Annotated in this window: 53 protein-coding genes (2 of these 53 cut by a window edge); 34 read left to right on the forward strand and 19 right to left on the reverse strand. The window is 39.0% G+C overall.

Translation table 11 applies throughout. From position 1 onward, the window contains the following. Both M0R21_01755 and M0R21_01760 read right to left on the reverse strand, forming a co-directional pair. On the reverse strand, positions 1-468 hold the 5' end (the start) of the coding sequence (locus tag M0R21_01755; GenBank protein ID MCK9616540.1) for a hypothetical protein. Its footprint begins 1,260 nt before the window's first position; only the first 468 of its 1,728 coding nucleotides appear in the window; the start codon lies at positions 466-468; its stop codon lies off the left edge, out of view. 39 nt (positions 469-507) lie between these two features. Continuing rightward, complete coding sequence (locus M0R21_01760) at positions 508-957, reverse strand: nucleoside deaminase (GenBank protein ID MCK9616541.1); 450 nt, start codon at positions 955-957, stop codon at positions 508-510. A gap of 132 nt (positions 958-1,089) precedes the next feature. Between M0R21_01760 and atpB the strand changes: the two genes are divergently transcribed. From atpB to M0R21_01800, 8 genes are all read left to right on the forward strand, one after another. After that, complete coding sequence (atpB, locus tag M0R21_01765) at positions 1,090-2,193, forward strand: F0F1 ATP synthase subunit A (GenBank protein MCK9616542.1); 1,104 nt, start codon at positions 1,090-1,092, stop codon at positions 2,191-2,193. A 41-nt stretch (positions 2,194-2,234) separates the two neighbouring features. Continuing rightward, on the forward strand, positions 2,235-2,495 hold the full coding sequence (gene atpE, locus M0R21_01770) for an ATP synthase F0 subunit C (GenBank protein MCK9616543.1): 261 nt from the start codon (positions 2,235-2,237) through the stop codon (positions 2,493-2,495). Between the two features lie 110 nt (positions 2,496-2,605). Beyond that, positions 2,606-3,100, forward strand: coding sequence for a F0F1 ATP synthase subunit B (atpF, locus tag M0R21_01775; GenBank protein MCK9616544.1), 495 nt, complete (start codon positions 2,606-2,608; stop codon positions 3,098-3,100). 18 nt (positions 3,101-3,118) lie between these two features. Further along, the gene (gene atpH / locus M0R21_01780) at positions 3,119-3,676 is read left to right on the forward strand and encodes an ATP synthase F1 subunit delta (GenBank protein MCK9616545.1); all 558 of its coding nucleotides are present in this window, start codon (positions 3,119-3,121) and stop codon (positions 3,674-3,676) included. Positions 3,677-3,682: 6 nt separating this feature from the next. After that, positions 3,683-5,266, forward strand: a complete 1,584-nt coding sequence (atpA, locus tag M0R21_01785; protein ID MCK9616546.1) for a F0F1 ATP synthase subunit alpha — start codon at positions 3,683-3,685, stop codon at positions 5,264-5,266. Positions 5,267-5,320: 54 nt separating this feature from the next. Further along, positions 5,321-6,208, forward strand: a complete 888-nt coding sequence (atpG, locus tag M0R21_01790; GenBank protein MCK9616547.1) for an ATP synthase F1 subunit gamma — start codon at positions 5,321-5,323, stop codon at positions 6,206-6,208. 157 nt (positions 6,209-6,365) lie between these two features. Then, on the forward strand, positions 6,366-6,890 hold the full coding sequence (locus M0R21_01795; GenBank protein ID MCK9616548.1) for a ferritin: 525 nt from the start codon (positions 6,366-6,368) through the stop codon (positions 6,888-6,890). A 14-nt stretch (positions 6,891-6,904) separates the two neighbouring features. Then, a complete protein-coding gene (locus M0R21_01800; protein ID MCK9616549.1) occupies positions 6,905-7,807 on the forward strand; it encodes an LD-carboxypeptidase in 903 nt (300 codons plus the stop codon). A 4-nt stretch (positions 7,808-7,811) separates the two neighbouring features. Here M0R21_01800 and M0R21_01805 read toward each other — a convergent pair whose 3' ends face one another. Then, positions 7,812-8,672, reverse strand: a complete 861-nt coding sequence (locus M0R21_01805) for a PAS domain S-box protein (protein ID MCK9616550.1) — start codon at positions 8,670-8,672, stop codon at positions 7,812-7,814. A 306-nt stretch (positions 8,673-8,978) separates the two neighbouring features. Between M0R21_01805 and M0R21_01810 the strand changes: the two genes are divergently transcribed. Together M0R21_01810 and M0R21_01815 are read left to right on the forward strand one after the other, a co-directional pair. Then, complete coding sequence (locus M0R21_01810; GenBank protein ID MCK9616551.1) at positions 8,979-10,535, forward strand: exo-alpha-sialidase; 1,557 nt, start codon at positions 8,979-8,981, stop codon at positions 10,533-10,535. 84 nt (positions 10,536-10,619) lie between these two features. Continuing rightward, the gene (locus tag M0R21_01815; GenBank protein MCK9616552.1) at positions 10,620-11,237 is read left to right on the forward strand and encodes a TetR/AcrR family transcriptional regulator; all 618 of its coding nucleotides are present in this window, start codon (positions 10,620-10,622) and stop codon (positions 11,235-11,237) included. A gap of 51 nt (positions 11,238-11,288) precedes the next feature. On the opposite strand, the gene M0R21_01820 is transcribed toward M0R21_01815, so the two are convergent. Beyond that, positions 11,289-13,706, reverse strand: a complete 2,418-nt coding sequence (locus M0R21_01820; protein MCK9616553.1) for an ABC transporter permease — start codon at positions 13,704-13,706, stop codon at positions 11,289-11,291. Positions 13,707-13,723: 17 nt separating this feature from the next. Further along, positions 13,724-14,413 carry an ABC transporter ATP-binding protein gene (locus M0R21_01825; GenBank protein ID MCK9616554.1) on the reverse strand — a complete coding sequence of 230 codons (690 nt, stop codon included), beginning with the start codon at positions 14,411-14,413 and terminating at the stop codon, positions 13,724-13,726. Between the two features lie 191 nt (positions 14,414-14,604). On the opposite strand from M0R21_01825, the gene M0R21_01830 reads away from it, so the two are divergent. From M0R21_01830 to M0R21_01885, 12 genes are read left to right on the forward strand one after another with little or no spacing between them, the layout of a single operon-like run. After that, the gene (locus tag M0R21_01830; GenBank protein ID MCK9616555.1) at positions 14,605-15,030 is read left to right on the forward strand and encodes an acyl-CoA thioesterase; all 426 of its coding nucleotides are present in this window, start codon (positions 14,605-14,607) and stop codon (positions 15,028-15,030) included. A gap of 2 nt (positions 15,031-15,032) precedes the next feature. Continuing rightward, positions 15,033-16,187, forward strand: coding sequence for a hypothetical protein (locus M0R21_01835; protein MCK9616556.1), 1,155 nt, complete (start codon positions 15,033-15,035; stop codon positions 16,185-16,187). Further along, positions 16,184-16,828, forward strand: coding sequence for a hypothetical protein (locus M0R21_01840; protein MCK9616557.1), 645 nt, complete (start codon positions 16,184-16,186; stop codon positions 16,826-16,828). The genes M0R21_01835 and M0R21_01840 overlap by 4 nt, the downstream gene beginning before the upstream one ends. A gap of 3 nt (positions 16,829-16,831) precedes the next feature. Next, positions 16,832-17,095 (forward strand): phosphopantetheine-binding protein, encoded by a 264-nt coding sequence (locus tag M0R21_01845; GenBank protein MCK9616558.1) that lies wholly within the window; start codon positions 16,832-16,834, stop codon positions 17,093-17,095. 9 nt (positions 17,096-17,104) lie between these two features. After that, positions 17,105-18,298, forward strand: coding sequence for a beta-ketoacyl-[acyl-carrier-protein] synthase family protein (locus M0R21_01850; GenBank protein MCK9616559.1), 1,194 nt, complete (start codon positions 17,105-17,107; stop codon positions 18,296-18,298). Position 18,299: 1 nt separating this feature from the next. After that, positions 18,300-19,367, forward strand: coding sequence for a beta-ketoacyl synthase chain length factor (locus M0R21_01855; protein MCK9616560.1), 1,068 nt, complete (start codon positions 18,300-18,302; stop codon positions 19,365-19,367). A gap of 29 nt (positions 19,368-19,396) precedes the next feature. Next, positions 19,397-20,599 (forward strand): beta-ketoacyl-[acyl-carrier-protein] synthase family protein, encoded by a 1,203-nt coding sequence (locus M0R21_01860; protein MCK9616561.1) that lies wholly within the window; start codon positions 19,397-19,399, stop codon positions 20,597-20,599. Positions 20,600-20,603: 4 nt separating this feature from the next. Then, entirely contained in the window at positions 20,604-21,629 is a 1,026-nt protein-coding gene (locus M0R21_01865; GenBank protein ID MCK9616562.1) for a beta-ketoacyl synthase chain length factor, read from the forward strand. Further along, positions 21,626-22,402, forward strand: coding sequence for a polysaccharide deacetylase family protein (locus tag M0R21_01870; GenBank protein ID MCK9616563.1), 777 nt, complete (start codon positions 21,626-21,628; stop codon positions 22,400-22,402). Before M0R21_01865 ends, M0R21_01870 begins: the two co-directional genes overlap by 4 nt. After that, positions 22,392-23,036 (forward strand): outer membrane lipoprotein carrier protein LolA, encoded by a 645-nt coding sequence (locus M0R21_01875; protein ID MCK9616564.1) that lies wholly within the window; start codon positions 22,392-22,394, stop codon positions 23,034-23,036. The genes M0R21_01870 and M0R21_01875 overlap by 11 nt, the downstream gene beginning before the upstream one ends. After that, the gene (locus tag M0R21_01880) at positions 23,002-23,628 is read left to right on the forward strand and encodes a hypothetical protein (GenBank protein MCK9616565.1); all 627 of its coding nucleotides are present in this window, start codon (positions 23,002-23,004) and stop codon (positions 23,626-23,628) included. Before M0R21_01875 ends, M0R21_01880 begins: the two co-directional genes overlap by 35 nt. 9 nt (positions 23,629-23,637) lie before the next feature. Next, positions 23,638-24,030 (forward strand): hypothetical protein, encoded by a 393-nt coding sequence (locus tag M0R21_01885; GenBank protein MCK9616566.1) that lies wholly within the window; start codon positions 23,638-23,640, stop codon positions 24,028-24,030. Positions 24,031-24,172: 142 nt separating this feature from the next. On the opposite strand, the gene polA is transcribed toward M0R21_01885, so the two are convergent. Next, positions 24,173-26,983: a DNA polymerase I gene (polA, locus tag M0R21_01890; GenBank protein ID MCK9616567.1), complete on the reverse strand. Its 2,811-nt coding sequence runs from the start codon at positions 26,981-26,983 to the stop codon at positions 24,173-24,175. 131 nt (positions 26,984-27,114) lie between these two features. Between polA and M0R21_01895 the strand changes: the two genes are divergently transcribed. Then, the gene (locus tag M0R21_01895; GenBank protein MCK9616568.1) at positions 27,115-29,196 is read left to right on the forward strand and encodes a CotH kinase family protein; all 2,082 of its coding nucleotides are present in this window, start codon (positions 27,115-27,117) and stop codon (positions 29,194-29,196) included. Between the two features lie 7 nt (positions 29,197-29,203). Here the strand turns inward: M0R21_01895 and M0R21_01900 are convergent, their stop codons facing one another. Continuing rightward, the gene (locus M0R21_01900; protein MCK9616569.1) at positions 29,204-29,584 is read right to left on the reverse strand and encodes a hypothetical protein; all 381 of its coding nucleotides are present in this window, start codon (positions 29,582-29,584) and stop codon (positions 29,204-29,206) included. 168 nt (positions 29,585-29,752) lie between these two features. Between M0R21_01900 and ssb the strand changes: the two genes are divergently transcribed. After that, on the forward strand, positions 29,753-30,091 hold the full coding sequence (gene ssb / locus M0R21_01905; GenBank protein ID MCK9616570.1) for a single-stranded DNA-binding protein: 339 nt from the start codon (positions 29,753-29,755) through the stop codon (positions 30,089-30,091). A 240-nt stretch (positions 30,092-30,331) separates the two neighbouring features. Here ssb and M0R21_01910 read toward each other — a convergent pair whose 3' ends face one another. After that, complete coding sequence (locus M0R21_01910) at positions 30,332-30,970, reverse strand: MBL fold metallo-hydrolase (protein ID MCK9616571.1); 639 nt, start codon at positions 30,968-30,970, stop codon at positions 30,332-30,334. Between the two features lie 146 nt (positions 30,971-31,116). Between M0R21_01910 and M0R21_01915 the strand changes: the two genes are divergently transcribed. From M0R21_01915 to M0R21_01930, 4 genes are all read left to right on the forward strand, one after another. Beyond that, on the forward strand, positions 31,117-34,458 hold the full coding sequence (locus M0R21_01915) for a hypothetical protein (protein MCK9616572.1): 3,342 nt from the start codon (positions 31,117-31,119) through the stop codon (positions 34,456-34,458). Between the two features lie 17 nt (positions 34,459-34,475). Beyond that, the gene (locus tag M0R21_01920; protein ID MCK9616573.1) at positions 34,476-34,844 is read left to right on the forward strand and encodes a sulfite exporter TauE/SafE family protein; all 369 of its coding nucleotides are present in this window, start codon (positions 34,476-34,478) and stop codon (positions 34,842-34,844) included. Continuing rightward, positions 34,841-35,287, forward strand: a complete 447-nt coding sequence (locus M0R21_01925; protein MCK9616574.1) for a pyridoxamine 5'-phosphate oxidase family protein — start codon at positions 34,841-34,843, stop codon at positions 35,285-35,287. Before M0R21_01920 ends, M0R21_01925 begins: the two co-directional genes overlap by 4 nt. 364 nt (positions 35,288-35,651) lie before the next feature. Continuing rightward, a complete protein-coding gene (locus tag M0R21_01930; protein ID MCK9616575.1) occupies positions 35,652-38,186 on the forward strand; it encodes an adenosylcobalamin-dependent ribonucleoside-diphosphate reductase in 2,535 nt (844 codons plus the stop codon). 320 nt (positions 38,187-38,506) lie between these two features. On the opposite strand, the gene M0R21_01935 is transcribed toward M0R21_01930, so the two are convergent. Both M0R21_01935 and M0R21_01940 read right to left on the reverse strand, forming a co-directional pair. Then, the gene (locus M0R21_01935) at positions 38,507-39,598 is read right to left on the reverse strand and encodes a sugar phosphate nucleotidyltransferase (GenBank protein ID MCK9616576.1); all 1,092 of its coding nucleotides are present in this window, start codon (positions 39,596-39,598) and stop codon (positions 38,507-38,509) included. A gap of 42 nt (positions 39,599-39,640) precedes the next feature. Next, positions 39,641-40,261, reverse strand: a complete 621-nt coding sequence (locus M0R21_01940) for a SprT-like domain-containing protein (protein MCK9616577.1) — start codon at positions 40,259-40,261, stop codon at positions 39,641-39,643. Positions 40,262-40,576: 315 nt separating this feature from the next. On the opposite strand from M0R21_01940, the gene M0R21_01945 reads away from it, so the two are divergent. The 3 genes from M0R21_01945 to M0R21_01955 are packed head-to-tail and all read left to right on the forward strand — an operon-like array spanning position 40,577 to position 42,566. Further along, entirely contained in the window at positions 40,577-41,278 is a 702-nt protein-coding gene (locus tag M0R21_01945) for an ABC transporter permease (protein MCK9616578.1), read from the forward strand. Continuing rightward, positions 41,275-42,021 (forward strand): ATP-binding cassette domain-containing protein, encoded by a 747-nt coding sequence (locus M0R21_01950; GenBank protein ID MCK9616579.1) that lies wholly within the window; start codon positions 41,275-41,277, stop codon positions 42,019-42,021. Before M0R21_01945 ends, M0R21_01950 begins: the two co-directional genes overlap by 4 nt. Before the next feature lie 2 nt (positions 42,022-42,023). Next, positions 42,024-42,566, forward strand: coding sequence for a CvpA family protein (locus M0R21_01955; GenBank protein ID MCK9616580.1), 543 nt, complete (start codon positions 42,024-42,026; stop codon positions 42,564-42,566). A gap of 140 nt (positions 42,567-42,706) precedes the next feature. Here M0R21_01955 and dnaG read toward each other — a convergent pair whose 3' ends face one another. After that, positions 42,707-44,653, reverse strand: a complete 1,947-nt coding sequence (gene dnaG / locus M0R21_01960; GenBank protein ID MCK9616581.1) for a DNA primase — start codon at positions 44,651-44,653, stop codon at positions 42,707-42,709. 45 nt (positions 44,654-44,698) lie between these two features. Then, positions 44,699-45,802, reverse strand: coding sequence for an AhpC/TSA family protein (locus tag M0R21_01965; GenBank protein ID MCK9616582.1), 1,104 nt, complete (start codon positions 45,800-45,802; stop codon positions 44,699-44,701). Positions 45,803-46,216: 414 nt separating this feature from the next. Between M0R21_01965 and M0R21_01970 the strand changes: the two genes are divergently transcribed. Next, positions 46,217-47,482, forward strand: coding sequence for a sugar MFS transporter (locus M0R21_01970; protein MCK9616583.1), 1,266 nt, complete (start codon positions 46,217-46,219; stop codon positions 47,480-47,482). A 54-nt stretch (positions 47,483-47,536) separates the two neighbouring features. Here the strand turns inward: M0R21_01970 and M0R21_01975 are convergent, their stop codons facing one another. From M0R21_01975 to purH, 4 genes are read right to left on the reverse strand one after another with little or no spacing between them, the layout of a single operon-like run. Beyond that, on the reverse strand, positions 47,537-48,052 hold the full coding sequence (locus M0R21_01975; protein MCK9616584.1) for a rod shape-determining protein MreD: 516 nt from the start codon (positions 48,050-48,052) through the stop codon (positions 47,537-47,539). Beyond that, on the reverse strand, positions 48,045-48,881 hold the full coding sequence (gene mreC / locus M0R21_01980; protein ID MCK9616585.1) for a rod shape-determining protein MreC: 837 nt from the start codon (positions 48,879-48,881) through the stop codon (positions 48,045-48,047). Before mreC ends, M0R21_01975 begins: the two co-directional genes overlap by 8 nt. Positions 48,882-48,931: 50 nt before the next feature. Then, positions 48,932-49,954 carry a rod shape-determining protein gene (locus M0R21_01985; GenBank protein MCK9616586.1) on the reverse strand — a complete coding sequence of 341 codons (1,023 nt, stop codon included), beginning with the start codon at positions 49,952-49,954 and terminating at the stop codon, positions 48,932-48,934. 41 nt (positions 49,955-49,995) lie between these two features. Then, positions 49,996-51,522, reverse strand: a complete 1,527-nt coding sequence (gene purH / locus M0R21_01990) for a bifunctional phosphoribosylaminoimidazolecarboxamide formyltransferase/IMP cyclohydrolase (protein ID MCK9616587.1) — start codon at positions 51,520-51,522, stop codon at positions 49,996-49,998. Between the two features lie 101 nt (positions 51,523-51,623). Here purH and M0R21_01995 point away from each other — a divergent pair, with 101 nt between their 5' ends. Further along, complete coding sequence (locus M0R21_01995; protein MCK9616588.1) at positions 51,624-52,931, forward strand: ABC transporter permease; 1,308 nt, start codon at positions 51,624-51,626, stop codon at positions 52,929-52,931. A gap of 4 nt (positions 52,932-52,935) precedes the next feature. On the opposite strand, the gene M0R21_02000 is transcribed toward M0R21_01995, so the two are convergent. Then, entirely contained in the window at positions 52,936-53,790 is an 855-nt protein-coding gene (locus tag M0R21_02000) for a cation diffusion facilitator family transporter (GenBank protein MCK9616589.1), read from the reverse strand. A 229-nt stretch (positions 53,791-54,019) separates the two neighbouring features. On the opposite strand from M0R21_02000, the gene recJ reads away from it, so the two are divergent. Continuing rightward, on the forward strand, positions 54,020-55,786 hold the full coding sequence (gene recJ / locus M0R21_02005) for a single-stranded-DNA-specific exonuclease RecJ (GenBank protein ID MCK9616590.1): 1,767 nt from the start codon (positions 54,020-54,022) through the stop codon (positions 55,784-55,786). On the opposite strand, the gene M0R21_02010 is transcribed toward recJ, so the two are convergent. After that, on the reverse strand, positions 55,764-56,399 hold the full coding sequence (locus M0R21_02010) for a LysE family translocator (protein MCK9616591.1): 636 nt from the start codon (positions 56,397-56,399) through the stop codon (positions 55,764-55,766). The two genes, recJ and M0R21_02010, sit on opposite strands and share 23 nt — an antisense overlap. A gap of 6 nt (positions 56,400-56,405) precedes the next feature. Beyond that, positions 56,406-57,671, reverse strand: the 3' portion of a protein-coding gene (locus tag M0R21_02015; GenBank protein ID MCK9616592.1) for a GH3 auxin-responsive promoter family protein. The gene runs 273 nt beyond the window's last position; only the last 1,266 of its 1,539 coding nucleotides appear in the window; its start codon lies beyond the right edge, outside the window; it ends in the stop codon at positions 56,406-56,408.

Raw genomic sequence — 57,671 nt, forward strand, 5'->3', positions numbered from 1 at the left:
GAGAACGCAAACAGGAGTAACTTCAAAATCAACGCTATTGGAAAGCTCTGTGCCGTTTTCTCCCCATAAAAATTGCCCGGTTGGAGAAATTTTATAAGCAAAAATATCATTGTTTCCGGCGTTTCTTATATCCTGAAATGTAATAATTGCATTGGTGTCGTTGTCCACTGTAACATCATAATCTGTAAGCCAGGTCATGGATTGATTACTACTTATTAAGATGCCACCCGAAATCCAGAGTTCTTTTCCGGTAACATCCAGCTTTTGCAAACGAACATTATAGTTTCCGCTTTCAGAAGAAAACCAACAGATATAAGAAATTCCTGAAGAATGGGTAGCAACCTTTGGCAAAGCTTGTTCGCCAGATAAGTTTGTGATACAATTGTTTTCAGCAGGATTATTGCTCCATTGTGCAAAAATGGAAATTGCAATAATGGTGAATCCGAGGGTAAAAATTAGTTTTTTCATGATTTTTAGCATTAATACTAAGGAACAAAGTTACAAAAATCAGATTCTTTTTTCGCTAAAGAATTTTTTTATTATTTCTGAACAATCATTTTCGAGTATTCCGCTGCAGATTTGGATTTTAGGACGAAAAATATTTAAACCAGTTGTGGAATAGCCTCTTTTGGGATCCGCTGCACCATACACAATCCGGGTTATTTGTGACCAGAATGCAGCTCCGGCACACATTACGCAGGGTTCTATGGTAACATATAAAGTACAATCAATAAGATATTTGGCACCCAAATAATTGCATGCAGATGTAAATGCTTGCATTTCTGCATGAGCGGTAGGATCGTTCAGCGTTTCTGTGAGATTATGGGCACGGGCAATAATATTGTTTTGGCACGCAATTACAGCACCTATCGGTACTTCATTTTTATCAAATGCTTTCCGGGCTTCTTTCAAAGCCTCACGCATAAAATAATCATCTGAATATCTTGATATATCCATAATTAAAATACATTTTTACGTGCAAACATATAAAATATATAACAAAAACAATTAAAAGCCGTTATTAGCGAAATTATTAGTAAAATTGCACTCCATAAAATTCATAAGAATATTTTAATGATTAATTTCATAATGAATAAGTTGCGTTTTATACTATTGTTGGGTTTTGTCTCAATATTTTCCATTATTTCTAATAGTATTTTTGCAACTACACCACCTGTATCTGATAACAAGGCTACTCATGAAGCAGAAGTTTTCAAACCGGGAGAAATGATTATTGAACATATTATTGATAATCATGAATGGCATATATTTACATGGAACACCCATCATTATTCGGTGCCCTTGCCAGTAATTTTATACGATCGGGGAAAAATTGTAGTTTTTTCTTCTGGTAGGTTTCACCACGGAACAGCTTCCTATATCGGATATAAAATTGAAAATGAGGGAAAAAATAAGAGAAAAATAGTAAAGGTTTTAGATGACGGGGTTACAACGAATACAAAAGAGCCATTGCCTCTTGATTTTTCCGTTACAAGAACAGTTGCAGCCCTAATTTTGAGTATGTTTTTACTTATTCTCATTTTGAGTGCGGTAGTTAGAAGATATAAAAGACATCCTAATACAGCTCCAAAAGGGTTACAGATTGCCATCGAAGCTCTTGTAAATTTTATCAAAGACGATATTGCAATTCCGTCAATAGGAGTGAAGATGTACGAAAGGTATATGCCTTTTTTGCTCACTTTATTCTTTTTTATATTGATGAACAATATTATGGGATTGATACCTTTCTTCCCTTTTGGAACCAACGTAACCGGAAATATTGCCATTACAATGAGCCTTGCTTTGTTTACTTTTGTAATCACAACATTTTCGGGTAATAAAATGTACTGGAAACATATTTTTAATGCTCCAGGTGTACCTTGGTGGTTGAAATTTCCGATTCCCCTTATGCCCATAGTTGAACTTATTGGGGTGTTTACAAAACCATTTGTCCTGATGGTTCGTTTATTTGCAAATATAACAGCCGGTCATATTGTAATTCTGGGTTTTATGAGCCTGATATTTATTTTTGCCAGGATTCATACTGCCTTGGGTTTGGGTGTATCTGTGGTTTCAATAGCATTTACATTGTTTATGGATATGCTTGAACTGCTTGTTGCTTTTATACAGGCATACGTGTTTACCCTGTTATCGGCATTGTATTTCGGAATGGCAACCCAGGAACATCATTAATAAAAAAAATAACCATTAATTAACAAATAAAATTAAACAAAATGAGCCTTTTAGCAATTTTACTTCAGGTAGCCGCCGATCTCGTTCCTATTGCGAAAATGGGAGCCGGATTGGGAGCCGGAATAGCAGTAATTGGTGCTGGTGTAGGTATCGGAAACATCGGACGGGGAGCGCTGGAATCCATTGCGCGTCAGCCGGAAGCCGTGGGCGATATTCGTTCTAACATGATTGTTGCAGCCGCTCTTATTGAAGGGGTAGCCTTTTTTGCTATCGTTGTTTGCTTGCTTATTCTTTTTCTGTAAGCAAACGCATAAAACTGTGTACCTGACTTATAAGCGGGTACACCGTTTTGTATTTTACAAAATGTAATCAAGAATAAAAAATATTGTAAACTAAAGAAAAATTTTCGGATATGGAACTTGTAACTCCTGGAGTGGGCTTGTTGTTCTGGATGACATTATCGTTTGGGTTAATGCTTTATGTTTTGGGAAAAATGTTCTGGAAACCTATCGTTAAAGCAATGAAAAATAGAGAGGAAGCAATAAGCCAAAGCCTTAATGAAGCCAACAAAGCAAGGGAAGAAATGAAAGCCCTCCAGATAAACAATGAACAACTTTTATTGCAAGCCAAAGAAGAACGGGATCAAATTCTAAAAGAAGCCCGAAAGTTGAAAGATGAACTTATTGAAAAATCGAAAATACAGGCAAACGAAGAATACAACCGCATAGTGGAAAGTGCAAAAGAAAGCATTCATTACGAAAAAATGGCAGCTATTACCGAACTGAAAAACCAAATGGCTACACTTTCAATAGAAATAGCCCAGAAATTGATTCAGGAAGAACTGCAAAACAGCGATAAACAAAAAACCATTGTTGATAAAATGCTGAAAGAAATTAATTTCAATTAAAGCAAAGCGTATATTTTAATGAAAAATAGCAGGTTATATTCACGCTACGCGAAAGCCCTTTTCGACTTGGCATCGGAACAAAACCTTATCGAAAAGATTTTTGCCGATATGCAATTAGTACACCATACAATTGAAACAAATCGTAGCCTTGCTTTGATGCTTCAAAGCCCTATAATTAAAATAGATAAGAAAAAAAACATTTTAAAAGAAATATTTAGTAACTCCATCTCTGAATTAACTCAAAAATACTTGGATATTATTAGTAGTAAACGAAGAGATTCATCAATAATGGGAATTGCATCCGGATACCTTGATTTGTATAACGAATTTAAGGGTATTAAAAAAGTAGTTCTCCGGACGGCTTTTGCCATGAGGGAAGCAGACAAAGAACGTATAAAACAGTTGTTAAAAACACAAACCGGCTTTACCATAGAGCTTAAGGAAATAATTGAACCCGGATTAATCGGTGGATTTATTCTTACACTCGACGATAAACAATATGATGCCAGTTTACTGAAACAAATAAAACAATTACATAAACAATTTGACAATAATTTGTATATTAAAGGATTTTAATAATATATGGCAGAAATAAAACCCGCAGAAGTATCGGCAATTTTACGGCAGCAATTAGCCGGATTTAAAACCGAAAAAGAACTTGAAGAAATAGGAACCGTGTTACAGGTAGGCGATGGTATTGCCCGTATTTATGGTTTAAACAATGCCCAGTCAGGTGAATTGATTGAGTTTGAAAAAAAAGGATTGAAAGGTATTGTCCTTAATTTGGAAGAGGATAATGTCGGTGCCGTGTTACTTGGTGAATCCCTTGATGTAAAAGAGGGAGATACCGTGAAACGTACCGGGGAAATTGCTTCGGTTAACGTTGGCGAAGGTATGCTGGGTCGTGTTATCAACACTCTTGGCGAACCTATTGACGGAAAAGGAGAAATAAAAGGGGAAACCTTTCAAATGCCCCTTGAACGCAAAGCTCCGGGAGTAATTTACAGACAACCGGTAAACCAGCCACTACAAACAGGTATTAAGCCCATTGATGCGATGATTCCTATCGGAAGAGGTCAAAGAGAGTTAATTATCGGCGACCGGCAAACCGGTAAATCGGCAATTGCCATTGATACTATAATCAACCAAAAAGAATTTTACGAAAAAGGAGAACCAGTATATTGTGTATATGTTGCCATAGGACAAAAAGGTTCTACAGTGGCTAACCTGGTAAAAACACTCGAAAGCCACGGGGCAATGAATTACACTATCATTGTAACCGCTACTGCTTCCGACCCCGCTGCCATGCAATTCTATGCCCCGTTTACCGGCGCTGCAATAGGAGAATTTTTTAGGGATTCAGGAAGATCTGCCTTGGTGATTTACGACGATTTGTCGAAACAGGCAGTAGCTTATCGTGAAGTTTCTCTTTTACTCCGCCGCCCACCCGGACGCGAAGCTTATCCCGGTGATGTGTTTTATCTCCATTCACGTCTGCTCGAACGGGCTGCCCGTATCATTTCTGCTGATCACATAGCAAAACAAATGAACGACCTGCCCGGATCTATCCAGCATCTTGTGAAAGGAGGAGGTTCTCTCACGGCTTTGCCAATTATTGAAACTCAGGCTGGCGACGTATCAGCATACATCCCTACCAACGTTATTTCTATCACCGATGGACAAATTTTTCTCGAATCGGGATTATTTAACTCTGGTATCCGACCCGCTATCAACGTGGGAATCTCCGTTTCGCGCGTAGGTGGAAATGCACAGATAAAATCAATGAAGAAAATTGCCGGAACCTTAAAATTGGACCAAGCACAGTTCCGCGAACTCGAAGCCTTTGCAAAATTTGGTTCCGACCTTGATGCTGCTACCAAAGCCGTTCTTGATAAAGGCATCCGGAATGTGGAAATACTGAAACAAGCCCAATTTTCACCCATGCCAGTTGAAAAACAAATCGCTATTATTTTTTGCGGAACAAGGGGATTGTTACAAAAAATTCCCGTTAAGAGTATTAAAAACTTTGAAGACGAATTTTTGAATTATCTTGAGCAAAATCATCAGCCGGTACTCCAGTCATTAAAAAAAGGAGAACTAAAGGACGATGTACTGGCAACACTTGAAAAAACAGCCTTTCAAATAGCCAAAAGATACGAAAAATAAAAATTCCCTTTTCACAGAAAATAAACGGATTAATGTAAATGCTGAATTGAACCCATGCCAAGCCTGAAAGAAGTAAGATTACGGATTGCTTCGGTAAAAACTACCCAGCAGATTACCAGTGCCATGAAAATGGTTTCGGCATCCAAGTTGCGAAGGGCACAAAATGCCATTCTTACCCTACGACCGTATGCTAATAAAATCAACGAAATTCTGCAAAATTTAACAGCAGCTTCGGGCAATAGTGGCGATAATCTTTTCTTTAATTCCCGTTACCCCGAAAAAGTATTATTGGTGGTTATAGCTTCCAACAGAGGTATGTGCGGAGCTTTTAACGCTTCAATCATAAAAACCGCAATACAATACATTAACGAAAATTATCCCGGGCAGCAAAATAAAGGCAATGTGTCGCTGCTGTGTATAGGTAAAAAAGCCACCGATTTCTTTAAAAAAAGAAATTATAATATCTTAGCTATTCACGACCATTTATTCGACCAGCTCACCTTTGATAACACCACGGATGTAGCCCGGCAATTGATGCAATTTTTTGTTTCGCGACAGTTTGACAAAATTGAATTGGTTTACAACCAGTTTAAAAATCCTGCAGTACAAAAACTTATTGTTGAGCAGTACCTTCCGTTTAAACCGGCTGAGCCTGCCCCATCGGCTTTTACCGCAAAAAATGATTATATTTTTGAACCGGATGAAAAAACAATTACCGACGAGCTAATTCCCAAATCGCTTACGATTCAATTTTATAAAGCACTGCTCGACTCTTTTGCTTCGGAGCATGGGGCAAGAATGACAGCCATGCACAAAGCTACCGATAACGCTCAGGAAATCATTAAAAAACTCACCATTATGTACAATAAAGCCCGACAGGCAACAATTACAAATGAAATTCTTGAAATTGTGAGCGGGGCAAATGCGCTCAAGCAAAGCTAAACAGGATAAATAATCATCTTATTATCAACAGAAAATGTTTTTTGTTGAATTTACATAAACTATATCTGCACCTCGTTGTTATTAATAAGTGTTAAAGATTTTTCATCTGAAAAGATGAATTTATTATACATTTGTAGTTAAATAATAGAATTGCCCTATGATAAACAAAACAGTAGAAAAAGCAATAAACGAACAAATTAAACTGGAAGAACATTCCTCACGCATTTATTTAGCCATGGCATCGTGGTGCGAAACCAACGGATTACCGGGAGCTGCTGCTTACTTGTTCAAACAAACCGAAGAAGAACGGTTTCATTTACGTAAATTTATTAACTACCAGAACGACAGGGGTGGTTTTGCTAAATTGCAGACTCTTGATGCTCCAGAATTTGAATTTAAATCGCTGAACGATCTGTTCGAAAAAGTGCTGGTACATGAAGAATTGATTACATCTTCCATCAGCAATCTGTACGAAATAGCCGTAAATGAAAAAGACTTTACTACAGCCAATTTTTTGCAATGGTTTATTACCGAACAAATTGAAGAAGAAAGTACTTTTCGTACCATTATTGATAAAATAAAATTAGCCGGTACGGAAAAAGGTGGTTATTTTCTTATGGATAAAGAATTAGCTGCTATGGCAGCTGCTAAAATAGTTCCTTCAGCAGATACAGTAAACTAAAAAAAACGAAAAATTTGCGAACACCTCCGATACTTAAAAAGGGAGACACTGTGGCTATTGCTGCTACCGCAAGAAAAATTAATCCGGAAGAATGGCAAAATGCAGTTAATTTGCTTTCGTCCTGGGAACTGGAAGTAGTTTTCTCCGAAAACATCGCGAAAAGCGATCACCAGTTTGCCGGAAACGATAAAGAAAGACGTATAGGGTTTCAACAATTGATTGATGATGACAATATTAAAGCAATTATTTGTGCCCGGGGCGGATATGGAACAGTAAGAATTATTGACGACTTAGATTTTTCGCATTTTTCACAAAATCCGAAATGGATAGTAGGTTACAGCGATATTACTGTACTTCATTCTCATATTCACCGGCACTTTGCAATAGAAACTCTGCATAGTTGTATGCCATATGACTTTTCTGCTGCTAATCCCTCGCCTGAAACTATTGAAAGTTGCAGAAGCGTATTATTCGGACAACCATTAAATTACGAATTACAAGTCCATCCTCTTTCGCGAATTGGTGCATGCGAAGGGATTTTATGTGGCGGAAATTTGTCTATACTTTACAGTCTTACAGGAACAGCCTCAGATATTGATACCACAAACAAAATTTTATTTCTCGAAGATGTTGACGAGTATTTGTATCATATTGACCGGATGATGCTAAGTTTAAAACGTTCGGGTAAATTGAACTGTTTGAAAGGCTTAATAATAGGCAGCTTTTCAAAAATGAACGACAATGCCGTGCCTTTTGGTAAAAATGCTGAAGAAATTATTGTCGAAGCTGTAAGCGAATATAATTACCCGGTACTGTTCGGATTTCCTGCCGGACATTGCAATGATAACAGAGCCTTGGTTTTGGGAAGAAATGTAAAGTTTGACATTCAGGCTGCAAAAGCAACTTTGTGTTGTTGAATCACTAAGCAGGTCTGATTGCAAGCGCAATATTTAACAGTTGTCCGTTCTCATCACATATGGGAACATAATGGTATTTGTACCTTTTTCCATCTTTTTCCGTTTCTACAATTAAGGGCTCTTTATTGTCAATAACTTGCTGAATTATTTTGTAAATATTTGAAAATGTGTCGTCATTTGTAATTTCGCCAACTTTTTTCCCGATAGCTTTTTCTGGGAGCAGATTAAAAGATTTACAAGCTACTTCATTGATTTGAACGATATGAAAGTTTTTGTCAAATAAAATAAACTGATCGTGAGTTACTTGAAGGATAGCATTGGCAATCTGCCGAGTTTCAAACAATTTTTGTTCGTAGAGATTCCTCTCTGTAATATCGCTGATCATCACCAGCGTAAATTTTATTATGCCCGCTTCATAAATAGGAGAAACACTGGTATCGCACCATAAAACACTTCCGTCTTTTTTGACGTAACGTTTTTCGGTTTGAAAATGGGGGACTTTACCATCTATAAGCTGCTGCATGAGATATCTCGATTTGGTAATATCATCCTTATGCGTGATTTCTGTCATGTTAAACTGGTAAATTTCTTCCAGGGTATAACCAGTCATATTAGAAAAAACTTTATTAACCAGGACGAAATCCCCCTTTAGATTGCCAATGATGATACCGATAGTGGTATTTTCGAATATTGCTTTCAGTTTGGCTTCATTTTGCCGGGAAACGTAAACAATACTCTCAAGAAGCTCATGTTGTTCCTTATGGTAATGAAATTGCTTTTTCAACCGCATGTACTGAAAAAAGCCATACCCAAGCAGACAAAAAAGAATGGCAGATAAAATATGAATAACAACAAAATAGTTCATTATCTAAAAAACGACAAATGTATAGTTATAAAATACTCTTTTGCAAACTTTCTTTCAAACGCTTTATTTATTAAACAATTCGCTTGTAAATTGAAAAAAAGCGCAAACAGCTATTCTGATTTTTGTAACTATGATGTGAAAAAATAAATACTTTTTATCATATACACATCCTGCTTTGTAATGATAGACAACCTAAGAAAATATTATAGTCGCCTCTGATATTTTTTAATATCTTTACAAACCAAAAAGGAACGACCTGACTACTTAGGCATTCTTTTTCAACAGAAACCCAAGAAATATATGATAATGATAAAAAAACTTTTACTTTATTTTCTTTTATTAGCCGCTATTCCTGCCTATACACAACATACCAATATAATGATAAGTAGCAATAATGAGCCGGAAGAGCCCTCCATATACATTAACCCGCACAACACACAGCAAATAGTCGCCGGATCGAACATTAATAATTTTTATTTTTCACAGGACGGAGGATATACATGGGCAGAACATCAGCTTACATCATCTTTATATGGAGTTTGGGGCGACCCCTGCCTGCTTTTTGATACCACAGGAAGCATTTATTTTTTTCATTTATCTAACCCTACATCCGGTAACTGGATAGACAGGATTGTTTGCCAGAAATCGAATGATGGAGGATTGACTTGGGATGTGGGATCTTACATGGGACTTAATGGTACTAAGGCGCAGGATAAGGAATGGGTAGTAGTAGATCCGGCTACCAATACTATGTATGCAACTTGGACACAATTTGACTATTATGGGTCAACAAATCCATTGGATAGCAGTATAATTCTTTTTTCACGTTCAACAAATCAGGGAATAACATGGTCGCAACCACAAAGGCTGAGCCAACGTGCAGGGGATTGTGTTGATAGTGACAATACCGTTGAAGGGGCTGTTCCGGCAATAGGTCCCGAAGGAGAAATTTATGTTGCATGGGCTGGCCCTTCCGGGTTGGTATTTGACCGCTCGCTGGATGGCGGTTCAGCATGGTTGCCAAAAGATATTTTTATTACCGATATTCCAGGAGGATGGGATTATAATGTTCCGGGAATAAGCCGCTGCAACGGACTTCCGGTAACTTGTTGCGACGTAAGTAACAGCCCTTACCGTGGGCGTATTTATGTAAACTGGACAGATCAGCGTAATGGGACATCCGATACCGACGTATGGCTGGTTTCCTCTTCCGATGGAGGTAATACCTGGAGCGAAGTAAAAAGAGTAAACAATGATTTGCCAGGTAAACAGCAATTTTTTACCTGGATGACCATTGATCAAACAACGGGATACTTGTACTTTGTATTTTATGATCGTCGGAATTATTCCGGCAGAGAAACAGATGTTTATATGGCTGTTTCAAAAGATGGAGGTGAAACTTTCAGTAATTTTTCTATTAGCGAGACCCCATTTACTCCTAATGCAAACATTTTTTTCGGCGACTATACTAACATATCTGCACATAATAATGTAATAAGACCGATATGGACACGGCTTGAAAATAACAGTCTAAGTATTTGGACTGCTATTATTAACCCCATGATATTATCTTCTGATCAACAGCAATTTTCCTTATTTTCACTTGAACAAAATTTTCCTAATCCATTCTCTGATAATACTTATTTTTCATTTAAAATTAAATCCCCATGCCATGTAAGTTTGAAAATTTATGATGTTTTTGGAAAAGAAATAGCAACAATAATTAATAATAAATTATTGCAAACAGGAAAATATATTGAAATGTTTAATACTACGCTAATTCCCATTGCATCGGGTGTATATTATTTCTCCTTAGTAAGTGAAAATCAGATAGTAAAACATAAAATGCTGTTTTTAAGGTAGATATATCAATGTTGGTGGATTAAATTTTTTTTTATTTTTACTTTTTGTTTTAGATAAAGTAGTTAAAAATCAAATATACTAATAATGGAATTAGAATTCCAGAAAATTTTAGAAAAATCAAGAGACTTATCCTTTGACAAGGGAATCCGAAAAGCCTCAATGGATGATATTGCCAACGTGATAGGTATATCAAAAAAAACTCTTTTCAAATATATCAAAAACAAAACGGACCTTGTACAAAAAGTTCTTGATTTTGAACGTGACAGTTTTGGGAAAATATTTGATGAATACAACTTTGAAGGAGTAAATGCCATTGATATTTTACTTACGGTAAGTCGCGAAATAAGCAGGCGTTTTAAATATGTAAATCCTATGGTTACATACGAACTACGCAAATATTATCCAGCAATTTATCGTTTACATTTCGAAAAACGTATAGATTTTATTTTTGAAAAAATTAAAATCAACATCGAAAAAGGAATAAGCCAAGGTATTTATCGTAGCGATTTCAGCATTGAACTACTTGCAAGATTGTACATCAGCAGATTGATTGACTTACAAAACCCTGTGTTTTTTCCCCCTGATAAATTTTCCTTCGGAGTGCTTTTTGAGGTAATGTTTGATAATTTTATCAGAGGCATAGCCAATACGCAAGGGATGGCATATTACGAAGAAAGGCGCAAGGACATGGTTTTTAAATAAAAAAGCCGCATATAAATAAATTATATACGGCTGGAAGATATGAAAAAAAAGCTATTCGTATTTAATTGCATTTACTGGATTTTCAGTAGCAGCTTTTAGGATATGAAAGCTGATAGCCAACATGGTAACAACCCAGGCAATAATTCCAGAAAGCAAAAAAGTGATTGGAGAAACAGTAACATGGTATGCAAATTTTTCGAGCCAATTACTAAGGAAAAAATAAGATATCGGACTGGCAATCACAAAAGCAATACCCAATAACAGAGAAAACTCATAGTAGAACATTCCGGTTATAGAAGCAACTGATGCCCCGGAAATTTTCCTTATACCTATTTCCTTCGTTCTTTGTTCTGTAACGAATGATGCAAGACCCAACAAACCTAATAAGGCAATAAAAAGAGAAATTACAGAAAACACGGTAAAAATTTGGGTAAGTTTTTTTTCGTGTGCATAAACAGTATTGTATGAATCAGTCATTATTTTGTAATCGAAAGGATTTTTAACACCAAATTTTTGCCAAACACCATTAATATAGCCAAGAGATTTATTAATTGTTCCTTCTTTAATTTTTATTGTCAAATATCCACCGGGACGCTGTTGTAAAAAAATAACCATGGGTTCTATCTGATTGTGTAAAGAGATGTAATTAAAATCTTTAACCACGCCAATTACACGTGTATTTCGGTTGGCTGTACCGTCGAGATTAAGATCATATTGAATTTTTTTACCTAAAGGTTCAATCCAACCTAATTTTTTTGCAGCTGTTTCATTGATAATAACGGCTTTTTGGAGATCGGTACCCCTGGTTTTATCAAAATCTCTCCCTTTAACTATTTGCATTCCCATTATTTTTATAAAATCATAATCGGCAATAATATTATTGAGGGCAATTTCCTGCATTTTTCCACCGTTTTCTACCCGCATCACCTGGATGGAAAAATTGTTGTATGGAAGTCCGAACGAAGTACTTACACCAATAATATCAGGATTTTTAAGAAGCTCCTGTTTAAATGCCGGAATACTTTTGGCGAAGGTAGTATCCTGAATTTGGGTGAAAAGAAGATTTTCCTTATCAAAACCGATATTTTTATTCTGAAAAAAGCGAAACTGACTGCTTACAATAAGTGTGCTTGAAATCATAAAAATAGAAATAACAAACTGAAATACAACCAATATTTTTCGTAGAAGTGCATTTTTCCTTCCGACTTTGTTTTTCTCTTTCAAAACCACTGCCGGAATAAAGGAAGAAAGATAAAATGCAGGATAACTTCCCGAAATTAGTCCTACCAGCAAAGTAATAAGCAGGATACCCACAGAAATTAAAGGATCGGAAATTATGCCAAATGACATTTGCTTATCGGTAAGCGTATTGAACATCGGTAAAAACGACTGGATAAGGAAAAGGGAAATTATTAGGGAGATAAAAGCCAATACTACCGATTCGAACAAAAACTGTCGCTGGATTTGTACTCTGTAAGCTCCAATTACTTTGCGCATTCCCACTTCTTTTGCCCGGTTAGTAGATTTTGCTGTCGCCATATTCATATAATTGATTGCGGCAATCAATAAAATGAAAAAAGCAACAAATGAAAAAATATAAACGTAAAATATATTTCCGGTAGGTTCGTCGGCGGTGAGAGTTGAGTGCAAATGAATTTGCCCGAGACCGGTAGCCATCAGTTTAAAATTGGCATTAATTTGTTTTCCGATGGTTTCCATGTATTTTTTATAAAATTCCGGAGACTTTTGAAGCAGGGTTTCTATTTGCACATTGGGTTTTAAGAGAATAAAGCTGAATGGATTCACATTCCAGAATGCTTCGGGCTGCATGCTATTGAACCTTTCAAACCCGATAAATTTGGCTATGGTGGACATAGAAATTAACCCGTCGTACTGAATATGGGTATTCCCCGGCAGATTTTCAATAACCCCGCTTACTTTGTAACTGGTATTTCCATTTGTATAAATCAATTTTCCCAATGGATTTTCACTGCCAAAATATTTTTTGGCAAGTTTTTGTGTAAGTACAATGGTGTTGGGTTCGCACAAAGCTTTACCAGGAGACCCGTATATAAATTTACAACTGAAAATGGAAAAATGCGTAGAATCGGTAAACCAGATATTGTTTTCGTAAAATTCTTTATTATTACACCGTATCAGCATATTTTCGTTTCGAAACATACGGGTAAAAGATTCTATTTCCGGATATTCAAGTTTGGGAGCCGGAGCCAAAGGAAATGAAGTAATGGCAAATTTATCATGTTTTTCACCAATACGGAAGTCGGATTCAAGACGGTAAATCCGTTTATAATTTGTGTTGTATTTATCAAAGGAAAGTTCGTCGCGTATATATAACAAAATAAAAATGGTGGAAACCAGTCCAACTGTCAGACCGATGATATTTAATGCCGAATAAAACTTGTTTTTCAGAATATTACGGAAAGCACTGTTAATATAATTTTTAAACATAATGATCAGTTATTTTGTTAAATAACAAACCGTTCGCGAATATTTTCCGTAACAATTTGTCCATCGAAAAGACGAATTATACGTTGCGCATAATCGGCATCGCGTTGCGAATGTGTTACCATAATTATGGTAGTACCCGATTGATTCAACTTTTCGAGAATGCTCATCACTTCTTCACCATTAGCCGAATCGAGATTTCCGGTAGGTTCGTCGGCAAGAATCAGGTTGGGGCGGGTAACCACTGCTCTGGCTACTGCTACACGTTGCTGCTGACCTCCGGAAAGTTGCAGGGGAAAATGTTTTTTCCGGTGCATTATCTGCATTTGTTCCAATATTTGTTCTACTCTTTTTTTCCGTTCGCCGCTATACATTCCCCGGTAAATAAGGGGCAATTCGATGTTTTCAAAAACAGTCAGTTCGTCAACAAGATTAAAGTTCTGAAATACAAAACCAATATTTTGTTTCCGCAACAATGCACGCTGCCGTTCTGTAAATTTCGATACTTCCCGTTCAAATAAATAATATTCTCCACTTGTCGGATTATCAAGTAAACCCAAAATATTTAAAAGGGTGGACTTCCCGCAACCCGAAGGTCCCATTATAGCTACAAACTCTCCTTTTGTTATTGAAAATGAAACCAGATTTAGCGCAGTGGTTTCTACTTCATCTGTACGAAATACTTTTGAAAGGTTAACAGTTTTTATCATTGTGGTTAAAAACTTTTTCAAAAAAAAACTTTTTCTATTCGACGAATACCGTCAGAAAATGTTACACCGATCTTTCTTTTTTATAAACAATTTATTAATCCAGATATACCATTTCTTACATGAAGCCTTGTACAATACAGTTTTATATATTTTGAATTTAATATTTGTATTTTTTAATTTACTTTTGCTTTATGAAAATAACACCTCTGGTTAGCAAAACAGAAATAACCGTTCGCTTTTGCGAGGTTGACCCCATGCATATTGTATGGCATGGAAACTATATAAAGTATTTTGAAGATGGAAGAGAAGATTTTGGCGAAAAATACGGACTAAGCTATAGTACGATTTTCAATAATCAATTATTAACTCCCATAGTTAAAATGCAATGTGAGTATAGATGTTCACTTACTTTTGGCGAAAAAGCCATAGTGGAAACACAATATGTAAATACAGAAGCAGCAAAGATAATTTTCAAATACAAAATTTTCAGAAAATCAAATAGTGAACTAGTGGCAACGGGCGAATCTGTACAAGTATTTTTAAATATTCAAAAAGAACTGCAACTTACCCACCCACAGTTTTTTTTGGATTGGAAAAAAAGGTGGGGGATACATTAAAGATGCCTGAAATTATTGTTGATGCACATAATATAATTACTTCGCTGGGTTTTTCGACTGCCGAAAATATGAAAAACCTTCAGAAAGGCATTACCGGCGTAAAGTATTGCGACGATACGAAACTTTCGCCCAATCCATTTATGGTTTCACTGGTTGATTCCCTGCGTCTTGATGATGAATTTTCCGCATTAGGCAACCCCAGGCAATTTACCCGTTTTGAAAAACTATTGATTCTTTCTGTAGCCAACGCGCTTAAAAAGACAACTGTCAGCATTAATAATCCCAAAACGTTATTAATTATTTCTACAACCAAAGGGAACGTGGAGCTATTGACTCCTACAGGGAAAGCTTTTTCGAAAGAGCGGGTATATCTTTGGGAAACAGCACGTATTATTGGTAAATTCTTTAAAAATCCCAATACTCCGGTGGTTATTTCCAACGCCTGTATTTCGGGCGTTCTTGCCATTAATGTAGCATCAGCATTTCTTTGTTCCGGGAAATATGAAAATGTAGTTGTTTCCGGAGGAGATGCAATAACAAAATTTGTAGTTTCCGGATTTCAGTCATTTCAGTCGTTAAGCCCTAATCCTTGTAAGCCGTTTGATGTTTCAAGAGATGGACTTAACCTTGGCGAAGGCAGTGGAACTCTTATACTTACAACAAAAACAATAAAAACGGATGATAATGTGGTTATTACTGTAAAAGGTGGTGGTAGCAGCAATGATGCCAATCATATTTCCGGTCCTTCACGCACTGGCGACGGGTTATTTTTTGCTATACAACGTGCCCTTGACCAAGCTGGATACCTGCCGGATAAAATTGATTTTATTTCGGCACACGGAACGGCTACCAGTTTTAACGATGAAATGGAATCGAAAGCTTTCAATATGGCAAAAATGAGCAATATCCCCCTTAACAGTGTTAAGGGATATATCGGACACACACTGGGTGGTGCCGGCATCATTGAATCCGGCATAACAATAGGTTGCCTTAACCAAAATTTATTATTGAAAAATTTGGGGTATACCGAGTCCGGAATTCCTTTCCCGTTAAATGTAATTACCGAAAACTGTTCGCATCCGCTACATGTATGTCTGAAAACCGCTTCTGGTTTCGGCGGTTGCAATGCGGCAGTTATTTTTGAAAAAAAGAAATGAAAACACCAGTCATAACACAATTTTGCTCGATAAACCACAGCACTGTTTTTGTAAACGGAGAACCAGTTTTTTCATTCGCAGAAAATGATTTTACGGCATTTATGAAAGCTGCATACAAGAATTCTGGAGCCGAATACATGAAATTTTATAAAATGGATGGCTTGTGCAAGTTGGCTTTTATTACATCTGAATATCTGCTGAAAGGACCGTGTCCAGTAAAACTTTCAAATCCGGAAAAAACGGCTGTGGTGATCAACAACGGGAGTTCAAGCATGCAAAGCGATGTAAATCACCAATATAGTATTAATGATGCCCAAAAATATTTTCCAAGCCCCGCAGTTTTTGTTTATACTCTTCCTAATATCATGATTGGTGAAATTTGTATCCGGCATGCCATAAAAGGAGAGAATGCACTTTTTATTTCTAAAGAAATGGATACCGGATTATTACACAATTATATTACATATCTGTTTAATAATAAAAGAGTTGATTCGTGTATTGCCGGTTGGGTCGAACAAAATGAGAACCTGTACGAATCATTTTTATTGTTAATTCAGAAAAATTATTCTGATTTTTCGGATAATCATTTTACTTTTACCATAGAAAATTTAAAGAAAATTTATAAACAAGAAAGCAATTAAAGTATGGAAGAATTAATTAACAAACTGAAAGAACAAATTATAACCGAATTAAATCTGGAAGATATTAAACCAGAAGATATTAAACCTGATACCCCCCTCTTTGGCGATGAAGGTTTAGGATTGGATTCCATTGATGCACTTGAGCTTATAGTTTTACTTGAAAAAAATTATGGTATTAAAATTGAAGACCCCAAAGATGGGAAAAAAATATTCTATTCTATTCGTACTTTAGCCGAGTACATTACTGAAAACCAATCAAAAATTTAAAATGGTTTGATGCGAAAGGTCTTTGTAACAGGGATTGGAATTATTTCCGCAGTCGGAAATAATGTTAGGGAAACAATTGCTTCAGTACAAAATTCACGTTCCGGGATTGGCAATATTACTTTGATAGATACTATTTATAAAAATCTTCCTTTTGCAGAAGTGAAGTGCAATAATTCCGCACTTTTTAAAAAGGTTGGTATTGAAGAAGCAGAAAGTTTTTCCCGGACAGCATTGCTGAGCATGGTAGCTGCCCGCGAAGCCTTGCTTTACAGTAAAATAAACGATATCGCCGAATGGAAAACAGGCTTAATTTCTTCAACCACTGTTGGCGGAATGGACAAAAGCGAACTGTATTACGAAGATTTTTTAACCAACAATTCCAGAAACAATTATATTGATATTCATGATTGTGCCGATCATACTGAAAAAATTGCCGATTATTTAGGTATAAATGAATATCTTACTACCATCAGTACTGCCTGTTCTTCCTCAGCAAACAGTATCATGTTTGCTGCACGGCTTATCAGGAATGGTACACTCGATCGCGCCATAGCCGGCGGAAGCGAATGCTTGTCGAAATTTCATATAGATGGCTTCTATTCGTTGCAAATTTTAGATACAGAACCTTGTAAACCTTTTGATGCGTTTAGGAACGGACTTACTTTGGGCGAAGGAGCTGCCTACCTCGTTCTCGAATCGGAAGAAGCAGTAAAAACAAGCGGAAAAACTATCCTCTGTGAACTCAGCGGATGGGGAAATGCTTGCGAAGCATACCATCAAACTGCATCTTCACCTGAAGGGTACGGCGCCGTACTTGCCATGCAGAAAGCCTTGGCTGTTGCAGGTTTGCAACCCTCACAAATCAGCTATATTAATGCACACGGTACTGGTACACAAAATAATGATGCTTCGGAAGGTAATGCCATTGAAACGGTTTTCGGGAATAATATACCTCCGGTAAGTTCTACCAAATCATTTACCGGACATACAACCAGTGCTGCCGGAGCCGTAGAAGGTGTACTCTGCATCCTGGCAATGAACCGTGGTTGGTTGCTTCCAAACTTGAATTTTACCCATAAAATGGAAAATACCCACTTCGAACCTGTCAGAAAATTACAAACAAACATAAAATTCCGGCATATTTTATCTAATTCCTTTGGTTTTGGAGGAAATGATTCTTGCCTTATTTTTTCAAAAGTGTGATATGGAGGCATTTATTAACGGCATAGGCATTATTTCCTCACAAAATATCCCCAATACCGATCTTTTCCCCAAGGAAATCATCAATGATTCTTTGGGTATTTTAAAACTTATTACACCTGACTATAAGGACTATATTGACCTGATGGCTCGTAGGCGAATGGGGCGAATTATTAAAGCAGGTGTTACTGCGGCTAAAATGTGCCTTAATGATGCGGGTTTATCACAGCCAGATGCAATTATTACCGGAACAGGTCTGGGATGTATCGAAGACACCGAAAAATTTCTGGCTTCCATCCTTCAAAACAATGAAAGATTGCTCAACCCTGTACATTTTATGCAGTCAACATACAATACACTCAGTTCGCAGATTGCTATTGTGCTGAATTGCAATAACTACAATAATACTTTTGTCCACAGGAGTTTTTCCTTCGAAAGTGCAATTCAGGATGCGTTGATGCTAATTGCCGAAAAAGAAACACAAACAGCATTGGTGGGTAGCATTGATGAAATAACACAAAACCACTATCTTATAAACCGGAGACTCAATAAGTGGAAAACAGAATCATTGTATAGTTTAGATTTATTCAATAAAAATTCTCCAGGAACTGTCCCCGGTGAAGGAGCCATCTATTTTTTGCTTTCTGATGTACCAGCAACTACTACTTATTCAATTTTGGCAGGTGTAAAAATGTTTTACAAACCCCAATCGCCCACAGAAACCGAAAATAAAATTTTGCAATTTTTAAAAGAATGTGATACAGATATTCATGATATTGATATGATAATCACTGGAATAAATGGTGATAATCGTTTTGATGGAATTTATACTCACTTGCTTGAAGGAGTATTTCTAGGGAAACCTCACGCGGGTTTCAAACACCTCTGCGGAGAGTATTTTACTGCAACTTCTTTTGCTGTATGGTTAGCATCGGTAATTTTAAAAAACCAGGAAGCGCCTTCTGTTTGTGTTATTAACCATTCGCCAACTGCCCCATTACGCAATATTTTGATTTGGAATCATAATAAAAATATAAATCACAGTGTTTTGTTGATAAAGAAATACCAATAATATATTTTTAATTTTAATATTAATATTTTATGGCAAGACGGGTTTTTGTTACCGGAATAGGGATCATCAGTTCAATTGGAAGCAATGTGGAAAAAACACTTGCATCTGTTTTTACAGGTAGGTCGGGTATAGGCAAGGCTGAATTTTTGCCAACATTGCTTCGCGATATTTTACCTGTTGCCGAAATAAAATTATCCAATGATGCATTGGCAGACCAGGCAGGTGTTTCCCCGAAACAATATACCCGAACAGCATTACTTGGAATGTTGGCTGCTAAACAAGCTACGGAAGATGCACAAATTACTTCCGCAGAACTTTCGCAACGAACGCTGCTTCTGTCGGCAACCTCGGTAGGTGGAATGGACAAAAGTGAAAATTTTTACCGGGAATTCATTGCCGATAACCGAAAAGGAAGACTCAGTCAAATAGTCCATCACGATTGTGGCGACAGTACCGAAGCCATAGCAGACTATATCGGTGTAAAACAAGGAATGGGAACTATCAGTACTGCATGCTCTTCTTCTGCCAATAGTATTATGCTGGGTACCCGTCTTATTAGAAACGGACTGACCGACAAGGTAATTGCCGGAGGTACTGATGCACTTACCCGCTTTACATTGAACGGATTCAATTCGCTGATGATTTTGGATAAAAACCCGTGCAGACCTTTTGATGAAACTCGCAACGGGCTGAATCTTGGCGAAGCGGCAGCTTTTATTGTACTTGAACCCGAAAAAGCCATTACTGCCAATAAAAAATTTTACTGCGAGGTAACTGGATATGATAATGCCTGTGATGCATTTCACCAGACCGCTTCTTCGCCTGAAGGACTGGGTGCATTACTTGCCATGAAAAAAGCTCTTTCGGTAGCCGGATTACAACCGTCAGAAATACAATATATTAATGTACATGGTACCGGTACTCAGAATAATGATCTTTCGGAAGGTATAGCTATTCAAACACTTTTCGGGGAGAATGTGCCCCTGCTCAGTTCCACTAAATCATTTACCGGACACACACTGGGTGCTACCGGTGCAGTGGAAGCGATACTTTCTATACTATCTATAAAACAAGGCATTGTATATCCAAACCTGAATTTTTCGGAAAAAATGAAAGAATTAAATTTTTATCCGAATACCCAATTGCTTACGGGTAAAAATATAGTTAATGTGCTTAGTAATTCATTTGGTTTTGGTGGAAACAATACAACTTTAATATTTTCGAGGAGGTAATTTTATGAAAGCATATATTAACGGATTATCGGCTATTTCTCCTTACGACCCCAACGGGAAACCTTTTGTTAACGATTATCTAAAATGTGCTGAACCTGATTATAAAGGATTTATCAACCCAGCCTTAGCCAGAAGGATGAGCCGGATGGTAAAAATGGGAGTTGCTGCAGCTAAGATAGGGTTAAAAGATGCGGGTGTGGATATTCCCGATGCAATTATTACCGGCACAGGATTGGGTTGCATTGAAGATACTGAAAAGTTTATAGCATCTATTATTGCCAATGAAGAAAAATTATTACCACCAACATCCTTTATCCAATCAACCCATAATACCGTAGGGGCGCAGATTGCACTGGAACTGAAATGCCATAATTATAATTATACTTACGTACACCGTGGATTTTCATTTGAATGGGCATTGATTGACAGTCTGATGCTTATTGCCGAAAAAGAAGCATCCCGGGTTCTTCTTGGCAGTATTGATGAAACTACTCTTAATATATATTCCATTACTCACCGTCTCGGTCATTGGCGACAAGGAAACGCAATGCCCGGATTTGGTTCCTTAAAGCCGGTTGCAGGAGAAGGAGCCGTATTTTTTATGCTGGGCAACCAACCTGAAGAAAAAAACTATTGCAGTATTTATGCCCCGCATATTTTTTATAAGGCTTCCGGTACAGATGTCATCAACTGCGAAATAGAAAACTTCCTTACTCAGTATTCGTTAAAAATATCTGATATTGATTTGGTTATTCTTGGTGCTAACGGTAACAGGATTACCGATAGTGGCTATAATGTTTTGTTGGACGGATTATTCAAAAATATTCCTGCAGCTGTTTTTAAAAACCTTTGCGGAGAATATCATACTGCATCGTCGTTCGCTGTTTGGCTTGCATCCAACATTTTGAAGGAACAACAATTGCCTTCCCGTATGTTAATCAACAGCAAAGCACCAGACTCGGTTCGGCGCATACTTATTTATAACCATTACCGCAACATCAACCATTCTTTATTACTTTTGGAAAAATGAGAAAAGTATGGATTATTACAGTATTAAGTGTGAATCTCATTCTCATACTTTTCTTAATTCGCCATTTATATTCCGTTCCCTTAATTTTACCGGTAGGCATAGCTGCATTTTATCTGATTACGATGATATATGGCTCTTTTGCCATCAATTCAGGTTTTTATATTAATGCTGTTTGTCGGGGTGCAACTATCAAAAAACAGTTAGCCCTCACCTTTGATGATCATCCTGCTGGAACCCAAACCCATAGAGTCCTTGATATACTGAAAGAAAATCAAATAAAAGCGACATTTTTTTGCATAGGAAACCGTATTCCGGGAAATGAAGATGTCCTGCTAAGGATGCAGCAGGAAGGACATTTAATAGGAAATCATTCGTATAGCCATTCGGTATTCTGGGGATTTTTCCCTCCAGAAAAAGCGAAAGCAGAACTTGAGCAGGCATCTGAACAAATTTTTTCGGTTACTAAGGAAAAACCGTTGCTTTTCCGACCACCTTTTGGTGTTACAAATCCATCAATTCGAAAGGCTGTTAATAAATTACAACTGACTACTGTCGGCTGGAGCTTGCGTTCACTTGATACCGTTATTTCAGATGAACAAAAAGTATTGAACAGAATAAAAAAAAAGCTGCATCCTGGTGCCATAGTACTGTTGCACGAAAGGCATCCCGGCATAGATGTTGTTTTGAATGGGATAATTACTTTTGCTCGAAATGAAGGGTACCAGATTGTTGCCCTCGACAAACTACTAACAATTACACCTTATGAGAAATAATAAATTTTTGATTACTATCTGTTTGCTTACAATTGTAAGTTTTTGCAATGCGCAACCTGTCGGATTCAAAGCTTTGCAAAATGCATCCGAAGTAAAAGCAAGCATTGAAAAAACTGTTTCTGCTGTTTCCTCTATTGAAAGCGATTTTATACAAAACCAGTATATGACAGCCCTTGCCGAACAAATGACCATGAAAGGACATTTTTGGTTTAAAAAGGAAAACAAGTTACGCTGGCAATACACGCAGCCCATGCAATACCAAATTATTATGAATGGTTCCAAAATGTGGATGAAAGACGAACAAAGAGTAAATGAATTCAATATCAGTTCAAACCGCATGTTTGGCGAAATCAATGATATAATGACTTCATGTTTGCAGGGAAGCATTTTTAAAAAAACTGACAAATTTAAAATCAGCTTTTACGAAAACTCTAAACAATTTATGGTGTTACTGGTTCCTCTGAAAAAAGATATGAAAGGCTTTTTAAAGAATATTGAACTGTATATCAATAAAAAAGATTATTCGGTAGAAAAATTGAAAATGGTAGAACCTTCGGGCGATTATACCTCCATCGCTTTTCAAAACAAAAAAACCAATCATGAAATTCCGGATAGCAGGTTTCGCCCTGATTAGCATATTCCTGATAACATCCTGTATTCCGGCAGCGTATCGTCATCTTAGCAGGGAGACCATACCGAAAACCCAGCGGACAGAATTTCCGGTGATTTTTCCAGACACATTCACCAAGGCAGTTTACCGTACCTCCTTGTCTTTTTTCGGAAATAGCCTGAGTGGTATTTCATTTATCAAGAAAATGCCCGACAGTAGCTATCGTGTGGTTTTTACTAACGAAATGGGTATAAAATTTTTTGATTTGGCTTTTTGTGGAAAAAATTTCAAGGTTATGTATTGTATGCCCAAACTCAATCGTAAAATTGTAATCAAACTGCTACGCAACGATTTGCAAATGCTTTTCACCGACAAATTTGAAGGCGAAAAAGCTGAAAAATATGCTGATAGCGTTTACAGATTCCGTTATAAAAGCAATAAAAATTATTATCATCTAATCGGAGATGAACACCAGCCTACAAAAATTATTTTTGCACGAAATGCTAAAGTGAAGGTGAAAACTACAATTTTGTATCATGACAATTTCCCCGAAATGTTTATATTTGAACACCAGCAAATGAAAATTTCAATAAAATTTCAAAAAATGGAATTATAATTTTTGCCTATGCTTTTGAATTCTTTTTTTACCATTGCCGAAACGATAAGCAACAATACCCACCCGGATTCATTTTCGGTTTTTGCTACTCTAAATCCTTCACATCCTGTTTTTAAGGGACATTTCCCTGGAAACCCTGTCGTCCCGGGAGTTTGTCTTATCGAAATGGCAAAAGAAATTTTTGCCCAAACAATGGGTCAAAACCTTGTTTTACAACAAGCAGCTAATATTAAATTTCTCGCGGTGGTAAATCCTGAAGTACATCCTTTTCTTAAATTCAATTTGAACTTTACCAGGGAAATTAATGGATTTAAAGTGAAATGTCAGATATACTGGAACGAAACCGTTTGCCTGAAACTTGACGGTTCGGTTGGCAATTTTCAGAAGTCAGAAAATCTATAAAACGATATAATGTAATAGAACATTTACAAAATGATTACATATTATAAAAATATAGTATTGTTTGTTTTACTATTATTTTTTTCATCTTGAATTTTGCTCGAAATCCTGTCAAGCTATTTTAGGACTAAACAGATCATATTTTTTAATGTGCATCCAGCCAATTGTTACCCGTGTTGATGTCAACAACCACAGGCACTTTAAGAGGAATGGCATTTTGCATTTTTTCGACAACAATAAGTTTAACTTTTTCCAGTTCGTTTTTGTGAACATCAAAAACAAGTTCATCATGTACCTGCAACAGCATACGGGATTGAAATTGTAACTTGGCAAATTCATTATGGATGTCTATCATTGCTATTTTTATCATATCTGCCGAAGAACCCTGTATGGGAGCATTGATGGCATTTCGTTCGGCAAAACCACGGATATTGGCATTGGAAGAATTGATGTCGCGCAGGTAACGTCGTCTTTTCATCAGCGTTTCCACGTAACCATGCTTACGGGCAAAGGCGATGGTATCGTTCATATAAGCTTTCACTCCTGGGTATTTGATAAAATATTGGTTAATAATGTCTGCGGCTTCGCTTCGGGCTATGCCCAGTTGTTCGGCAAGGCCGAAAGAAGATATTCCGTAAACAATACCAAAGTTTATGGCTTTTGCATTGCGCCGCATATCCCTGTCCACCGCCTCGATGGGTATCCCGAAAACCCTTGCGGCTGTAGCCGAATGAATATCAAAACCCCGGCGAAAGTCTTCCTGCATATTTCCGTCACCGCTGATAGAAGCAATTATCCGAAGTTCTATCTGTGAATAATCTGCCGACAATAAAATATAATTTCCAGTTCGGGGGATAAATGCTTTTCGTATTTCCCTTCCCTTGGCAGTACGAACGGGGATGTTTTGCAAATTAGGATTATTGGAACTCAACCTTCCGGTAGTCGTAACCGCTTGGTTAAAACTGGTATGAATTCTTCCGGTTCGTGGATTTACCATTGTCGGCAGGGCGTCAACATAGGTTGATTTTAACTTTACCAATTCGCGGTAATCAAGAATTTTATCAATAATCGGGTGTTTGTGGGCAAGTTTCACTAAAACGTCCTCGCCGGTAGCATATTGTTTGGTTTTGGTAAGCCGAGGCTTTCCGGCAATTTGTAGTTTTTCGTATAGCACTTCTCCCAATTGTTTGGGTGAATTAATGTTGAAATTAATACCAGCTAATTGTTTGATTTCGCTTTCCACGGTGTTAATTTCAGAAAACAGTTGACGGGAATAATCGGCAAGAAAAGCCACATCCAGTTTCACGCCTTCGGCTTCCATAGACGAAAGCACCGGGATAAGGGGATTTTCAATGTTGTTGAATAAAGGAAGTGTTCCTGTTTCTACAAGCAGGGGTTCAAATACTTGACGAAGCTGCAGGGTAACGTCGGCATCTTCGGCTGCATATTCCTTGATGGTTTCCAGGTCTATCGTGCGCATGCTCAGTTGGTTTTTTCCTTTTTTACCAATAAGGTTTTCGATGGGAACAGGAGAATAGTTCAGATACGTTTCGGCAAGTACATCCATATTGTGCCGCATGTCGGGGTGCAACAGATAATGGGCTAACAGGGTATCAAAAAAATTCCCTTTTACTTCCACATGGTACCAGCGAAGCATAGAGATATCGAATTTAAGATTTTGCCCGGTTTTTTCAATAGCCGGATTTTCGAACAAAGTTTTGAACTCATGGACAATTTTGAGGCAATCGTTGTAGTTATCGGGTAAAGGAACATACCAAGCCTGATGTGGAGCCACAGCAAACGACATTCCCACCAACTCAGCCATATGGGCATCCGTTCCGGTAGTTTCGGTGTCGAAACAAAACATTTTCTGTTGCTGGAGAAAAGCAATAAGTTCAGTGCGTTTGCCGAAAGTATCGGCTAAGCGGTAATCATGGGGTGTGTTTGCAATGGAAGGATTGGTGCCAGGAAAAAGTTCCGGGCTTTCCTGTACGTTGCTGAATAAATCTGCTGCCTGGCTTAGGGCAGTAGTAGATGCAGGTTTAATCGTTTCCGTAGCCGGAATAAGGGAAAGGTCGGCAAAAACCCGTTTGGTGAAAGCGCGAAATTCCAGCGTTTCGAGTAGGGCTTTTAGCCGGGTGGCATCGGGTTGTGTATATTCCAATTGCCTTTCGTTAAATGCAATGGGTACATCAAGAATAATGGTAGCCAACTGTTTGGAAAATACTGCCTGATCGGCATGTGCAAGTACTTTTTCACGAACACGTTCGTTTTTTATTTCTGCGGCATGCAATATAATATTCTCCACATTGTCAAATTCATCCAATAGTTTTTTTGTTGCCACGGGTCCTATGCCGGGTATTCCGGGTATATTATCGGAAGCATCACCAGCAAGACCCAAAAAATCTTTTACCTGGTCGGTACGTTGAATCCCAAATTTTTCGCATATATCATTTACACCTAAAACAGAAGGCTTTTCACCCATTTTACCAGGTTTATACATCAGGATATTTTCTGTAACCAACTGACCAAAATCTTTGTCGGGAGTCATCATAAATACAGTAAATCCTTCTTTCTCTGCTTTTTTGGCAAGGGTTCCGATAACATCGTCCGCTTCATATCCGTCCACAAACATTACCGGGATGTTAAAGGCTTCAATAAGCTGTTTTATCCAGGGAATAGACTGGGCAAGGTCATCGGGCATAGCCTGGCGGTTTGCTTTGTATTCCAGAAAATCTGCATGACGAACGGTGGGAGCCTGTGTGTCGAAGGCTACGCCTATGTGGGTTGGTCTTTCATTTTTCAGCAAATCATAAAGCGTATTGGCAAAACCAAGGATGGCAGAGGTGTTCTGCCCTTTGGAGTTTACCCGCGGGTTTTTGTTAAGTGCATAAAAAGCTCTGTAAATAAGAGCCATTGCGTCGAGCAGGAAAAGTTTTTTGTCGGAAGAAGGCATATAAATAATTACGGGTGAATGAAAAGGAAAACAATATATATTTGCGTACGCAGAAATGCAAATATACTTTGAATAGAAATACCCTGAAGGAAATTAACCGGAATAAAATGTAGTTTAAAATTTTCTGATGAATGAAGAGATTGTTACTTGGATTACTGCTTGTCGTTTTTGTATTTATAAGTTCGTTTTCACAAACATTTAGTGGCTTAGGAGGGCTTATTCCCGATGATGGCAGCAGTGTTTCTTTCCCAATAGAAGTACAGGGATTAAATCCATCCTCTTTAGATACCGTTTTTGGGGTGGAATCAGTAAAAATTAATATTTTACATACATATGATGCTGATTTGGAAATAGCATTGATTTCTCCCGATGGTACACAGGTGATGCTGAGTTATGCCAATGGAGGCGATGGCGATAATTATTGGAACACAATCTTTACCGATTTTGCTGAAACTTCCATTCTTAATGGAACACCTCCTTATTCAGGCAGCTTTCGTCCCCAGGAATTACTTGGAAATATGAATAGCGGACAAAATGGTAATGGAACCTGGCAACTGTATATTTACGATATGTATAGCGGAGATGCAGGGTCGCTACTTGACTGGAATTTAACTTTCAGTAACCATCCTTGCTTGCCGTTTAACTTCACCTCATCCAATCTTCCCATTGTGGTAATAAATACCAATGGACAGGTTATTCCGGATGATCCGAAAATACAGGTGGGCTTTGGCATCATTGATAATGGTTCAGGAAATCGTAATTATGTTACCGATCCGTTTACCTATTCCGGCTTTGCAGGCATTGAGTTGCGTGGTTCCAGTTCGCAAACTTTTCCTAAGAAAAGTTATGGTTTTGAAACATGGGATTCTACAGGAAATGAAATGGATACTACCCTGCTGGGAATGCCTTCCGAATCGGATTGGATACTCAATGCCAATTATACCGATAAAACCCTCTGCCGGAATGCTTTTGCTTACCAGGCGTGGCAGGATATGGGGCATTATGCCACACGCTATCATTTTTGTGAATTGATCATTAATAATGAATATCAAGGTATTTATATCCTTTCCGAAAAAATTAAACGTGATCCTAACCGGGTGGGTATAGCCAAATTAAAATCAGACCAAAATTCCGGAGATCAGCTTACCGGTGGATATATCTTTAAGATAGATAAAATTACCGGTAGTGGCGGAGATGGGTGGACATCCAATTTTTTACCGCCAAATCATTCCGCCGGACAAACCATTTATTTTCAATATGAATATCCTAAAGCAGAAGATATTACAGAACAGCAGAAACAATATATTCAGGCATATGTAGATACATTTGAAACGGTTTTAGCTTCTCCAAGCTTTGCCGACACAGCCATAGGTTTTCGCAAATATGCCGTGGAAGAAACCTTCATTGATTATTTTATCGTAAACGAAATCAGTAAAAATGTGGATGGTTACCGTTTGAGTACTTTTTTACAGAAAGAACGCGACAGCCATGGTGGTAAATTAAGGATGGGACCAGTGTGGGATTACGATATTGCCTGGCATAATGCCAATTATTGTGATGGCGATACCTATACCGGATGGGCATACCAGTTCCCCTGTACGGATGATCCCTGGCAGATGCCGTTTTGGTGGAACCGTTTGCTCGAAGATACTTTGTTTGTCAATAATCTGAAGTGCCGTTGGGAATATTTGCGGGGTACAAGTTTAAACAACAACAATATTCATTTGTATATTGATTCTATTGCCAATCTACTGAACGAATCCCAGCAAAGAAATTTTGAAGTATGGCCCATTCTGGGAGTTTATGTTTGGCCCAACCCTGAACCGATACCTCAGACCTATGCCGACGAAATTCAATCGTTAAAGGATTGGGTTGATCTGCGGCTAAATTGGCTTGATAATGAAATGCCGGGAATCTGTACATCAACATTTGTGGCTGATCTGCCTGAAAAATCAAAAGAGATAATAATTTATCCCAATCCTGTTTCGGATGTTTTGAATATGGAATTTAAAACCAGTAAAAATACAAGTTGTACCATCTGGCTAACCAATGCCGTGGGCAATTCCGTGTTTCCGGCATCTGACCTGAAATTGCCGGCAGGCAATCAGAAAATGCAATTGAACCTGGCCGGCGTAAGCCCGGGTATCTATTTTTTAAAAATCCAATTGGATGAATTTCAGTATGTAAAGAAGGTGATTGTAAGCAGCAGGTAGTTTCTGCTTAGCTGGTTGCTGTTGATTTTTCGGAAGTTTTTCTGATTACCAGCAAAAAATAATCATTTTCGATAGGGCTGTAGCCATATTCGTAACAAAAATGGTAAACATGCCCGTTTTTGGTAGTATAGATACTGGTGAAATAGGAAAAATTAAAACCCCGGTGCAGAAGCTTATCTTTGTGTACAGTGGTTTTTTCTTCCGGATTTAATTCGGCAAGGATACGACGATTTTTCCTTAATACTTCGTTGATACGGCGAATCAGATTGTTAGATTCGCTTTTCGAACGGTTATTGTAATTGTTACGGCAAAGGTCGTTACAAAATTTTTTGTCAATTCTTCCCAACAGGGGTTCGCCACAGTCGAGGCACTTTCTATCAGTATTCATGGCTATTTTTTTGTAAATGTAGCAAATAATCGTTTACAACCGTTTACAATCGTTTTTATCCGGATACAAATATTTATTATACGACTCGAAAAAAAACCCGGATATAATTTTGTTTCATCAAATTTTAATTAATAACCCGCCGCTACTGCGGCAAAAAAAAGACAAATTATGAACACATTACGCAACCGCGTTCAACTGATTGGACGCTTAGGACAGGATCCTGAAGTAAAAACCCTTGAACAGGGAATGAAAGTAGCCCGCTTTTCTATCGCTACCAGTGATAGTTATAAGGGAAAAGATGGTAACAAAATTACCGAAACCCAATGGCATCACCTGGTAGTTTGGGGAAAACTGACAGAAGTTTGTGAAAAATACTTGAAAAAAGGCAAGGAAATTGCCATTGAAGGCAGGCTTACTTACCGTACATGGAACGACAAAGAAGGGATATCGCACAATACTACTGAAATTGTGGTAAACGAACTGCTGCTGCTTAACGGAAACGACTGATTATCCAAAACCTTGGCTTGTGTAAACACTTGCCCTTTATTGAGTATTAGAAAAATCCCGGCAAAGTCCGGGATTTTTTATTAAGCTGAATATGTTCGTTTCTGATGATAATCATTGTGAAAAAAAACACTGACAACAAATTGGGGTTTATTTTTCTCTAAAAATTACCAATAAAGTTACTTCTTTTCAGGACGACAGTTTTTCTATCATACAATTCCGGAAGTATTTCTCTGGTATATTTTACAGGAAATACGAATTATTCTGTTTTTCGTATCCAATAGTTGTAGTTTGCCCATGTCCGGGATATACCGTGTAATCATCCGGAAGGGTAAGCAATTGTGTTTCTATACTGTTTATGAGTCGTTCAAAATTACCGGTCGGGAGGTCAGTACGACCAATACTGCCATAAAAAAGTACATCGCCTGCAATCACGAATTTTTGTTCGTGGTTAACCAAACAAATACTTCCATCTGCATGTCCCGGGGTGTATAGCACATGTAATAAGGCGTTGCCGAACGACACCGTGTCGCCATGGTTAAGAAAATGTCGGGGTGTTTGTACTTTTTCGAGCCGGATACCAAACACTGAAGCAAATTCACGAGCCGTTCCCCAGAAAGGTCTGCCTTGCGGATGTACCTCAGTTTCAATGCCGTATTTTTCAGAAACAAAAACATTCCCCAGTATGTGGTCAACATGCAGATGGGTATTCAATAACCTGACCGGTTGCAAGCGGTTACGGCTGATAAAGGTTTCAAGTTCGTTTTCTTCAACAGGGGAAGAACATCCGGGATCAATAATAGCGCATTCGCCAGTTTCGTCGGACAGTATATATGTATTTACCGAAAAGAAGTTAAAAACAAAGGTGTGGACAGTAATCATGTGTTAGAAAAATAGGGCAACAAAGGTACAAATGAAAACTATACACCCGAAATTACACAGGATAGTAAAATAATCCCCCGTGGCTTCACACTAAAACATTCGGAAATTTAGTTTACTTTAGCAACATCTTTTTCCCGGTTATTGCAATGCACGTACAACCCGCTTCCAACCCTGTATCTTTTATCCGGTGGTTTTTCACAGCGGTATTGTTTTTCATCCTGATACATCCTACGGCAACGGCACAGTTTTATAACGGTTCACAACTCAATTTTGGTAGAAATCGTGTTCAATACAACGATTTTTTCTGGACATACTACCGGTTCGATAAATTTGATACTTATTTTTATCTCAATGGGAGAGAACTGGCTGTTTTTACTGCAAAATATGCAAAAGCCATCCTGCCCGAACTGGAAAAAAAGCTGGAAGCCACACTGGAAGGCAAACTACAGTTTATCATTTACAATTCGCTTTCCGATTTAAAACAAAGTAATATCGGCTTCATCAGCAATCAGCAGTATAATACGGGAGGGGTTACCCATATCATAGGGAAAAAAATATTCCTGTTTTTCGATGGTAGCCACGTGGGGCTCCAAAAACAAATCAGAGCCGGAATAAGCAAAATATTGCTCGAAAATGCTGTGTATGGAGGAAATATCGGCTCACAGTTAAAAAATTCCACCCTCTTCAATTTACCTGACTGGTATGTTAACGGGCTGGTTTCTTACATAAGCGAAGACTGGAACACGGATATAGATAACCATGTTCGCGAAATATTTGCCACAGGAAAATATAAGCATTTTAATCAGTTGGTTTCTTCCGGCGAAGCTCTATATGCCGGACATTCTATCTGGAAATTTATTGCCGAAAGGTATGGCGAAACAGTTATCCCGGGCATCATTTACGCATCACGAATTAATAAAGGAATAGAAAGTGGGTTTAACGTCATGTTAGGTTTGTCGTTAAAAGAGATGGTAAGGGAATGGAAACACTTTTACCTGTTAAAATACAATCTTCCCGATTCGCTTCAACAGCAGCCAGCCGGTGAAAAATTAATCAAAAAACCAAAAAGTTCCTTGGTGTTTGCCCGTCCTAAAATTAGTCCCGACGGTACACTTATTGTTTATACAACCAATGAATTGGGACGATATACAATTTGGTTGAAAGACGTTACAAGCGGGAAGGCAAGGCGAATTTTTAAACGGGGCTATGCACTCGACGAAAAAGTGGACTATTCGTTCCCGTTGCTGGCATGGCATCCCAGCGGAAAACTACTCGCATTTATCATCGAAGCCAAAGGACAACTTTGGTTGTATTTTTATACTCCCGAAAACCGCAAACTTATCAAACAGGGGTTGTTTGGTTTCCAGAAAGTGCTCGACTTTTCTTACTCCCCTGATGGGAAAACATTTGTGTTTTCGGCACAACAACGCGGACAATCCGATATTTTTATTTACAACATCGCTGCCAATTCGTACCAGAATATCACCCAGGACATTTTCGATGATCTTAACCCGGCATATATCAGCAACGGGCGGGAAATTGTTTTCAGTTCCAACCGCGACAATGATACTCTGAAGGGAAATAACAATTTTTTGCCCGCAAGTCTTTCCTCTAATTTCGACTTGTTTGTATATAACCCCGCTGCTACAGACAAGCTTTTGCACCGTATTACCGAAACCACGCTTGCCGTTGAAACTCAACCCATGGAATATGCCCCGGGCTTCATTACATACCTGAGCGATGAAAACGGAATCAACAACCGCTATCTTGCCCGGTTCGACAGTGCCATCACCTATGTAGATACCGTTACCCATTACAAATATTTCGCAATAAAATATCCTATTACCAACTATACGCACAACATCATCTATCAGGATGTTAATATTGCTTCAGGCATGCTTTCCGAAGTAGTAAGGTCGAATGGCAGGTATTATATTTATTACCATAACAGGCTGCTTCCTTCACAAATGCCGGAAAACATGCCTCTGACACTGAATGCTACGCCCTACATGCAACAGAAACAAGCAGAAGCGAAAAAAACAGCAGAAAAAACGAAAAAAGAACCTAAAAAAACCAACGGGAAAAAACGGAAACGGTTTGTAAATGTTTATGTAAAAGATGTTCCCACCCCTCCAACTGACACAACTCTGCAAAGGAAGGAAATACCGGTATCTACCCGGCAAAATTTCATCAGGATAAACGATGACGGTGGTGATACATTATGGCTTCCTCAAAAATTACCTGACGAACCGGCAGTTTTTACTCCTCCCCGAGCCGATACCAATCGTTTTAAACAGCGAAATTACAATGTGGAATATTCAGTTAATGAATTAATTACCCAGGTTGATTTTAATTTTCTCAACTATACATACCAGCCTTTTACCGGGGGTGGCGGACCTGTTTATATGAATCCGGGTACTAATGCCCTGCTGAAAGTAGGAATTACTGATCTGCTGGAAGATTTTAGAATTACCGGGGGTGTACGACTGAATTACAACCTTATAAACAACGAGTACCTGCTAAGTATCGCCAATGCAAGAGGCAGGCTTGACAAGGAACTGGTTTTCCACCGGCAAACACTCGAAGAAGACAATGGCTACTCAGTAATCAGACACCATACCCATGAGATTTTTCACATTCTCACCTATCCGCTCGACCAGGCTTTGAGCCTGAAAGGTACTTTTCTTTACCGCAACGATCAGATGGTTTATCTTTCAACTGACTATTACAACCTGAGGAAAAAAAATATTTACCAGAACTGGGGAGGACTGAAAGGAGAATTAATCTTTGATGCTACCCGCGACGTGGGTTTAAACCTTTACTATGGAACCCGTTATAAAATTTTTGCCGAGTATTACCAGCTTGTTGACGGAAAACAAAAAAATATGATAGTTCTTGGCCTCGATTTCAGAAACTATAAAAAAATACATCGCACTCTGATTTGGGCAAATCGTTTTGCAGCCAGCACTTCGTTAGGCAACAGCAAGCTGATGTATTATCTGGGAGGAGTCGACAACTGGCTTGCCCCTGGATTTATGAACCAAACTCCGATTGATTACTCACAAAACTACACTTTTCAAACCCTTGCAACCAATATGCGCGGGTTTAATCAAAATATCCGCAACGGCAATAGTTTTGCTATTATCAACAGTGAGCTTCGCTTGCCGGTTTTCCGATATTTTTTGAACCGCCCCCTGCGTTCCGATTTCCTTACTAATTTTCAAATAATTGCTTTCGGAGACGTTGGCACTGCCTGGACGGGATTTTCGCCTTACAGTGACGATAACTTTTTATACACCCGTATTATTTACAACGGTCCGATGAAAATTACCGTAAAACAAAAAAAAGAACCCATAGTGGCAGCCTACGGACTGGGTTTACGTTCCAAAATATTTGGCTATTTTGTGCGTGCCGATTATGGTTGGGGCATTGAAGACAAAAAAGTAAACAAAGGTTATTTTTATCTTTCTTTGAATCTTGATTTTTAATTCCATAAAATAAACGTATGAATATTTCAACTATACTGATACTTCTCGTAATAGGACTTGCTGCCGGAGTTTTCGGAGGGATGGTAGGATTGGGAGGCGGGGTAATAATGATACCTGCCATGATTTATTTTCTGGGAGTTGACCAGTATACCGCCCAGGGAACAAGCCTTGCCGTGATGCTTCCACCGGTAGGACTGTTTGCGGTATACAACTACTACAAAGCCGGCAGTTGCGACCTCCGCTATGCACTTATCATCGCACTGGCTTTTATCATCGGCGGATATTTTGGTTCGAAAATTTCGTTAAACATCCCGATTGCCACTATGAAAAAAATATTTGCCGTAGCCCTGATCCTTATTGCCGTAAATATGCTTATAAAAAAATGACAGTTATCCCTCCTGTTGATAAAAGAATATTAAAATTCATCCGGCAACATCATATTTTTACCCTTGCTACTGTCGTGGATACACAGCCTTATGTTGCCACTTGTTTTTATGTTTATATCGAAGAAAATAACCAGTTTATTTTTACGTCCGACGACCATACCCGGCATGCAAAAGAAATGCAGATACAACCTCGCGTGGCAGGTGCCATAGCCCTCGAAACACGAATCATCGGGAAAATACAGGGAATTCAGTTTACCGGTGTTGCCCGAAAATTAGAAAAAGAAGAGTTGAAGATTGCCGGACACGCTTATGCTGCCAAATTTCCAGTAGCTCGACTGATGGAAACTACTTTATGGAGCATTCAGCCTGATTTTATGAAAATGACACATAACTTACTGGGATTCGGAAAAAAATTGATTTGGGAAACTACTGAACCTCTTTAAGGATTTATTCACGCATATAATATTTATTTTTAGTATATTATATAAACTATATTCTTTTTTGTTAATAATTCTTTTTTGAATAAGACTATCTCCGGTTGTATCTTGCTTTAGGCTTTTTCTCTTCGTGTTTTTTATTGTAGCTATTTTGAAAACAACAAGTTGAAAAAAACAAAATATTCACACTTCAAAAATCGTTATCTTCTAACAAATGGATACAGACCTATTTAATCAAAAAATTGAAGAAGACACCAAGTCTGGTTTTTATAATGAAATGTTGGAAAAACGATCCCGTCCGGTTTTTCCTGATGAAAGCTTTTCTTCTGAAAGCCCAAAGACTAATCAAGTACAAGAAACAGAAAAGAATATAAAAAAAATGGTGAATTTTTCACACAAAGAAATTTTAGAAAAGTCCACTGAATATTTTGGTGGCGACACCTTGGCGGCCAACGTTTGGATGAACAAATATGCACTGAAAAGCAGCGATGCAAAAATCTATGAGCTGACACCCGACGATATGCACCATCGTCTTGCCAGAGAAATTGCCCGTATTGAACAAAAGTATCCCAACCCGATGGGCGAGGAAGAAATTTACAAGTTGTTCAAAAACTTCAGGTATATCATCCCTCAGGGAAGCCCCATGGCGGGCATAGGGAATAATTTTCAGGCGTCCTCGTTGTCTAACTGTTTTGTTATCGGTAATTCAAGCGATTCGTATGGGGGCATCATGAAAGCTGACCAGGAACAGGTACAACTAATGAAACGTCGTGGAGGTGTCGGACACGATCTTTCGCACATCCGCCCTACGGGAAGCCCGGTAAAAAACAGTGCGCTTACCTCTACCGGCATAGTTCCTTTTATGGAAAGATATTCCAACTCGACAAGAGAAGTAGCCCAGGATGGCAGAAGAGGCGCATTGATGCTCAGCATTTCTGTAAAACATCCCGATGCCGAAAATTTTATTGATGCTAAACTTGAACAGGGAAAAGTTACCGGAGCTAACGTTTCAGTAAAAATTGATGATGCGTTTATGCAGGCAGTAGTGAATAATACTACCTATGTACAAAAATACCCCATTGACTCCGACACACCTGTTTTTACCAAGGAAATTGATGCCCGCGTCCTGTGGGATAAAATTATCCACAATGCCTGGAAATCTGCCGAACCCGGCGTTTTGTTCTGGGATACCATCATCAGCGAATCTCTTCCCGATTGTTATGCCGACCTGGGTTTTAAAACTGTTTCCACGAATCCATGCGGCGAAATACCTCTTTGCCCCTACGATAGTTGCCGCCTGCTTGCAATCAATTTGTACAGTTATGTTGATAATCCTTTTTCCGACAATGCCCAGTTCAACTCCGAACTTTTTACCAGGCATGCCCGCGCTGCTCTTCGGATTATGGACGATATCATTGACCTCGAAACAGAAAAAATAGATAAAATTCTCGAAAAAATTAATTCCGACCCCGAGGATGAAGAAACCAAACGCATAGAAAAAAAACTCTGGGAAAATATCCGGAAGAAAACCCTACAGGGACGTCGTACCGGGATAGGCATCACTGCCGAAGGCGACATGCTTGCCGCTTTGGGCTGCCGTTATGGAACCGAAGTAGCCACCGAATTTTCGGTTGAAGTGCATAAAATGTTGGCTATTGAAGCGTACCGTTCGTCAGTGCAGTTAGCCAAAGAAAGAGGCCCCTTCCAGGTATTCAACGCCGAAAGAGAAAAAAATAATCCTTTTATCGAACGCATTCGTCAGGCTGACCCGCAGGTATATTCAGACATGCTTGTCTATGGAAGGCGCAACATTGCTATGCTAACCATAGCTCCCACAGGAAGTGTAAGTATTTGCACACAAACCACCTCCGGTATAGAACCTGTTTTCATGATCAGCTACAAACGCCGCCGGAAAGTAAACCCGAACGACAAAAATGTACATATCACCTTTATTGATGAAGTGGGCGATGCCTGGGAAGAATACAATGTTTTTCATCCCAAGTTTATAAAATGGCTGAAGGTTAAAGGCTATGATGTGGAAAAAGTGATGAACATGCCCGACGAAGAACTGAATCCCATCATTCAGGAATCACCTTATTACAAAGCAACCTCTAATGACGTTGACTGGCTAAGCAAGGTGCGTATGCAGGGAGCCGTGCAAAAATGGGTTGATCATTCCATAAGTGTTACCGTAAATCTTCCCAAAGATGTAAGCGAAGAATTGGTTAGCAATGTATATCAAACTGCCTGGGAAAGCGGCTGCAAAGGCATGACCATTTACCGTGAAGGCTCGCGCAAAGGTGTATTGGTAAGCAACGATAAAAAGGACAATGAACAGGATAACGAATTCAGGGAAACAAAAGCTCCGCCACGTCCCAAAAAACTAGAAGCCGAGATAGTACGTTTCCAAAATGATTACGAAAAATGGGTGGCAGTTGTAGGCTTGCTCGATGGCAAACCCTACGAAATTTTTACCGGAAAAGCCGATAATTTCTTTCTACCTCCTACGGTAAATAAAGGCTGGGTAATCAAAAACAAAACATCGGAAAATACACGCGCCCGCTACGATTTTCAGTTCGAGGATAAAGACGGCTATAATGTTACTATCGAAGGGCTTTCGCGTACTTTCGACACCGAATACTGGAACTACGCCAAACTTATTTCGGGCATCCTTCGCCATGGTATGCCGTTACACATTGTGGTTGACCTCATATCTAACCTCCGTCTCGACAAGGAAAATATCAATACCTGGCTGAACGGGGTTACCCGAGCACTGAAAAAGTTTATCCCTGACGGCACACCCGCCTCCTCTGCCAAATGCCCCGAATGCGGCGAAAAAGGTACATTGGCTTACAAAGAAGGCTGCCTTTCCTGCCAAAGTTGCGGCTATTCCAAGTGCGGATAGACATAACATTATTTATTTAACTTGTTATTGAATGATTACTTTTCTGTATTGTCCTGAAAAAACCTGACAGAATTTGGATTAATATTCACCCAGGTTCGGAATAAAATGTATTTCCCATCTGCCTGATGATAATCCGTTAGAGTTTTAATATCCATAGAAAAGATTTTTTATTCTTGATGAATTTTCCGTTAGGAGATTAATGATTAATCGCCTACGGCAAAATGTAACATGCTGAAATATTACAAGAATGGTTTGCAACCTTACACCAAACTCAGGTTTGAATTTTGCTTCCTGTAAAGCTATTTCAGGAAATCCGCTACTTAAATAAATTTGTCTCCCTTCTTTTCCTGTATATCATTCACAAACTGGCGGATGTACTGTTCGTTCTGTTTGCGGCATATAAGCAGGATGTTTTCATCTTCCACTACAATGTAATCGTCCAGACCCTGAAGAACAACCAATTTATCTTTCGGCATATTGACAATACAATTACTGGTATCGTATGTAAGTACATTATTACCAATAATAGTGTTGTTCTGTTGGTTTTTGTCCCTGATGTCGTACAGCGAACCCCAGGTACCCAGATCGCTCCATCCAAAATCAGAAGCCAGTACATACACATTATCCGCTTTTTCCATAATTCCATAGTCAATGGAAATATTTTTGCAGATAGAATAAGCTTGCTGAATAAAATTTGTTTCTTTTTCCGTATTATAAAGAGGAATGCCTTCCTTAAAAATCTCATTAACTTCCGTAAGGTGTGTTTCAAATGCATGTAATATGCTGTTGAGTGACCAGATGAAAATGCCGGAATTCCAGAGGAAATCGCCACTTTCCAGAAATTGTTTTGCAATTTCCAACTGAGGTTTTTCGGTAAACGTTTTCACCTTGTAAATCCTGGGATCATTCTGATAGCGTGTGTCTTCATTAAACTGAATATAACCGTAACCGGTATCCGGGCGGCTGGGCTGGATACCAAGTGTGAGCAACCAAGGATTTTGCGCCGAGGCATTTAATGCCGATTCAATTACTTCTATAAAAACATCTTCCTTTAAAATAATATGATCGGAAGGGGCCACCACTATATTCGCTTTCGGATTTTTACACAATATTTTGTAGCTGGCATATGCAACGCAGGGAGCGGTATTGCGCCGGAAAGGTTCGCAGAGAATCTGGTCGTCTGTGATATTTGGAATTTGCTGTTTAATCAACCCACGGTACATTTCATTGGTAACGATAAAAATATTTTCGGGGGAGCACACCCGTTCAAATCGTTGAAAAGTTTGCTGGATAAGGGTTTTGCCCGTTCCCAAAATATCAATAAACTGTTTGGGATGTGTTGTGCGGCTCATAGGCCAGAAACGGGCACCTATGCCGCCCGCCATTATGATGCAATAATTATTTTTATTCATGCGAATACGTTTTATTGGTCAAAAATACAATTCTTTATAAAACTAATCAAGCGGAAATACTCTTGTTAGCGGATGGAATAAGTACATTTTTTTATTATTCAAACACATACACCTGTACCGTTTTCTTAACTTTTCATGTTTTTGAAATGTTTTACCTTTAAGCGCCCCGAAAACGCCCCCCGGTTCAACATCCTCAAGCAAAACACCTTCTACGGGGGCATCGTATTGCAACATTTCTTTCTGCAAAGCTACATCCGTAGAACCCATCGCCTTTGGGTTTTCCATGTGTTTCTGCAGAGCATGCTGCAAAGAAGGCGGGATGGCATTGTGTGATAAAATTATTTTCATTAACCCTGCAAAAGTAGTTTTCCACTCCTTACCATGGGGTTTTACTCTGTTTTTGTGTTGTTGCCATACGATAGCATGGGCAATTTCATGCACTGTGGTGAGCAAAAACTGGTATGGATTCAACCCTGCATTCACCGTGATTTGATGCACGTTATCGTGGAGTGGTGGTCTGTAATCGCCCAACTTGGTTTTTCTCACAGCTTTAATTTTTAAACGGATATTATACTGCATCAGCCATTCCCATAATGGATTAGCTAAAGCAATGGGCACATGCTTTGCCAAAATATCTTTTCCCTTGGCGATAGTTTCAGGCATATCGGAACGTGGAGGTTGTATGAGGAATCAACAGTTGGCATCCGCAATCGTATTTACGGAAGTGATTCCTGGTTTTTTTAAATTTATGCACCTTATGTTTGGGTGTGGCACACGACATACTAATAAAAATCAGTGTGAAAGCAATCGAAAAAACAATACGGAAACGAAACATGGAAGTTCTTTTTTAATATTTTTCAAAAGTATATAAAAAGCCCCAACCCGAAAATTATTGTGCAAACAGACTAATAATTGTATTTTAGCGGAAATTATTATACAATGCGGTTTTTTTCCGATGTAGGCAATTACTTACTGCTTATGAGGCAGGTATTTCAAAAGCCGGAAAAGAAGAGGATTTATTATAAGCAACTTCTGGTAGAAATTGATCACCTGGGGATAGATTCAGTGTGGATAGTAGCGATCATTTCTGTTTTCATGGGAGCCGTTCTTACCCTGCAAACAGCCTTTAACATTGATAACCCGATGATACCCTTGTATACCATAGGGTACGCTACCCGCCAATCGGTAATTCTGGAATTTTCACCCACTATTGTCAGCTTGTTATTAGCCGGGAAGGTGGGTTCGCGTATTGCCTCCGAAATTGGTACTATGCGGGTAACCGAACAAATAGATGCCCTCGAAATCATGGGTATTAACCCGGCAAGTTTTCTTATCATGCCAAAAATTGCTGCATCCATGTTTATTAACCCTATTTTAATCATGCTCAGTATGGTATTGGCAATTACGGGTGGATGGGCTGCTGGGGCATTGTCGGGTATGGTCAGCACTTACGAATTTGTATACGGCGTTCAGGCGTTTTTTCATTCATACGATATTATATATGCGTTAATTAAAACAGTTGTTTTTGCCTTTTTAATCGCTTCTATTTCTGGATATTGCGGATTTATTACACGGGGAGGTGCATTGGAAGTGGGAGATGCCAGCACCAAAGGAGTGGTTCGAAGCAGTATTATGATTATTATTTTCAATCTTATTCTTACCAAACTTCTGCTGACATGATTGAAGCTAAGGGAGTATACAAGTCGTTTGGAGAAAAAACGGTACTGAAAAATATTTCGGTAAATTTCCGCCCGGGTGAAACAAACCTGATTATCGGGCGAAGCGGATCGGGGAAAACAGTGCTTATGAAATGCTTAGTAGGTCTTTTTGAAATTGATAAAGGACAGATTTTTTTCGATAATCATTCCTTTACCAAAATGTCGTTTGACGAAATGAAAAGTATCCGGCAGGAAATTGGAATGCTTTTCCAAGGAGGTGCTTTGTTCGATTCGATGAATGTAGAAGAAAACGTGATGTTCCCGCTTTCGATGTTTACCCGAAAAACCTTAGAAGAAAAACGCGATAGGGCTAATTTTTGCCTGCAAAGGGTTGATCTTACCAATGTAAATAATTTAATGCCTTCCGAACTGAGCGGTGGAATGAAAAAGCGGGTTGCCATCGCACGGGCTATCGCCATGAATCCCCGTTACCTGTTTTGTGATGAGCCCAACTCCGGTTTAGACCCGCATACAGCCAATGTTATTGACAACCTTATCCATGAAATCACCCAGGAGTACCAAATTACCACCGTGGTTAATACGCATGATATGAACTCAGTACTCGAAATTGGTGATAATATTGCATTTCTGTATCAAAATACACTCTGGTGGACCGGAGACAAAAATGAAATTCTTCACTCGGGCATTCCCGAACTCAATGACTTTGTCTTTGCAACTGAACTCACCAGAAGAATTAAAAAATGAATATGAATTTTTTAGATGTTATTTTGGGAATACCTCTCATGTGGGCAATATATAAAGGATTTACAAAGGGATTCATCATTGAAGCGGCTTCGCTTGCAGGTTTGATTCTCGGTTTTTATTTTGCAGTCAAATTTTCCAGTTTTTCAAGCGATTTTTTCAAGAATATTATTGGTTTTCACGGACGATACCTTTCGATAATTGCCTTTGCTACCACTTTCCTGCTTGTACTTGCCATCATCTATTTATTGGGGAAAGTGCTTGAAAAAGCAATAGAAATGGTATCTCTGGGAATTTTCAATCGCCTGGCGGGAATAGCTTTCAGTGTAGCAAAAACAGCCTTTATTCTGAGTGTTTTACTTTTCCTCATCAATCGCCTTGATCCTTATCAAAAATTATTGAAACCGGAACATAAGCAAAAATCCATTCTTTATTTTCCGGTGGAGAGTTTTGCCCCCCGGATACTTCCCGGTTTGAAATCCGGTAGCTTTAGCATACCTCCTCCCGGAAAAGAAAAACAAGAAGCCAAATATGTACCATCAAAATAATTTATTTTTTTGCCAGGCAGGTTTTAATACCGAATAATACATACAATCCGCAAAAACCGATAAGTGCGGTTATTACAAAAATTGCGGCAAAAATTCCCAAAACCCACGCTTATATATCAGTGACAACATGGTACAAAATGTTACCGGGTAACAATTCTGCCCAACTTTCCATTGATAATATTACTGATGTCTTTCAACGATTTGAGTTGGGTAAGGATGGAGATTACCTCTTCTTCGTCGGTTGACAGTTTTAATGCCCGAATATTATCGGTAATCATCTGTTCCACCCTTTTGGCTTTAAAGGCGAGAATGGAGGTGTCAACGGCTTCTTTCAGCTTTTCCTCTTCAAGCGGGACTACAATATGTTTTTTACTCCAGTTTTTACTCAATTGATAGGGCGTACTTAAAATATCAATTACGGCTACCGACAACGTATGGTTGGGGTTATTGAAAAAATACTGTTCGTCAGGGAAAGCATTCTCCATGTTGGAAAATTCAGCAGAAATGGCTTGATAAAGGGGATTTTTAAACTCCAGATTGTCTTTTTTTAAGTCGTTGAGAATGTAATTGGCAACTTTTACCTCTACCGTGTATTTTCTTTTAAAAGGAGTTTCTTCTGCTACTTCGCATTGCAATGGTTTGTTACCATACAAAAGCATCAGGCGTATCAGTTCGTGCTCCTGGAATTCGCTTTCCAGAGTATCAGCCGTAGCCTGACGGGGCTGGATAATGGGAACAACTTCGGGAATGGCTTCTTTTTCCTGGGGGGTAAGATTTCGGGTAAAACGGTTTCGCAGCACTTTGTTTAGTTCGTTCATCAGTGCCTGCTCAGTAATGTTCATCAACATGGAGCATTCACGGATGTACACCGTACGGGTAATGGCATCGGGTATCAGTGCAATGGTTCCGACAATTTCTTTGATGAGCCTGGTCTTTTGAATAGGATCGCCGGCGGTTTCGTTGAGCAGCAAACCGGTTTTAAAATTGATGAAGTCAGAGGCATTATTGCTGATAAACGCCTGCACTTCGACGGAACGGCGCGTTCGGGCAAAGGAATCGGGGTCTTCTCCTTCCGGGAAAAGGACGATTTTCACATTCATTCCTTCTTCCAAAATCATATCAATGCCCCGGAAAGAGGCTTTTATGCCTGCCGGGTCGCCATCGTACAGTATGGTGATGTTGGGTGTAAACCGTTTTACAAGTTTAATCTGGTCGGGGGTAAGCGATGTGCCTGAAGATGCGACAACATTTTCAATGCCTGCCTGGTGGAGGGAGATAACGTCGGTGTAACCTTCTACCAGGAAGCAGTTATCTTGAGCAAGAATGGCATTTTTGGCAAAAAATATCCCGTACAGCGCCTTGCTTTTGTTGTAGATATCCGACTCGGGCGAGTTAATATACTTGGGCTTGGTTTTGTCGCCGGTGAGGATACGTCCGCCAAAGCCAATTACGCTACCTGTAAGGTTATGCACCGGAAACATCACCCTGCCACGGAAGAAGTCGAAATTTTTTCCTTCGCGCGAAATGGTAAGTCCAGTTTCGTTAAGCAATTCCAGTTTATAGGCATTTTCCAGCGCATGACGGGTAAAAGTATCCCATTTATCGAAACAATAGCCCAACTGGAACTTTTTAATGGTTTCTTCGTGGAAACCACGTTCGTGGAAATATGTCAATCCAACAGCTTTTCCTTCTTCGTTTTCGAAAAGGGAAGAGGTGAAAAATTTCTGAGCAAAAGCCGTGGTATGGTATAGGCTCTCCTTTCTATTCTGTACCTGTATTTGCTCAGGGGTTTGTTCTTCCTCTTCTACTTCGATATGGTATTTTCTGGCAAGGAATTTTAGGGCTTCAGGATACGAATAATGTTCGTGTTCCATGATAAAGCCCACAGAATTGCCGGCCTTTCCGCAGCCGAAACATTTAAAAATTCCTCTTGCAGGGGAAACATTGAATGATGGAGTTTTTTCGTTGTGGAAGGGACATAATCCAATATAATTGGTCCCCCGTTTGCGAAGCGACACAAACTCACCCACCACTTCTTCGATGCGGGCGGTTTCCAGGATGGTTTGTATCACTTCGGGGCGAATCATTTTAATTTCAAATTTATACTTTCGAGTTTCAGGTTATGGTGTTTGTTATTTAAAAATTTCTTTCATTTTTTTTCGCAGATCTTCTCCTGTGAGGTTTTTGGCAACAATTTTGCCCTCTTTGTCCACCAGTACATTGGAAGGGATGGAATTTATCCCGTACAGTTTTCCGGCGGCGTTGTTCCAGTATTGCAAGTCGGAAACATGGTTCCAGGTAAGTTTATCGTCGCTGATGGCTTTCAGCCAATCTTTTTTGGTTTTATCGAATGAAACGCCGAGTATTTCCAGTCCTTTTTTATGAAAATCTTTGTAAATAGCTACTACGTTGGGATTTTCGGCACGGCAAGGACCGCACCACGAAGCCCAGAAGTCAATCAGTAGCCATTTGCCTTTAAAAGATGATAAGCTGAGCGGTTTGCCTTCGGGAGTGTTAAGGCTGAAATCAGGAGCAGACTGTCCGGGTTCTACTTTTGCCAGTATACCAATCCGTTCTTTCATTTTCACCATGTATTTTGATGCGGTAAGCGATGTATCTATTGCGGCATAAAAATCCTGTAGGTCTTTCAATGTAAGCATATAGGCATTTTGTATTACCAAGAAAGGTGCTACTACCGATGTTTTGTTTGTAGTGATAAAATTTTTGGTGAATTCAATTTTTTCCTTGTCAGTAGCTTCTAACATAGAATCCTGTAAATGAATTACTATCAGGTCTTTTTTATCTTTTGCACGAAGAAGAATCTGATAAATGCTGTCGGAACGGTGGTCGAAAGTTCCGGTTTGTTTCTGGTAGTCGGCATACAGATTGTGGGTGATACTGCCGCTTACTCTGGCATTGGCAAGGCTGTCGGCATGTGCTGTAACCGTAATATCGGAGGCTTCTACAAATAGTTGCAACATTTCGGGCTTATCGGCTATGCTCAGGTAAAACATTTCGGGCATAGCAATGCTGTCTTTCAGGGTAAATTTTCCCTGGCTGATTATAGCGGAGTCAACGGTGATAAATGCTCCTGCTTCGCGTTTCTGGAGTAATACTTTTCCATCGGTAATACCGGTAAGTGTTCCGTTAATGGTAAAATCGGTACGTTCTTTCTTTTTGGCAGTACAGCCAATCAAAACAGAAAGTATCATTAAAAGGAGGAAGGATTTTTTCATGATAAATAGGATTAAATTAGTGAATAATAGATTTAAAAACGACGGATATATTTTTATATAACAGGCATACGAAAGTAGAATAAAGATTTGTTTTGTGCAACAGGGAAGAAATTAAACAGCAAAATACCAACGCCGTTAGTGATTAGTTGTTTTTGGATTTTAGAACACAGATAACAGAGGATGGGTTTTTGTAAACAATGCAAGATTCCAGGGTCTGTATGATTTTCCTGTTTTTAAATACAATATTGTAACTATCTACAATTGTACCCGGAACGGATAAGTATTTTACCTGCGGTATAGAAATAAAGACAAATTTTTTATTTGTCAATACTCCATGTATATTTACTCCCCGTTTTTATAAGCCCTGATTAATTAGGGCATAATTATACACAATCATTGAAAATCAATATTTCTATGAAAAAAACTATTTCTTCCGGCTTTATAGCTACATTTATCATTGGCATTTTGTTTTTTATTTTCGGATTTGTAACCTGGCTTAACGGAACGCTGATAGTATATTTAAAAATTGCCTGCCAGCTGAATACCTTCCAAGCTATGCTGGTGGCTTTTGCTTTTTATATTTCTTATTTTGTGATGGCATTGCCCTCATCGTGGGTATTGAAGAAGACAGGTTTTAAAAATGGAATGATGCTGGGGTTAGCCGTGATGGCAGTGGGAGCACTGTTCTTTATTCCAGCGGCGCAAACCCGCACTTACGAACTTTTCCTTACAGGTCTTTTTATTATAGGTACAGGGTTGTCGGTATTGCAAACGGCATCCAATCCTTATGTTACTATTGTTGGTCCGATAGAAAGTGCTGCCCGACGTATCAGCGTAATGGGTATCTGTAACAAGGTCGCAGGGGTACTTGCTCCCATCATACTGGGAAGTATCATACTTGCCGATGCCGATACATTGGTTAAAGAAATTCAACAATTGGATGTTGCACAAAGAGCCGTCAGGCTGGATGCAATAGCTGCCCGCGTTATTTTTCCGTATAGTATCATGGCTGCCGTTTTGATTGGGCTGGCATTGATGATACGCTTTTCGCCGCTTCCCGAAATTGAGTCGGAGCCTGAGGATGTAACGGAAAAAGGAGTTCCTGAAACAAAAAACACTATTTTTCAGTTTCCTAACCTTGTTTTGGGCGTACTGGCTATCTTCCTGTATGTGGGTGTGGAAGTAATTGCCGGCGATACCATCGGCATGTACGGGCAGTCGCAGGGAATTCCACTTTCGATAGCCAAAAATTTTACGGCATATACATTAACTGCGATGGTAATCGGTTACATCATCGGTATTATTGCCATTCCTAAGCTGATTTCGCAGTCCAAAGCGTTAACCGTTTCGGCGGTAGTGGGAATTCTTTTTAGTATAATTGCCATTGTTACTACCGGATATATTTCGGTATTATTTATTGCCATATTAGGATTAGCCAATGCGCTGATGTGGCCTGCCATCTGGCCTCTTGCCATCCATGGGCTGGGGAAATTTACCAAAACCGGTTCGGCAATGCTTATCATGGCAATAGCCGGGGGTGCTTTATTGCCTTTGCTGTACGGCAGGCTTGCCGATCTTACCTTTATCGGACACAGGCAGGCTTATTGGATTATGGTTCCCTGCTATTTGTATATTTTACATTACGGCACCCGTGGATGCAAAATAAAAAGTTGGAAATAATAATCTTATGCGGAGGCGTAGTCTTTTTTATGGATTTAATGAGAGAATCTCGTGTTAAGATTTTTTTGCTTTTAGAAAAAGATATTCGGTAAGAAATATTAAAACCAGAGAAAAAGCAGTGCTGAAAATAACTCTTGATAAAGTAACAAGGAAATCACGGAAGCTAAATACTTCGAGGTAAAACAGCAAAAAATGATGCACCAGTACCAGCACTAATGCATAGGAAAAAAACCATTGAAAGCCGAAATCTTGAATCCCTGGTTGTAAACCTGTATCGTATTGGCTGCGTACGGCAATACGCTTTAGCAAACCCGGACGGACAAATGCCATCAGCACAGTAGCAGCCGTATGCATCCCCATTATTCCTGAAAACATATCTATTGTGAACCCTATCGCAAATGCCAGCAAAAGCAGCAGCCAACCGGGTGTTTCAAAAGGCAACCACAAGATAAACAATACATAAATATAAGGATTCATAAATCCTGCAAATCGAATGTTGTTCAGGATAAAAATTTGAACCACTGCCAATGCGATGAACCGCAATCCGTTGATGAGATAAGTATTATTCATCTTTATCTTTCGAAAGTTCTTCCAACTGTGTTTGTTCCTTTTTTAAAAGACTTTTAACCACCATCACGTAACCTATAGCATTAAAATCGGTAGAAAGCCGTATTTTTATCGTATAAAAATTATCACCAGGATTAACATAATGGCCTGATATTGTTCCTATCATTATACCTTCCGGAAACAGATTGGAAAATCCGCTTGTAACAATAGTATCTCCTTTTTTCAGAATAACATGAGTAGGCACTTCTTTAAGGTACGCGAAAACAGGCGAATTGTTTTCCCAGGCAAGGGTTCCCAACTGGTTATTCTTTTTTATTTTAGCACTGATGTGCGATTTGCCGTGCAACAACGACATTACGGAACAAAAATTTGCAGAAACTTCATTTACAATTCCCACAACACCATCTGCAGCTATCACAGCCATATCTTTTTTAATCCCATCCTTTCTGCCTTTGTTCAGCATCAGGTAATTATTTCTTTTACTGGTGGTATTGGCAATAACTTTTGCCGATATGTACCGGTATTGCTGTTTGTAGAGAGTATCGTCTATAAAGAACATATTGGTATCGGCAGTAAGAAAAGAGGAAGATACATGTGCTCTGAGCATGGCATTTTCACGAGCTAATTTATCATTGATTTTTCGCAGGTTAAAATAGTCGGAGATACTGTTAACGGTAGAAAAAATTGAGCCGGTAAATTGGTTGGTCGAACTGGTAAAAACGGTTCGCTGGTAATATGTTTGGGAGATAAGCATGGTGAAAGCCAATGCCTCGAGCAGCAGGAAAAGAAGAAAGAATTTATATTTCCAAAGAAAAGCTAACAGCTTCAGCATAATAATTTAGTTTTGGAATTTTCGTGATGCCGGCTGCTTTTTTACCAGTATTATTTAATTAAAAATGTAAATTTATTAAAGTTTTTCAACGCAATACCAGTACCTCTGGCTACAGCACGCAAAGGGTCTTCTGCCACATGCACCGGAAGTTTCGTTTTCAGATGCAGACGTTTATCAAGTCCGCGCAACATTGACCCTCCTCCGGCAAGATAAATACCCGTACGGTAAATGTCAGCCGAAAGTTCGGGGGGAGTCATTTCAAGGGCATTAAGCACGGCGGCTTCAATTTTTGAAATGGACTTGTCGAGACAATGCGCAATTTCTGCGTAGTTTACATAGATTTCTTTGGGAATACCTGTCAGCATATCACGTCCGTGTACAGGATATTCGGGAGGAGGGTTGTCTATCTCCGTCATAGCGGCACCTACTTCTATTTTAATTTGTTCGGAAGTACGTTCACCAATATTGATATTGTGCTGTTTGCGCATATATTCTTCAATATCAGCATTAAAATCGTCGCCTGCAATGCGTATGGATTTATTATTTACAATACCTCCCAGAGCAATAACGGCTATTTCGCTGGTGCCACCGCCTATGTCAATAATCATGTTTCCGGTGGGTTCCAGAACATCTATCCCGATGCCGATGGCAGCAGCCATAGGCTCATGAATAAGCCGTACTTCTTTGGCTCCGGCTTGTTCGGCAGAATCTTTCACAGCACGTTCTTCCACCTCAGTAATACCCGAAGGGATGCAAATTACCATTTTAAGTGCCGGCGGAAAGAGTGATTTTCCAGTACCTATCATTTTAATAAACTCACGGATCATGTATTCGGCAGATTGGAAATCGGCTATTACCCCATCGCGCAGGGGACGGATAGTTTTAATATTTTCATGGGTTTTACCATGCATCATCATGGCTTTTTTGCCCACGGCAATTACCTTACTTGTATTTCTTTCAATGGCAATGATGGATGGTTCATCCACTACCACTTTGTCGTTGTAAATAATGATGGTATTGGCAGTGCCGAGGTCCATCGCTATTTCCTTTGTAAGGAACGAAAAAAGTCCCATAGCATTTGTTTAAATGGTGAAGTTATCTGTTTATTTTCATTTTAATGTTTAAAATGGCGGAATCCTGTAAAAACCATACTGATTCCATGGTTATTGCAGTAATCTATTGATTCTGCATCGCGAATGGATCCTCCCGGCTGAATAACGGCGGTAATACCTGCATTTTTGGCAATTTCCACCGAATCGGCAAACGGAAAATATGCGTCTGATGCCATTACTGCCCCTTGCAGCGTAAAGCCAAATATTTCTGCTTTGGCAATAGCCTGCTTAACCGCATCCACTCGTGATGTTTGTCCTACGCCAGAAGCCAGTAATTGCCTGTTTTTCACCAATACTATAGCATTACTTTTACTGTGCTTCACTATAATATTGGCAAAAATAAGATCATCATACTGTTCCGGAGCAGGAGCCAATTTTGTAACCGTTACCATTTCGACAGGGCTTTCCACTTTCGTATCTTTGTCCTGCACAATCATTCCATTCAGTGCCGACCGGAACATCCTGTCGGACAGGCTGAATTTACAAGTTTGCAAAATTATTCTATTTTTCCGGGATTGAAGTGTTTCAAGTGCATTTTTTTGATACCCCGGAGCTATAATTACTTCAAAAAATAACTTGCTTATTTCCAAAGCAGTTTCGTTATCTATAGGCTTGTTGGTAACTAAGATACCTCCAAAAGCAGAAACAGGATCGCAGGCAAGAGCATCCTTCCAGGCATCAACCAGTAATTGACGACTCGCTATTCCGCAGGCATTGGTATGCTTGATGATGGCAAAAGTAGGTTCTTCAAAATCATGAATGAGATGAAGGGCAGCGTCAACATCCATAAGGTTGTTGTACGATAATTCTTTGCCATGGAGCTGTTCAAAAACCTCACCCATATTTCCATAGAACGTGCCTTTCTGGTGCGGATTTTCGCCATAACGAAGATGTACGGGCTGTGTCAAATACCGATTAAAGGGTATTTCGTCATTTTCGGGTTCAAAGTACCGGTGGATCATGGTATCGTATTCCGAAGAAACGCGGAAGGCTCGGGCAGCAAAAGTTTTGCGGTCGTTGATGTTTGTAGCTCCTTGTTTCGTATCCAAAAGATGCAGAAGTTCTGGATAATAAATCGGTGAAGGAACAATAACAACATCTTCATAATTTTTTGCAGCAGCCCTGATGAGCGAAATTCCACCTATATCAATTTTCTCGATAATTTCGGCTTCGTCCTGTGTTTTTTGTAACATTTCGGCAAAGGGGTACAAATCAACTATCACCAGGTCAATATAGGGTATGGCATATTGATGTATTTCCTGAAGGTCGGTGGCTACGTTGCGGCGAGCTAATATTCCTCCGAAAACTGCAGGATGAAGTGTTTTTACCCGTCCACCAAGTATAGACGGATATTCTGTTAACGATTCAACTTTTTCGGCAGGTATGTCCAATGAGGTAATAAAGTCATAAGTACCTCCGGTTGAAATAATTTGTACACCTAAAGATTGCAATTTTTTAACCACCGGTTCGAGACCATCCTTGTAAAAAACAGATATCAGCGCCCTTTCAATTTTTCTCAAATCGTTCATTTAAACCTTTTCTCAAGAAAGTGCACAAAGGTATGTAAAAAAGGATATTCCCGTCAATGGTTTGCAGGTAATTAATGTATTCTTTTAAAATTCACAGCAAGTTGGAAAAATTATTTTACCTTTACCGTTCGATACCCATCACTATGACAAGGCGTTTTTTCCTTTTTCTCAGAATGTTTCGCGAAAGCTATCTTTTTGCCTTGCAATCTATTTTAGTCAATAAGGTGAGAACGATTTTGTCGTTACTGGGCATTACAATTGGTATTTTTTCCATCATCTCTGTCTTTACAGTTTTCGATTCTATTGAGATAACCATCCATAAAAGCATAGAATCTTTGGGAAGCAATATATTGTTTGTTCAAAAATGGCCATGGGCTTTCGGAGATGCCAATTATGCCTGGTGGAAATACATGAAACGCCCCGAAGCCAGCCTGGAAGATTTGGAAGCTATACAAAAATACAGCCAGGCATCACAGGCAAGTGCTTACATGGTGGGTGTAAACAGGACGGTAAAATTTCAGAATAACTCCATTGAAGATGCCCCAGTAACAGCTGTTTCGCACGATTATCAGATTGCAATGCCTATCAACCTTTCCGACGGCAGGTATTTTACTTACAACGAATCTGTAACCGGCAAACCGGTTGCCATCATCGGTAGCGATGTTGCAGCAAACCTGTTAAATAATCAGCCGGCATTAGGTAAAAAAATAACTGTTTTTGGGCAAAAGGTGGAAGTAGTCGGTATCTTTGAAAAAGAAGGTGACAATATGTTCGACAATTCGAACGACAACCAGGTAATGATACCGGTACAATGGATACGCAATTTTGTTGATCTCAGGGGAGACAATATCGAAAGCACCATAATCGTCCGTGCCAAGCCCCTGGTGTCGAACGAAGAACTTACCGATGAGCTTACCGGAATCATGCGACAGGTAAGGAAATTGAAACCGGGAACGGAAGATGATTTTGCCATCAATGAAACCAGTATCATTACCAAAGGCTTCGAAAGCCTGTTTCGGGTAATTGCGGTGGTAGGCTGGATTATCGGTGGATTTTCGCTTTTGGTAGGCGGATTTGGTATTGCCAATATCATGTTCGTTTCGGTAAAGGAGCGAACGGGTATCATCGGTATCCAGAAGTCATTAGGAGCAAAACGTTATTTTATTCTTCTCGAGTTTTTGTTTGAAGCCGTTTTTTTATCAGTTTTTGGAGGGCTGATAGGGTTAACCATTATTTACATCGGCACATTGGTTATTTCCGCTCTTTTTGACATGGAACTTATTCTTACGCAGAGTAATATTCTAATCGGGGTCGGAGTATCGGCAGGAATCGGGCTTATTTCAGGGCTGTTCCCCGCATTTTCCGCCTCTCGTCTCGACCCGGTAGAAGCCATGCGTTCTACTTTCTGATGGATTATTTTTCGTCAGGTGTTTCTACATGTATGGTAACTTCCACATTAGAAATGTGTTGTTTTATTTCATCTTCGATAGCATCGCACAATGCATGTGCTTGTCCTATGGTGGTGCTTTCTGCCATTTCAATATGAAAATCCACAAACTTATAGTGCCCTGCGCGGCGGGTACGCAAATGGTGAAAATTAGGGGAAAATTTTGTTATAGATTGGTTAATGGTTTTCATTTCATTGTCAGTTAAAGCGGTATCTAAAAGAGGTGAATAAGAACGTTTTAACAAAACATACGATTCTTTCATAATAAACAAGGCAACCAGAATAGCTACTATCGGATCGAGCCAATGCAAACCGGTAACCACAATCAGCAGTAATCCCACTCCTACCCCTGCCGATGTGATAACGTCAGCTTTCAGGTGAAGTGCATCGGCTTCAAGTGCAATGGATTCTGTTTCATGGGCTACTTTGTAAAGCCTTCGCGAAACAAAGAAATTTACAATTGCTGAAATAAACATTACAACGAATCCGTATCCGAGATTATCCACCGTATCATGGATAAGCATTTTTTGCACGGCTTCATAGATAATCCAGATAGATGCAGCAAAAATCAGCAATGCTTCTATCACACCTGAAATATTTTCGAATTTCCCATGTCCGTAAGGATGTTTTGGATCGGCAGGCTGATCGGAAATTCTGACGGAAAAAAAAGCGATTATTGCCGCAATCAAATCCATGCCTGAATGGATGGCTTCCGATAATATACTCACCGAACCACTGATAGTCCCCACTATCAGTTTTATTATAATCAAAAAGGTATTGGAAGCTACCGATAATATAGCAACATTTTTCTTTTTACTCATACAAAGTCAATTGCTACAAAAATACACATAAGCTTTTTGTTTTTTTTAGAAAAATAAAAAGTTTATTACCATTTATATACTTGATTTTTAATATATTTGATTTTTTTAACCATGACGGTTTCGTAAAATCGTACAGGTAGAGAAAACATTTTATCCAAAACAATTTTTCATTTTGTTTTTTCAGGCTATTTTTACCTAATTTTACAGAAATAAAAATACAAGAATAGGTATGGAACGGCGCTGGGTGCTTAAACAACGTGGTAATGAGACGCATATTAGGCATTTGGCTGAAGCTATCAACATAAATAAACATCTGTCGAACCTGCTGGTACAACGAGGCATTACTACCTTTGAGCAGGCAAAAACTTTTTTCAGACCTGAGCTTTCGCAACTACATGATCCTTTTTTAATGAAGGATATGGATAAAGCTATCCAACGCATTGAACAATCAATAGCATCGAAGGAAAAAATACTCGTATATGGAGATTATGACGTAGATGGCACTTCGGCGGTTGCCCTTGTTTATACTTTTTTGCAATCGCTGTACGATCAGCTTGATTTTTACATCCCTGATCGTTATGCAGAAGGATATGGAATTTCATACCAGGGTATTGACTATGCTTCGGATAATGGAATTTCACTCATTATTGCCCTTGATTGTGGGATAAAAGCAGTGGAAAAAATTAAATATGCCAATGAAAAAGGAATAGATTTCATCATTTGTGATCATCATCGTCCCGGGGAAACCCTTCCTGCTGCCGTAGCCGTGCTCGATCCTAAGCGTGCCGATTGTCACTACCCGTTTAATGAACTATCCGGTTGTGGAGTTGGATTCAAACTTATACAGGCTATTGCCCAAAAAAGAAACATCCCATTCAGTAAACTTGAATGCTTTCTTGACCTGGTAGTGGTAAGTATAGCGTCTGATATTGTTTCCATCACTGGCGAAAACCGCATTCTTGCCCATTTCGGCTTAAAACTTATCAATACCCAACCCCGTCCCGGGATAGAAGCAATATTGAAATATAGCGGAATAAACCGTAAAGCGGATGGCATGCTTCCTGCCAATATTTTCAGTCGTGAACTTACCATTTCCGATCTTGTATTTTTAGTGGGTCCCCGCATCAATGCTGCCGGAAGGATAGAAAGTGGTAAAAATTCTGTCCGGCTGCTTATCTGCAAAACCATGCAGGATGCCGAAACGTATGCAACACAAATAAATGATTGCAACAACGAACGTAAAAATCTTGATACACAAACCACACAGGACGCACTGGAAATGATTAGCCTGAATCCGGATTTGATCAAAGCAAAAGCAACCGTTCTGTATAATCCCGACTGGCACAAAGGCATAATTGGCATTGTTGCCTCGCGGCTTACCGATTCGTATTATCGTCCTACCATCATCCTTACCCGTTCCAATCATCTCATCACCGGTTCTGCCCGTTCTGTAAAAGATTTTGATATTTACGACGCCATTGATGCCTGTAGCGACTTACTGGAACATTTCGGAGGGCATAAATATGCCGCAGGACTTTCCCTTAAGCCCGAAAACCTCGAACCTTTCAGAAAACGCTTTGAAGAAATTGTGGATGCCACTATTAAACCCGAAATGTTAATTCCTGAAATAGAAATTGACAGCAAGCTAAATCTCAGCGATATAAATTCAAAATTTATCCAGATTTTGAAGCAATTTGCGCCTTTTGGTCCGGGAAATATGACACCAATTTTTCAAACCGATGGAGTGGTAGATACCGGTTATGCTCGTATTGTAGGGAAAAACCATGTAAAACTATCTGTTATTCACCCTGAAATATCAGGTTATCCCTGTTCGGCGATTGCTTTTCAGCAGGGCGATTTTTTTCCGCAGATTGGTACAGAACAACCTTTCGACATCTGCTACCATATTGAAGAAAATGAATGGAACGGACAAAAGGAGATACAATTAAATATTAAGGATATTCAGTTGTCGGCTAAAAACTCAGCAGAACTCTGACAATAAGAATCAACCCGAAAAGTACCAGCAAAGCTCCCACAAGATGGTTAATTATCACAAGTAGTTTGGGTTTAAGTTTTTGCCTGATTTTATGTGCTATGAGGCACTTTAAAATATCGGTTGCGAAAACCGTTAGTAAAGTTCCTGTAAAAAATTCAAGTATGTGGTTTTGATTGGAACTGTAATTGGCTTTTACCAATCCCATCAATCCTATCCAAAAAATCCAGATAAACGGATTGGTAAAATTCAGGAAAAAACCTTTAAGTAAATAAGTATAAAAACGGGGCTGTTTTGTTTCAATTATAGAATTATTTTCCTCATCAATTACCATTTTGCGTGTAAACGTATAAATACCGAATCCGATGAGAATCAACCCGCCCACTAAGCCAAAAAACAGGTTGTTGGCAGTATTGTCGCCCAATAGTTGCAAGGCTCCCAGATAGCACAGTGAAACTAATAAGGCATCACTTAAAAAAACACCTACAGCAAGAACAATACCTTGTTTAAAGCCTCTTCGGATACTCGTTTGCAACAAAGAGAAAAGAGCAGGTCCCAACAGGACAGAAAGGGTAAGTCCAATTACAATTCCTTCAAATAAGGGATATTGTGTCATTTATTATTAATAATTGTTTTCTTTAAGGTATTCTTCCCAATTTGATAGCTTTGCATTTTTTATCACCCGGGGAAATTTATTCGAAGCACCTTCTTTCCCCTGCTTTCGCATCCAGTTATAAAAAACTTCTACGGGCAATACTTTTACAATCACGTTTTTAATAGCCGCTATACGTTCTACACGGTAATCGTCGTTCAGTATTTTCAGGCATTCATCAATTTTTTGGCGAGCCAGTTCTGCGTCCACGGCATCATTGGTTCCCAGGTACCATTTGTGGGCAAACATATTTTCATATTTAATGCCTGCAACCGTAAATTCCGGAATGTATACATTAAATTCTTCTTCAAGCATTTCGATTGCCCGGTTCATATTTTCCTGGGAAAGATGCTCTCCGCAAAGGCTCAAAAAATGTTTAGTACGTCCGGTAATAATTATTTCGTTGTCAGCTTTTGATGTGAATTTTACAACATCACCAATAAGATAGCGCCAGGCTCCTGCACAGGAAGAAAGCAGAATGGCATATTCCTTGTTTTCTTCTACTTGGTTAATAGTAAGAGTTTGTATATTATCCTTCAGGTTCCCGTCGGAATGAAAGTTTTCATCAACAAAAGGAATAAATTCAAAAAACAGGTTGTTATCAAGTACAAGTTGCATAGAATTGGTATTCGGGCGGCTTTGATAGGCAATAAATCCTTCCGATGCCAAGTAGGTTTCAATATAAGTCAACGGTCGGGCAAGCAGTTTTTCAAACCCTTTTTGATAAGGGGTGAAAGAAACCCCCCCATGCACGTAGATGGAAAGATTAGGCCAAATATCGTGTATGGTTTTTAGGTCATAGTATTTAATAATTTTTTCGAGCAGAATTTGGTGCCATGCCGGAACGCCTACTATGACCCCTATATCCCATTCGGGAGCTTTACGAACAATTTCATCCAGTTTTGTACTCCAGTCTCTTTCTTTCGAAATCCGTTTACCGGGTTTGTAAAAATGCTGAAACCAAAAAGGCAGATTGCCGGTAGTGATGCCTGAAAGGTCGCCTTCATAATATGTTCCATTGTACATTAAGTGAGTACTCCCTCCCAGCATAAGAATTCCTTTTTCAAAAAACTCACGGGGAAAATCGTATTGTGCAAGTGAAAATAATTGCCGTATACTGGTACGCTTGATAGCCCGTAACATATCGTTGGTAACCGGGATATATTTGCTTGATGCTTCCGATGTTCCTGAACTCAATGCAAAATATTTTACCTGTGTAGGCCAGCAAACATAGGC

Source organism: Lentimicrobiaceae bacterium (assembly GCA_023227965.1).
In the GTDB taxonomy this organism is placed as follows: Bacteria; Bacteroidota; Bacteroidia; order Bacteroidales; family JALOCA01; genus JALOCA01.

Coding starts and splice junctions, on each gene's coding strand:
- atpH (MCK9616545.1), top strand. CDS start 3,119: ATGAAAAATAGCAGGTTATATTCACGCTACGCGAAAGCCCTTTTCGAC.
- M0R21_01935 (MCK9616576.1), bottom strand. CDS start 39,598: ATGAATAAAAATAATTATTGCATCATAATGGCGGGCGGCATAGGTGCC.
- M0R21_01815 (MCK9616552.1), top strand. CDS start 10,620: ATGGAATTAGAATTCCAGAAAATTTTAGAAAAATCAAGAGACTTATCC.
- atpF (MCK9616544.1), top strand. CDS start 2,606: ATGGAACTTGTAACTCCTGGAGTGGGCTTGTTGTTCTGGATGACATTA.
- M0R21_01830 (MCK9616555.1), top strand. CDS start 14,605: ATGAAAATAACACCTCTGGTTAGCAAAACAGAAATAACCGTTCGCTTT.
- M0R21_01805 (MCK9616550.1), bottom strand. CDS start 8,672: ATGAACTATTTTGTTGTTATTCATATTTTATCTGCCATTCTTTTTTGT.
- M0R21_02010 (MCK9616591.1), bottom strand. CDS start 56,399: ATGACACAATATCCCTTATTTGAAGGAATTGTAATTGGACTTACCCTT.
- M0R21_01820 (MCK9616553.1), bottom strand. CDS start 13,706: ATGTTTAAAAATTATATTAACAGTGCTTTCCGTAATATTCTGAAAAAC.
- M0R21_01900 (MCK9616569.1), bottom strand. CDS start 29,584: ATGAATACTGATAGAAAGTGCCTCGACTGTGGCGAACCCCTGTTGGGA.
- M0R21_01880 (MCK9616565.1), top strand. CDS start 23,002: ATGAAATTCCGGATAGCAGGTTTCGCCCTGATTAGCATATTCCTGATA.
- mreC (MCK9616585.1), bottom strand. CDS start 48,881: ATGCTGAAGCTGTTAGCTTTTCTTTGGAAATATAAATTCTTTCTTCTT.
- purH (MCK9616587.1), bottom strand. CDS start 51,522: ATGAACGATTTGAGAAAAATTGAAAGGGCGCTGATATCTGTTTTTTAC.
- M0R21_01860 (MCK9616561.1), top strand. CDS start 19,397: ATGGCAAGACGGGTTTTTGTTACCGGAATAGGGATCATCAGTTCAATT.
- recJ (MCK9616590.1), top strand. CDS start 54,020: ATGGAACGGCGCTGGGTGCTTAAACAACGTGGTAATGAGACGCATATT.
- M0R21_01865 (MCK9616562.1), top strand. CDS start 20,604: ATGAAAGCATATATTAACGGATTATCGGCTATTTCTCCTTACGACCCC.
- M0R21_01875 (MCK9616564.1), top strand. CDS start 22,392: ATGAGAAATAATAAATTTTTGATTACTATCTGTTTGCTTACAATTGTA.
- M0R21_01760 (MCK9616541.1), bottom strand. CDS start 957: ATGGATATATCAAGATATTCAGATGATTATTTTATGCGTGAGGCTTTG.
- M0R21_01855 (MCK9616560.1), top strand. CDS start 18,300: ATGGAGGCATTTATTAACGGCATAGGCATTATTTCCTCACAAAATATC.
- M0R21_01970 (MCK9616583.1), top strand. CDS start 46,217: ATGAAAAAAACTATTTCTTCCGGCTTTATAGCTACATTTATCATTGGC.
- M0R21_01825 (MCK9616554.1), bottom strand. CDS start 14,413: ATGATAAAAACTGTTAACCTTTCAAAAGTATTTCGTACAGATGAAGTA.
- M0R21_01870 (MCK9616563.1), top strand. CDS start 21,626: ATGAGAAAAGTATGGATTATTACAGTATTAAGTGTGAATCTCATTCTC.
- M0R21_01910 (MCK9616571.1), bottom strand. CDS start 30,970: ATGATTACTGTCCACACCTTTGTTTTTAACTTCTTTTCGGTAAATACA.
- M0R21_01835 (MCK9616556.1), top strand. CDS start 15,033: ATGCCTGAAATTATTGTTGATGCACATAATATAATTACTTCGCTGGGT.
- M0R21_01845 (MCK9616558.1), top strand. CDS start 16,832: ATGGAAGAATTAATTAACAAACTGAAAGAACAAATTATAACCGAATTA.
- M0R21_01965 (MCK9616582.1), bottom strand. CDS start 45,802: ATGAAAAAATCCTTCCTCCTTTTAATGATACTTTCTGTTTTGATTGGC.
- polA (MCK9616567.1), bottom strand. CDS start 26,983: ATGCCTTCTTCCGACAAAAAACTTTTCCTGCTCGACGCAATGGCTCTT.
- M0R21_01925 (MCK9616574.1), top strand. CDS start 34,841: ATGACAGTTATCCCTCCTGTTGATAAAAGAATATTAAAATTCATCCGG.
- M0R21_01975 (MCK9616584.1), bottom strand. CDS start 48,052: ATGAATAATACTTATCTCATCAACGGATTGCGGTTCATCGCATTGGCA.
- M0R21_01950 (MCK9616579.1), top strand. CDS start 41,275: ATGATTGAAGCTAAGGGAGTATACAAGTCGTTTGGAGAAAAAACGGTA.
- M0R21_01945 (MCK9616578.1), top strand. CDS start 40,577: ATGAGGCAGGTATTTCAAAAGCCGGAAAAGAAGAGGATTTATTATAAG.
- atpA (MCK9616546.1), top strand. CDS start 3,683: ATGGCAGAAATAAAACCCGCAGAAGTATCGGCAATTTTACGGCAGCAA.
- M0R21_01850 (MCK9616559.1), top strand. CDS start 17,105: ATGCGAAAGGTCTTTGTAACAGGGATTGGAATTATTTCCGCAGTCGGA.
- M0R21_01985 (MCK9616586.1), bottom strand. CDS start 49,954: ATGGGACTTTTTTCGTTCCTTACAAAGGAAATAGCGATGGACCTCGGC.
- atpG (MCK9616547.1), top strand. CDS start 5,321: ATGCCAAGCCTGAAAGAAGTAAGATTACGGATTGCTTCGGTAAAAACT.
- M0R21_01940 (MCK9616577.1), bottom strand. CDS start 40,261: ATGCCTGAAACTATCGCCAAGGGAAAAGATATTTTGGCAAAGCATGTG.
- M0R21_01885 (MCK9616566.1), top strand. CDS start 23,638: ATGCTTTTGAATTCTTTTTTTACCATTGCCGAAACGATAAGCAACAAT.
- atpB (MCK9616542.1), top strand. CDS start 1,090: ATGAATAAGTTGCGTTTTATACTATTGTTGGGTTTTGTCTCAATATTT.
- M0R21_02000 (MCK9616589.1), bottom strand. CDS start 53,790: ATGAGTAAAAAGAAAAATGTTGCTATATTATCGGTAGCTTCCAATACC.
- M0R21_01810 (MCK9616551.1), top strand. CDS start 8,979: ATGATAAAAAAACTTTTACTTTATTTTCTTTTATTAGCCGCTATTCCT.
- M0R21_01920 (MCK9616573.1), top strand. CDS start 34,476: ATGAATATTTCAACTATACTGATACTTCTCGTAATAGGACTTGCTGCC.
- ssb (MCK9616570.1), top strand. CDS start 29,753: ATGAACACATTACGCAACCGCGTTCAACTGATTGGACGCTTAGGACAG.
- M0R21_01795 (MCK9616548.1), top strand. CDS start 6,366: ATGATAAACAAAACAGTAGAAAAAGCAATAAACGAACAAATTAAACTG.
- M0R21_01915 (MCK9616572.1), top strand. CDS start 31,117: ATGCACGTACAACCCGCTTCCAACCCTGTATCTTTTATCCGGTGGTTT.
- M0R21_01955 (MCK9616580.1), top strand. CDS start 42,024: ATGAATTTTTTAGATGTTATTTTGGGAATACCTCTCATGTGGGCAATA.
- M0R21_01895 (MCK9616568.1), top strand. CDS start 27,115: ATGAAGAGATTGTTACTTGGATTACTGCTTGTCGTTTTTGTATTTATA.
- M0R21_01840 (MCK9616557.1), top strand. CDS start 16,184: ATGAAAACACCAGTCATAACACAATTTTGCTCGATAAACCACAGCACT.
- dnaG (MCK9616581.1), bottom strand. CDS start 44,653: ATGATTCGCCCCGAAGTGATACAAACCATCCTGGAAACCGCCCGCATC.
- atpE (MCK9616543.1), top strand. CDS start 2,235: ATGAGCCTTTTAGCAATTTTACTTCAGGTAGCCGCCGATCTCGTTCCT.